Source organism: Ideonella livida (assembly GCF_010499455.1).
Taxonomy (GTDB): Bacteria; Pseudomonadota; Gammaproteobacteria; order Burkholderiales; family Burkholderiaceae_C; genus Ideonella; species Ideonella livida.
In genome coordinates this window covers 55,477-113,147 of record NZ_JAAGOH010000009.1, presented here as the reverse complement: position 1 = coordinate 113,147, position 57,671 = coordinate 55,477, and the positions used below count along the sequence as shown (strand labels likewise).

Genomic DNA, 57,671 nt, shown 5'->3' with positions numbered 1-57,671 from the left:
AGCGCCAGGTGCAGGGCGCCTCGCAGTTCGTGGAGCGCTCGGGCATCGAGCTGGTGGAGCGCTTTGCCAAGATCAGCGCCCAGCTCGACATCGCGCTGGCCGCCAGCGCCAGCGCGCCCGACCTGGCGCCGGGCGCGCTGGACCAGCTCATCGACAACCACCGCAGCGAGGTGGACCGCCTGCTGCAGGCCTCGCAGCGCGCACTGCAAAGCCGCGATGAGGCGGCCACGGCCCTCACCCAGGTGCAGCACAGCGTGGACAGCCTGACCGCGCTGGCAGCCGAGCTGGTGGCCATCAGCCGTGCCACCCAGATGCTGGCCATGAACGCCTCGGTCGAAGCCACCCGCTCCACCGAAGGCGGGCACCGCTTTGCCGTGGTCGCCCGGGAAGTGCGGCAGTTGGCGACCCAGTCGCGGGAGGCGGCTTCGCGCATCTCACGCCAGATTGCGCTGATCAAGGAGCAGACCGACCTGGCCCGCGCCACCGCCCGCACCAGCACCGACACCCCGGCCGACGTGGCCGAGCACATCGAGGCCGAGGCACGCACCCTGGTGCGCGCGCTGCTGGGCAGTCTGGCCGAAACGGCGCGCAGCTCGCGCACGCTCCGGCAGGCGGGCAAGGACGCGCAGCGCCATGTCGAGGACGTGATGATGAACCTGCAGTTCCAGGATCGCCTCAGCCAGATGCTGGGCGTGGTCACCTCGGACATGGGCCGCATGCAGGCCTGGCTGCGGGGGTCGCGCGACGAGGCCGCGCTCAACCCCTCGGACTGGCTGGCCCGGCTGGAGGCCAGCTACCCGATGGAGGACATGCAGGCCATGCACCACGGCACGGGCACTGTGGACAAGGACACCGGGGTGGAGTTCTTCTGAGGCGTGGTGGCCCCTCGCCGCCCTCAGCATGACCACCCCTCAACTTTTGCAGCCGCTGGCCGAAACACAGCGCCAACGGCCCGATATCCGAGGAAGGAGCAAACAAATGGCCAAGACAATTCTGGTGGTGGACGACTCCGGCAGCTTCAGGACGGTGGTCAAGCTGGCCCTGCAGAAGGCCGGCTATGTGGTGGCCGAGGCGGTGGACGGCAAGGACGCCATCACCAAGCTCGATTCAGCCAAACCCAATCTGATCGTGTGCGACGTGAACATGCCCAACATGGACGGGCTGAGCTTCGCGCGGCACGTGAAGGCCAGCCCGGCCTACCGCTTCGTGCCCATGATCATGCTGACCACCGAGTCCCAGGAAAGCAAGAAGGCCGAAGGCAAGGCCGCCGGCGTGCGGGCCTGGATCACCAAGCCCTTCCAGCCCTCGCAACTGGTGGATGCCGTGGCCCGGCTGTGCCCCTGAGCCCCGGGTCCCACCTGCCCCGCTACCCCACTGACGGGAGGTCCGCATGAACCCCGAACTGGCGCTGGATGGGCGCCTGACCATCCACATGGCCGCCGATCTGCAGACCCGCCTGGCCTTGGCCCTGGCCGGTGGCATGGAACGCCTGGACCTGCGGGCCGTCGACGAGATCGATACCGCCGGCGTGCAGCTGTTGCTGGCCTGCGACCAGACCCTGCGTGCGCAGGGAAGACGCCTACAGGTGCTGCACCCGTCGCCGCCCGTGGTGGAGGTGCTGACCCGCTATGCCGTGGACGGGCTGATGTCCTGACCCCGCCGCCCCACCGCCCCAAGGAGCACGCAAGCATGCATGCCGACGAAGAGATCCTGGCCAGCGTACGCGCCGGCTTCCAGCAGGAAGCCCAGGAAATGCTGGCCCAGTTCGAACAAGCTTTGCTGGATCTGGAGGGCCGGCCCGGCGACACGGAGGTGATGAACAGCGCCTTCCGCGCCGCACACACCATCAAGGGCGGTGCGGGTCTGTTCGGCTTCGAGGCAGTGGTGACTTTCACCCATGAGGTAGAGAGCCTGCTCGATGCCATGCGGTGCGGCCAGCGCCAGCTCGACGAGCAGGTCATGGGTTTGCTTCTGCAGGGCAGCGACCAGATGAAGGCCTTGGTAGCCGCCGTCGACCAAGACGGCCAGGACGCCACGCTCAATGAGCGCAGCCACGTGTTGGGTGGTCAGCTGCGCGCCCTGCTCCCTACAACGGCGGGCGAGTCCGCCCCTGCGGCCGCCCCCATGCCCGCCTCTGCCGCGCCCATCGCTTCTGCCGCGGAACCAGGCGTCGGCGCCGGCCAGGAGCCGCTGTGGCACATCTCCCTGCAGATGGGACCCGATGCCCTGCGCAATGGCTTGGACCCTCTGTCCTTCATCCGCTACCTCGACACCCTGGGCAAGGTGCAGGGCCTGCGCACGTTGACCCACCGCCTGCCGGGCCTGCCGGAGCTGGACGCCGAGGGCTGCTTCCTCGGCTTCGAGATCCGCTACCGCACCGATGCCGACCGCGCGATGGTCGAGGGCGTCTTCGACTTCCTGCAGGACGACTGCGACCTGGTGGTGCTGGCCCCGGAGGCCAGCGCCCAGGACTACGAGGCCTTGCTGCAGCACCGCACCCCCGACGGCGGCGCCGAGCGCGAGGCCCTGGTGGCGCATTGGCAGGCCCTGGCCGGGCCGGACCGGCCCGCCTTCCACCTGCAGGCCGCCGCCACGTCCGCGGCCCCCAAAATCGCACCGCCGGCGGTCCCGGCCGCGACCGCCACCACCCATGCCCCGCCCGCGGCGTCCGTCCCGGCGCCCGCACCCACGCCCACACCGGCTGCTGCGGCCGCTGCCACCCCGGACGCCGAGCGCCGCGCCGGCCCGCGCGACCGGCGGGCCGCCGAGGAGATCCGCTTCGTGCGGGTGCGCGCCGACAAGCTCGACCGCCTGATCGACCTGATCGGCGAGCTGGTCATCGCCAGCTCCGGCGCCCAGCTGGCCGCGCAGACCGAGGCGGTGAGCACGTTCCTGGAGTCGGCGCAACGCATCGCCGACCTGGTGGAGGAGGCCCGAGACGGCGCGCTCAGCCTGCGCATGGTCCCCATCGGCGAGACCTTCAGCAAGTTCCAGCGCGTGGTGCGCGACCTCTCCAAGCAACTGGGCAAGGAGGTGGAACTGCAGATCACCGGTGGCGACACCGAACTCGACAAGTCCATGGTCGAGACCATCTCCGACCCGCTGATGCACCTGGTGCGCAACAGCATGGACCACGGCATCGAACCCGTGGAGGAACGCCAGGCCGCCGGCAAGCCGGTGCAGGGGCGGCTGGCCTTTCACGCGTATCACGAGTCGGGCTCGATCGTCATCGAGGTCAGTGACGACGGCCGGGGCCTGAACCGCGAGCGCATCCTGCGCAAGGCGCTGGAGCGTGGCCTGGTGCCGCCAGACGCCGCGATGGACGATGACGCGGTCTACCAGCTCATCTTCCTGCCGGGCTTCTCCACCGCCGAGCAGGTCACCAACGTCTCGGGCCGCGGCGTGGGCATGGACGTGGTCAAGCGCAACATCGAGTCGCTGCGCGGCCAGATCCATGTGGCCAGCACGCCGGGACGTGGCGCCACCATGCAGATCCGCCTGCCGCTGACGCTGGCGATGATCGACGGCTTCCTGACCACCGTGGGCGAGGTGCACTACGTGCTGCCGCTGTCGGTGGTGGCCGAGTGCATCGATGTGCCCCCGGAGGTGGCCGCCGAACCCGAGCGCACCGTGGGCAATTTCGACCTGCGCGGCGAAGTGCTGCCCTACCTGGACCTGGCCCGCTTCTACGGTGTGGCACCGGCGCAGGTGCGCCGGCGCAGTGTGGTGGTGGTGCGCGACGGGCACCTGCGCATCGGCTTGGTGGTGGACCGTCTGCTGGGCGAGCACCAGACGGTGATCAAACCCCTGGCCGGCCTGTTCCGCCACCTCAAGGCCCTGGCCGGCTCCACCATTCTCGGCTCCGGCGCCGTGGCGCTGGTGCTGGACCTGCCCGGGCTGGTGGCGGCCGCTACCCGCCGACCGCATGCCGGCGGCGGCAGTGTGCCCTCCCCCATCCACGCCACCCACCCGGAAGCCCACTGAGATGAAGAATCCCCTGCGCCATTTGCGCCTTTGGCAGAAGTTCGCTCTGCTGGGGGCCCTGGGCGCCTTCATGTGCGCCGTGCCGCTGACCCTGGTCGTCAAGACACAGACCGAGTTCCTGACGGTGGCGCAGGACGAGGACGCCGGCTTGGACCCGTTGCGCGTGGCGTTCAAGTTGCTGCAGCAGTGGCAGCTGCACCGGGGCTTGTCGGCCCTGGCGCTGGGAGGGGATGCGAGTGTGGAGGCCGAGCGCCGCAACCGCGCCGCCGCGGCGCAGGGCCACTTGGCCGAGTTGGGCCGCCAACTGCAGGGCCTGGGCTACCGCGAGGCCCTCTCCCTGCACGGAGAGCTGAGCCGCCAGTGGGAACAGCTGGCTGCCCAGGTGGAAGGACGCAACGTCGCCACACAAGACAGCTTTGCCCGCCACAGCGAACTGGTGCAACGGCTCTTCACGCTCATCGAGCAGGTGGCCGATGCCTCGGGCCTGTCGCTGGACCCGGTGGCGGAGTCCTACTTCACCATGACCGCACTGACCGACCACCTGCCCCGCCTGACAGAAGCCGCGGCCCTGGAGCGTGGCCGGGGCGCCGCCCTGCTGGCCAGCGGCCAGCCCACAGAGCGCACCCTGGCCGAGCTGCGGGCCAGCACCAGCGCCACGCTGTACCTGCAGGCCAGGGCGCATGGCCAACTGGCCAAGGCCTTTGCGCTCGACCCGGGCCTTCGCGAGCGCATCGGGCCGCAGGAGGCCCAGGCCACCGAAGAACTGCGCCGGTTCCAGAAGCTGACCCAAGACCAGTTGCTGAGCGGAGCGGCCGCCACGGTTTCGGCCACGGACTACTTCCGCGCCGGCACCCAGGCGGTGGAGGCCCAGCTGCGCTTGGTGGAGGCCGGCGCTGACGGCCTGGAAGACCTGCTGCACGACCGCATCCAGGCCGCTCGCACCGCCCGCAACACCCTGTTGCTGGGCCTGATGGGCCTGGCGGCGCTGGCGGCCGTGCTGTCCTGGGCCATCACCCGCTCCGTCACCCGGCCCCTGGGCCGCGCGGTGCAGGCCGCGGACGCCGTGGCCCGCGGGGACCTGGATTTCGACATCGACGACCGCGGCGGCGACGAAGCGGGCCTGCTGCTGGCGCGCTTTGCACAGATGCAGCGCCAGCTGCGGGAACGCCGCGAGCATGACGCCCGCCAGCTGGAGGCCACCGAGACCCGGCGGGCCGCGGCCACCCAGGTCGCGCAGGAGATCGGCAACGCTGTGCAGGCCGCCACCCAGGGCGACTTCACCCAGCGTATCCCGCTGCAGGACAAGGAGGAATTCCACCGCCAACTCTGCAGCCAGTTCAACCAGCTGATCGACACCATGAGTACCACCATCGAGCAGGTGCGCGCCTCGGCCGAACAGCTCACCTCGGCCTCGGCCCAGGTGTCTTCCACTTCCCAGTCCCTCTCGCAGGCGGCTTCAGAACAGGCCGCCAGCGTGGAGGAAACCACCGCTTCCTTGCAGGAGATCGCCGCCTCGGTCAAGCAAAACGCCGACAACGCCCACATCACCGACGGCATGGCCAGCCAGGCCTCGCGTGAAGCCACCGAGGGCGGCGAAGCCGTGGGCCGCACGGTCGAGGCGATGAAGTCCATCGCCACCAAGATCTCGATCATCGACGACATCGCCTACCAGACCAACCTGCTGGCCCTGAACGCCGCCATCGAGGCCGCCCGCGCCGGCGAGCACGGCAAGGGCTTTGCCGTCGTCGCCGCCGAGGTGCGCAAGCTCGCCGAGCGCAGCCAGGTGGCCGCCCAAGAGATCGGCCAGCTCGCCGGCACCTCGGTCAGCCTGGCCGAGAAGGCCGGCAACCTGCTGGCGCAGATCGTGCCGTCGATCAGCAAGACCAGCGAGCTGGTGCAGGAGATTGCCGCGGCCTCGGGCGAGCAGTCCGGTGGCGTGGCCCAGATCAGCTCGGCCATGGCGCACCTGAGCACCACCACCCAGCAAAACGCCTCGGCCTCTGAGCAGCTCTCGGCCACCGCCGAGGAGCTTTCGGCCCAGGCCACGCAGCTGCAGGAGCAGATGGCCTTCTTCCGCCTGGCCTCCGACGCTGCCCCCACGGCCACCACCCGGCGGCCGGTCGGCACGCCGCCCTCTGGTGGCGCCGCGGCCTTGGCGGCACGGCGGCTGGCCGCCGCCCACACCCGCCGCACCGCCCCGGCGGAGGTGGAGGAAGCCAGCTTCACCGCCTTCTGACCCCCGCCTCCACCGTCACCGCCACCCCAGGAGACCCACGATGTTCAATTTCAAGCAGCGCCGGCAGGACGAACTCCTGCGCCAGACCTTCCTCTCCCTCAGCACCCCGGTGCTGGTGACCGACGAGCAGTTGCAGGTGACGCAGCTCAATCCGGCGCTCGCCACGCTGCTGGACGGGTTGGATGCCGATGTGCGCGGCCCCCAGCGCGAGTTGCGGCCCGACCGCATGGTCGGGCGCCCCCTGGCGCAATGCCTGGGCGAGGTGCCGGCCCTGCGCCAGGGCCTGGAGGGGCTGTCGGCCCGCCCCAGCGTGCTGCTGCAAGGCGGACGCCACCGCGTGCGGGTCACGCTCAGCCCGCTGATGGAGGCCGGCCGCACCGTAGGTGCGGTGGCCGAATGGACGGACCTGTCGGCCGAGTGGGCCCTGGAGCAGCGGCTGCAGCAGGCCCTGGCCCAGCCCCTGGCCGCCGCCGCCGAAGGCCGCCTGGACCTCCGCACCCAGCCTGAAGGCCTGCCCGAGCCGCTGGCCGCCGCCGCCCTGTCCGTCAACCGCCTGCTGGAGCGGGTGCAGGCGCTGCAGGCGGACCTGAACCTGGTCTCACGCGAGCATGAGCTGGGCGACATCGACGTCTTCCTGGACCCGGCCCGCCACCCCGGCGAGCTGCGCGCCATGGCCGAAGGCATCAACCAGCTGGTGCAGGCGCACATCGCCGTCAAGAAGTTGGCCATGGGCGTGGTCAAGGCCTTTGGCGAGGGCAACTTCGACGCCCCGCTGGCCCCCCTGCCCGGCAAGAAGGCCTTCATCAACGACACCATCGAGCGGGTGCGAGCCAACCTCAAGGGCCTGATCGCCGAGATGAACACCATGTCGGCCGAACACGACCGCGGCGACATCGACGTCTTCATCGACACCCAGCGCTTCCAGGGCGACTTCCGCACCATGGCCCAGGGCGTCAACGACATGGTCAAGGCCCACATCGCCGTCAAGAAGCTGGCCATGGGCGTGGTCAAAGCCTTTGGCGAGGGCGACTTCGACGCCCCGCTGGCCCCCCTGCCCGGCAAGAAGGCCTTCATCAACGACACCATCGAGCGGGTGCGAGCCAACCTCAAGGGCCTGATCGCCGAGATGAACACCATGTCGGCCGAGCACGACCGCGGTGACATCGACGTCTTCATCGACACCCAGCGCTTCCAGGGCGACTTCCGCACCATGGCCCAGGGCGTCAACGACATGGTCAAGGCCCACATCGCCGTCAAGAAGCTGGCCATGGGCGTGATCAAGGCCTTTGGCGAAGGCAACTTCGACGCCCCGCTGGCCCCGCTGCCCGGCAAGAAGGCCTTCATCAACGACACCATCGAGCAGGTGCGCAGCAACCTGAGGGCGCTGATCGCCGACTCGCAGCACCTGGCGCAGTCGGCCCTGGCCGGCGAGCTGGAGGTGCGGGCCGATGCCCACCGCCACCACGGCGACTTTGCCCGCATCGTCCAGGGCATGAACGACACGCTGGACGCGGTGGTGACGCCGCTGCGCGACGCCATGCAGAGCCTGTCGGCCATGGAAGGCGGCGACATGACCCGCCCCATGCAGGGCCACTACGCCGGCGCCTTTGCGGAGCTGAGCCAGACGCTCAACAACACCCAGGCCAAGCTGTCCCGCACCCTGGCCGACGTGACGGCCGCCGCCGACGCGCTGAACTCGGCCGCCAGCCAGGTCTCGGCCACCTCGCAGTCGCTGTCCCAGGCGGCTTCGGAGCAGGCCGCCAGCGTGGAAGAAACCACCGCCTCGCTGCAGGAGATGGCCTCCTCGGTCAAGCAGAACGCCGACAACGCCAACGTGACCGACGGCATGGCGACCAAGGCGGCGCAGGAGGCCACCGAAGGCGGCAACGCCGTGGGCCGCACGGTGGAGGCGATGAAGTCCATCGCCACCAAGATCTCGATCATCGACGACATCGCCTACCAGACCAACCTGCTGGCCCTGAACGCCGCCATCGAGGCCGCCCGCGCCGGCGAGCACGGCAAGGGCTTTGCCGTCGTCGCCGCCGAGGTGCGCAAGCTCGCCGAGCGCAGCCAGGTGGCCGCCCAGGAGATCGGCCAGCTCGCCGGCACCTCGGTCAGCCTGGCCGAGAAGGCCGGCAACCTGCTGGCGCAGATCGTGCCGTCGATCAGCAAGACCAGCGAGCTGGTGCAGGAGATTGCCGCGGCCTCGGGCGAGCAGTCCAGCGGCGTCACCCAGATCACCACCGCCATGGGCCACCTGAGCACCAGCACCCAACAGAACGCCTCGGCATCGGAAGAGCTCTCGGCCACGTCCGAGGAGCTGTCCGGCCAGGCCGCGCAGCTGCAGGAGATGATGGCCTTCTTCCGCGTGGACCATGGGGGGGGCCACAGCGCGGGACGCACCGCCCACGCCGAGCCGCACCGCGCGACGGCGCCGCGCAACCGCCCCGCCGCCGCGGCCCCGCAACGCCGGGTCGACAGCGGCGCGCGCAGCTGGTCGCCCAGCGCCCACGGCAGCAGCAACCACGGGGTGGACGAAAGCGCCTTCACCACCTTCTGAGGTCACGCCCCGACCGCCGGCGCCCAACCGGCGGCCGGCGGCAGGTCCACCGCTGCATCCGGCCTCCAGTCTGCGCACCCGCAGCCGAAAACCCTAGTAACCCGGTCCCGCCCGACCGCCCGGCGCCCACGCTGCTGGCCACGGTCTGCCCGGCAGGCCCGCCCGCCAGCCCCAAGACCGCACCCACCCCATGCGCACCAACCTTCCGGTCACCCAGAACGAATACGTGCTGCGCGATGGCATGACCATCGTCTCGCGCACCGACCTCAAGGGCCGCATCACCCACGTCAACCCCGACTTCGTCGAAGCCAGCGGGTTCACCGAGGGTGAACTGATCGGCGAGCCGCACAACGTCCTGCGCCACCCGGACATGCCCGCCGAGGCCTTTGCCGACATGTGGAACACGCTGCGTGGCGGGCGCCCCTGGACCGGCATGGTGAAGAACCGCCGCAAGAACGGCGACCACTATTGGGTGGTGGCCAACGCCACCCCGGTCAAGGAAGGCGACAGTGTGGTGGGCTATATGTCGGTGCGCACCCGGGCCACGCGCGACCAGGTGGAGACCGCCGAAACGGCCTACCGCATGTTCCGCGAAGGCCGCGCCCGCGGCCTGGTGATCCATGAGGGCCAGGTGGTGCCCAGCAACCATCAAGGCTGGCGCCGCGCACCGGCGCGGGCCTGGGAACACGCGTCGCTGGGCGGCAAGTCCGGCCTGCTGGGATTGGGCAGCCTGCTGGCCTGCATCGGCAGCGGCGCCGCCGGCTGGCTGGCCAGCAGCCAGCCCGCCCTGGCCGCCCCGCTGGCGGGTGCAGCGGGCTTGCTGGCCCTGTTCAGCGCCGGCGCCCAGCTGCGCCTGGGCCGGCGCCTGGGCCGCACCCTGCAGGCGGCCACCGCGCACTTCGAGCGCTTCGGCCAGGGCCGTTTCGACGGTGTGGTCGAGGCCCGCGGCCACGACGAACTGGCCCAGGTGCTGCTGGCCCTCAAGCGGGTGCAGACCCGCCTGGGCTTCGAGTTTGCCGACACGCATCGCCGCGCCGAGGAGGCCACCCGCATCCGTCAGGCCCTGGACGTGACCGCCACCAACGTGATGGTGGCCGATGCCGACTACCAGATCGTCTATGCCAACAGTGCCCTGCAGACCATGCTGCGCGAGGCCGAGGCCGACATCCGCCAGGACCTGCCGCGCTTTGATGCAGCCACCGTGGTGGGCAGCAACATCGACGTCTTCCACCGCAACCCGGCGCACCAGCGCGGCCTGCTGTCGCGCCTGGACCGCACCCACACCACGCGCCTGTCGGTGGGTCCACGCCGCTTTGACCTGATCCTCAACCCCATCGTCTCGCAGGGCCGGCGCCTGGGCGTGGTGGTGGAGTGGAAGGACGTCACCCAGGAACTGGCCGCTCGGGAACACGAGGCCCGGCTGGCCGCCGAGAACGCCCGCGTCAAGCAGGCGCTGGACACCTGCTCCACCAACGTCATGATCGCCGACGCCGACTCGCGCATCGTCTACCTGAACCAGTCGGTGGTGGAGATGCTGCGCCGCAATGAGGCCGCCCTGCGCCAGAGCCTGCCCCACTTCGACGCCCGCCAGGTGCTGGGCCAGAGCTTTGACCAGTTCCACCGCAACCCGGCCCACCAGCGCAACCTGCTGGGCAGCCTCAAGAGTGAGCACAAGGTGCAGATCCAGGTGGGCCAGCTGGTCTTCGCGCTGACGGCCAACCCCATCGTCGACGCCCAGGGCACCCGCATCGGCACCGTGGTCGAATGGAAGGACCGCACCGCCGAAGTGGCCGCCGAGAGCGAGATCTCCGGCATGGTGGCCGCCGCGGCCCAGGGCGACTTCTCGGTGCGCCTGGCCACCGAGGGCCGCGAGCCCTTCTTCGCCAAGCTCGGCGGCATGTTCAACGAGCTGGTGGACACCGTCAGCGACACCATCGTGCAGGTACGCGCTGCGGCGGAGCAGCTCACCGCCGCCTCCGAGCAGGTCTCAGCGACCTCGCAATCGCTGTCGCAATCGGCCTCGGAGCAGGCCGCCAGCGTGGAGGAGACCTCCGCCTCGCTGCAGGAGATGGCCTCCTCGGTCAAGCAAAACGCCGACAACGCCCACATCACCGATGGCATGGCCACCCAGGCCGCTCAAGAGGCGACCGAAGGCGGCAACGCCGTGGGCCGCACGGTGGAGGCGATGAAGTCCATCGCCACCAAGATCTCGATCATTGACGACATCGCCTACCAGACCAACCTGCTGGCCCTGAACGCCGCCATCGAGGCCGCCCGCGCCGGCGAACACGGCAAGGGCTTTGCCGTCGTCGCCGCCGAGGTGCGCAAGCTCGCCGAGCGCAGCCAGGTGGCCGCCCAAGAGATCGGCCAGCTCGCCGGCACCTCGGTCAGCCTGGCCGAGAAGGCCGGCAACCTGCTGGCGCAGATGGTGCCGTCCATCACCAAGACCAGTGAGCTGGTGCAGGAGATCGCCGCGGCCTCCTCCGAGCAGTCCGGCGGTGTGGCCCAGATCAACGACGCCATGGACCACCTCAACCATGCCACGCAGCAGAACGCCTCAGCCTCTGAGCAGCTCTCGGCCACCGCCGAGGAGCTTTCGGCCCAGGCCACCCAGCTCCAGGAACTGATGGCCTACTTCCGCCTGCTCCAGGACGTGGCCCCGGCCCCAGAACCGACCCGTGCCCCAGGCCGCCCGGCCCGGCTGGCCCCGAGCGCCCCCGCGGAACGAACCGATGGCCCCCGCACCGGCCCGGCGGCACGCCCCGCCAACCGGCCGACGCCACGCCCCCCGGCCCCGACGGGCCGTGCCCCGGCGGCGCAGCGCCACGGCGTGGACGAATCCCAGTTCGCCCCGTTCTGAACCGCCATGTCCCCACGCTTCAACCCACGGTCCCGCCCTGACAGGAGCACGCCATGAGCCTGCATGCCAGCTCGGCCCCCCATGCCCCACCGCACGGTGCCCTGGCGCCCCTGCCCGGCAATGCCGACACAGGTGCCGCCGGCCTGCGCCAGTTCCTGCGCTTTGCCCTGGGCGAGGTGTCTTACGCCGTGCCCATCGATTTGGTGCGCGAGATCCTGGAGGTGCCACCCACCACCGCCATGCCAATGATGCCGTCCTTCGTGCGGGGGGTGATGAACCTGCGCGGGGCAGTGGTGCCGGTGATCGACCTGGCCGCCCGCCTGGGACTGCCCAACACCCCGCTGGCCCGGCGCACTGCCGTGGTGGTGGTGGAGGTGCCGCAGCCGCCGGGCGATGAGGGCGGTAACCGCGCCGATGCCCAGGTGCTGGGCGTGCTGGTGGACGCGGTGCATGAAGTGCTGGAGACGCCGGAGGCGCTCATCGAGCCGCCGCCCGCCTTGGGCACCCGCATCGCGCCACGCTTCATCGCGGGGATCACGCGGGCGCGGGGCCAGTTCGTGACCATCGTGGACCTGGGCCAGTCGCTGGACAGCGAGGAGCTGGCCCGGATGATCGCCGTGGAACTGCAGGACTGAGCCGACTGCGCCATGAACCTGTCGACCCCCTCCTTCAAGGCCGTCGTCCGCCTGTTCCACAGCATCTCGGGCATAGAACTCAGCGACGCCAAGCGCCCGCTGGTGGCCAGCCGCCTGCAGAAGCTGGCCCAGGACACCGGCGCACCCAGCCTGGACCATTTCGTCGAGCAGCTGCTGCGCGAGCGCAACCCGCAGGACATCGTGCGCGTGGTGGACAAGCTCACCACCAACGAGACCTACTTCTTCCGCGAACCCAAGCACTTCGAGTTCCTGGAGCAGGTGCTGGCCCGCCGCGGCCCGTCCCAGGAGCCCTTCCGGGTCTGGAGCGCCGCCAGCTCCACCGGCGAGGAGGCCTACAGCATCGCCATGGTGCTGGCCGACAAGCTGGGCACTGCCGCCTGGGAGATCGTCGGCACCGACCTGTCCACCGAGGTGGTGGACAAGGCCCGCCGCGGGCTCTACCCGATGTCCCGCGCCGAGCACACGCCGCCGGCCTACCTCAAGCGCTTCTGCCTGCGCGGGCAGGACCAGTACGAGGGTCACCTGCTCATCAAGTCCGAACTGCGCCAGCGGGTCAGCTTCCAGGGGGCCAACCTGACCGAGAAGTTGCCGGAGATCGGTCTGTTTGACGTGATCTTTCTGCGCAATGTGCTGATCTACTTTGATCCGGCAGGCAAGGAAGCCATCGTCCAACGTGTCATCCAGAGGCTCAAACCCCATGGCTACCTCTTCACCGGGCATGCGGAATCGCTCAGCCACCTCCGCAGCGGGCTGCGCGCCGTCCGCACCGCGGTCTATGCCCTCACCTGAGCGGCCGGCGCCGCCGGGCACCGCGTCACTGCCGGGGCGACCCCACGGTAAGGCCCATGCGCATGCGGGACAGCATCTGTTCCTGATGCCGGGCCAGTGGTACTTCGGCCACCAGCCCAGCCAGATCCGCACGCTGCTGGGCTCTTGCGTGGCCGTCACCCTGTGGCACCCCGGGCGCCGGGTGGGCGGCATGTGCCACTTCCTGCTGCCCCAGCGGCACAACGCGCCGGCACCAGGCTGCGTCAACGAGTACGACGGCCGCTACGGCAACGAGGCGGTGGCGATGCTGGTCCATGAACTGGAGAAACTCAAACTGCGGCCCGGCGAGTTCATCGCCCACCTCTATGGCGGAGCCGACACCATGCCCGACCAGGCCGGCGTCAAGCTCAATGTGGGCGAGCGCAACATCGAGATGGGCTGGCAGCTCATCGACCGCCATGGCTTCCAGCTCGACGGCGTGGACGTCGGCGATCACATCCCCCGCACCGTGACCCTGGCCATGGACACCGGACAGGTCGAGGTGCGGCGGGGTCGCCGGCACTGAGGCAGAGCCGGCGACCACCGCTCAACGCCCTACCTTCAAGGAGGCATGCCCCATGGCAGCCATCAAGGCGATGATCATTGACGACTCCGCCGTCGTCCGCAAATTTCTGGCTGACCTGCTGACGGCCGGAGGCATCGAGGTGGTGGGCACTGCGCCCGACCCCCTGTTCGCCTGGCCCAAACTGGCCAGCCTTCAGCCCGATGTGATCGTGCTGGATGTGGAAATGCCGCGCATGGACGGCATCAGCTTCCTGCGCAAGCTGATGGCCGAACGCCCCACCCCGGTGGTGATGTGTTCCACCCTGACCGAGGCGGGTTGCGAGACCACGCTGCAGGCCATGGCCGCTGGCGCGGTGGCCTTCGTGACCAAGCCCCGCCAGGGGCTCAAGAACTTTCTGGAGGACCGCAGCAACGGCCTGGTGGAAACGGTCAAGGCCGCCGCACGCGCCAACTTGCGGGCCTTGCCCGCCCTCGCGGCACTGGCGGGTGCGCCCCCGGTGGCCCGGGTCGGCATGCCCCTGGTCAACCCCGCCTCGCCCTTGCCGCCCAACGGCGGCCAGGCCATGGCCGAAACCACCGACCGGGTGATCGCCATCGGCGTGTCCACCGGTGGGGTGCAGTCCCTGGAGGTGGTGCTGCGTGCCCTGCCCCGTCACCAAGTGCCGGGCATCATGATCGTGCAGCACATGCCTGAACGCTTCACCGCGTCCTTTGCGGAGCGGCTCAACAAACTGTGCGAACTGGAGATCCTGGAGGCGCGTGACGGCGACCGCCTGATCCACGGCCGCGTGCTGATCGCCCCGGGCGGCAAGCACATGCGGCTCAAGCGCAGCGGCGCCCAGTACCACGCCGAAGTCATCGACGGGCCGGTGATCAACCACCATCGACCCTCGGTGGACGTGCTGTTCAAGTCCGTGGCGCAGCAGGCCGGCCGCAACGCCATCGGCGTCATCATGACGGGCATGGGCGATGACGGCGCCCGCGGGCTGCGGGACATGCATGAGGCCGGCGCGGTGACCGCCGCACAGGACGAGGCCAGCTGCGTGGTCTTCGGGATGCCCAAGGAAGCCATCCGACTGGGTGGCGCCGACGATGTGGTGCCCTTGGGCGACATCGCCCGCTGGCTGGTGCACCAGTCCAGCCTGCGGCCCGGCATGCGGGCCGCGCGCAGCACCTGAAGACGCTGCCAAGCCGCGGGGCCCGCCGTGCGGGCCCCTTCAGTCATCCCGACTCAGGCCGCGTTCTCGCGCTGGGCACGCTTGCGGTCGTGCTCCTTGAGGTGGCGCTTGCGCAGACGGATCGACTTCGGGGTGATCTCCACCAGTTCGTCGTCGTCGATGAAGTCCACGCCGTACTCCAGCGTCAGCTCGATGGGCGGCGTGATCTTGATCGCGTCTTCCTTGCCGCTGACGCGGAAGTTGGTCAGCTGCTTGGTGCGGGTGGCGTTGACCACCAAGTCGTTGTCACGGCTGTGGATGCCGACGATCATGCCTTCGTAGACCGGGTCGTTCGGCTTGACGAACATGCGTCCGCGGTCGTCCAGCTTGCCCAGGGCGTAGGTGAAGATCTCACCGTCGTCCATAGAGATCAGCACGCCGTTCTTACGGCCGCCGATCTCCCCCTTGTGGGCTTCGTAGCCGTCGAAGATCGACGAGATCAGGCCCGAACCACGGGTCAGGTTCATGAACTCGTTGGAGAAGCCGATCAGGCCACGGGCAGGAATGCGGTATTCCAGGCGCACGCGGCCATGGCCGTCCGGCTCCATGTTGAGCATCTCGCCCTTGCGCAGACCCAGGGCCTGCATCACGCCGCCCTGGTGGAGTTCCTCCACGTCGGCGGTGACCAGCTCCATGGGCTCGCACTTCACCCCATCGATGTCACGGAACATCACGCGCGGCTTGGAGACAGCCAGCTCGTAGCCTTCACGGCGCATGTTCTCCAGCAGGATGGTCAGGTGCAGTTCACCCCGGCCGCAGACCTCGAAGATGCCGTCCTCGTCGGTTTCCTTCACGCGCAGCGCCACGTTGCTCTGCAGTTCCTTCTGCAGGCGGTCCCAAATCTGGCGGCTGGTGACGAACTTGCCTTCGCGGCCGGCCAGCGGGCTGGTGTTCACGCAGAAGTTCATGGTCAGGGTGGGCTCGTCCACCTTGAGCATGGGCAGCGGCGTGGGATTGGCCGGGTCGGTCAGCGTCACACCGATGCCGATGTCCTCAATGCCGTTGATCAGCACGATGTCGCCCGGACCGGCCTTGGCGGTCTGCATGCGGTCCAGGCCCTGGAAGGTCAGCACCTGGTTGACGCGGCCCTTGAACTGCTTGCCGTCCGCGCCTTCCATCACCAGCACGTCCTGGGACGGCTTGAGCGTGCCCGCGTTGATGCGGCCCACGCCGATGCGGCCCACAAAGGTGGAGTAGTCCAGCGCCGAGATCTGCAGCTGCAGCGGCGCGTCAGGGTTGCCCTGGTGCGCCGGCACGTGGTTGAGCACGGTGTCGAACAGGGCGGACATGTCCGCGCCCCACTGGGCACCCGGCTCGCCTTCTTCCAGGCTGGACCAGCCATTGATGCCCGAGGCGTACACCACGGGGAAGTCCAGCTGTTCGTCGGTGGCGCCGAGCTTGTCGAACAGGTCGAAGGCGGCGTTGACCACCTTGTCGCAATTGGCACCGGGCTTGTCCACCTTGTTGACCACCACGATGGGGCGCAGCCCCAGGGCCAGGGCCTTCTTGGTGACGAAACGGGTCTGCGGCATCGGGCCTTCCTGGGCGTCGATCAGCAGCACCACACCGTCCACCATGGACAGCGCGCGCTCGACCTCGCCGCCGAAGTCGGCGTGCCCCGGGGTGTCCACGATGTTGATGTGGGTCCCCTTCCAGCTGACGGCGCAGTTCTTGGCAAGGATGGTGATGCCACGCTCACGTTCGATGGCATTGCTGTCCATCACGGTATCGACCACCTTCTCGTGCTCGGCGAAGGTACCGCTCTGACGCAGCAGCTGGTCCACCATGGTGGTCTTGCCGTGGTCAACGTGGGCGATGATGGCGATGTTGCGGATCTGTTGGCTCATGGGACAAGACCGGAGTGACCGGGTTTCATTGATTCAGGATGAGCGCCTGCACCTCATCGGGGCTGAGCAGGCGGTCGGGGATCAGTTCGCCGGAGGCGATGCTGGCGCTGCCCAGGAAGACAGCAGGATTCGGGCCATAGACCCTCACCGCCGGCGCATCGGGCAGGGCGACCCGACGCTTGAGACCTGTGATGAAGCGGCCGGACTCCTTGGCGTCCAGCAGCACCGTCGGCCAGTCGCCTAGCATGCAGTCCGGGCCGCGCAGCAGCTTGTCGCGTGCGGGCTCGTCCATCGCCTCCAGGGCCTCCAGGCTCACTGCGTCGGCCACGTCCAGGCGGCCGCTGCCGGTGCGCACGAGTCCTGCCAGGTGGGCGCCACAGCCCAGCGCCTCGCCGAGGTCCTCGGCCAGGGTCCGGACGTAGGTGCCCTTGGAGCAACGCACGTCGAGCGTGAGCAACAGCTGCGCAGGATCCCAGGCCACGATGTCAAGACGGTGAATCGTGATGCGGCGCGGCGGGCGCTCGATCTCGACGCCGGCGCGGGCGTACTCGTACAGCGCCTTGCCGTCCTTCTTGATGGCCGACTGCATCGGCGGGATCTGGTCGATCTCGCCCACAAAGCGCGCCACGGCGACCTGCAAGCCCTCAGGACTCACCTGCACCGGGCGCTCGGCCACGATCTCACCCTCGCCATCGCCGCCCACACGGGTCTGGCCCAGACGCACCAGGGCACGGTAGCCCTTGTCCGCCTCCAAGCTCGCCTGCGAGAACTTGGTGGCTGCACCAAAGCAGATGGGCAGCAGCCCGGTGGCCAGGGGGTCGAGCGTGCCGGTGTGGCCGGCCTTCTCGGCACGGAACAGGCGCTTGACCTTCTGCAGCGCGTCGTTGCTGGAAAGACCCAGCGGCTTGTCCAGCAGCAGCACGCCGTGCACGGGGCGGCGCGGCACGCGCGGACGGGGACCGGCTGGCCGCGCCTCAGGCGCAGCCAGGGTGTCGTCGGGAGCGATGGCGGGAGAACTCATTCCTTGGCGCGGGTGGCGTTGGCCTGCAGGATCAGGGCGTTCAAATCGGCCGCACGCGAAGTGCTGCGGTCAAAGCGGAAATGCAGGGTAGGCACGGTGTGGATGGCCAACCGCTTGAACAGCCCGTTGCGCACGAAGCCAGCAGCTTCGTTGAGGGCGGCCTCGGTGGCCTCCACATCGCCCACCAGCAGGGTGAAGTGGACGGTGGCGTGGGCATAGTCAGGCGTGACCTCCACGCCACTGATGGTGACCATGCCGATGCGCGGATCCTTGAGCTCACGGATGAGCTCGGCCACATCCCGCTGGATCTGGTCGGCCACCCGGAAGCTGCGGTTGGGGATGCTGCGTTTGTGTCGCATGGATGATTCCTTGGCTGGGCGTCCAGCAAGTGAAAACCCCGCCGGTCGCGGCGGGGTTGCAGGCGTGTGCCGGGCCCGCAGGCCCGGGAGGCATCACAGCGTGCGGGCCACTTCCTTGATCTCGAAGAACTCCAGCTGATCGCCTTCAGTGATGTCGTTGTAGTTCTTGAGCTTGATACCGCACTCGAAGCCTTCCTTGACTTCGCGGACATCGTCCTTCAAGCGCTTGAGCGACTCCAACTCGCCGGTGTAGATCACCACGTTGTCGCGCAGCAGGCGGAAGCGGGCGTTGCGGGTCACCATGCCGTCGGTGATCATGCAACCGGCCACGGTGCCGATCTTCGAGGCCACAAAGACCTGTCGGATCTCGGCCATGCCGATGACTTCTTCCTTCTGCTCCGGCGCCAACATGCCGGCCATCGCTGCCTTCACCTCATCCACAGCGTCGTAGATGATGTTGTAGTAGCGGATGTCCACACCCGAGTGTTCGGCCAGCTTGCGAGCCTGTGCGTCGGCACGGGTGTTGAAACCGATGATGATGGCCTTGGAGGCGATCGCCAAGTTGACGTCGGACTCGCTGATGCCACCCACCGCCGCGTGCACCACTTGCACCTTGACCTCGTCGGTCGACAGCTTGAGCAGCGAGGCGCCCAGCGCTTCCTGCGAACCCTGCACGTCGGCCTTGATGATCAAGGGCAGCAGCTGGGCGGCAGTGCCCTGGCCCATGCTCTCGAACACGTTCTCGAGCTTGGCGGCCTGGCGGCGGTTCAGCGTGACTTCGCGGTACTTGCCCTGGCGGAAGGTGGCGATCTCACGGGCCCGGCGCTCGTCGCCCAGCACCATGAACTCATCACCCGCCTGCGGCACATCGCTCAGGCCCTGGATCTCCACTGGAATGGAGGGACCTGCCTCGGCCACGTTCACGCCGTCTTCGTCCAGCATGGCACGCACGCGGCCAAAGCTGGAGCCTGCCAGCACCACATCGCCACGCTTGAGCGTGCCAGACTGGATCAGCACCGAAGCCACCGGGCCGCGGCCCTTGTCCAGGCGGGCTTCGATCACGATGCCCTTGGCGGCGGCGTCGGTCGGCGCCTTCAGCTCCAGCACCTCGGCCTGCAGCAGCACGTTCTCGAGCAGCTCGTCGATGCCCTTGCCAGTCTTGGAAGACACGCCGATGAACGGAGACTCACCGCCGAACTCCTCGGGCACCACCTGCTCGGCCACCAGCTCGCTCTTGACGCGCTCAGGGTTGGCTTCAGGCTTGTCGATCTTGGTCATGGCGACCACGATCGGCACACCCGCCGCCTTGGCGTGGCTGATGGCTTCCTTGGTCTGGGGCATCACACCGTCGTCCGCCGCCACCACCAGGATGACAATGTCCGTGGCCTTGGCGCCGCGGGCACGCATCGCCGTGAAGGCTGCGTGACCCGGGGTATCCAGGAAGGTGATCATGCCGCGCGGGGTTTCCACGTGGTAGGCGCCGATGTGCTGCGTGATACCGCCGGCTTCGCCTGCGGCCACACGGCTGCGGCGGATGTAGTCCAGCAGTGAGGTCTTGCCGTGGTCGACGTGACCCATCACGGTCACCACCGGGGCGCGCGGCAGCGCGTCGCCGGTGGCAGCGGCCTGCTCCTCCTCGGAGAAGGCTTCCGGGTCGTCCAGCTTGGCCGCCAGCGCCTTGTGGCCCATCTCCTCGACCACGATCATCGCGGTCTCTTGGTCCAGCTGCTGGTTGATGGTGACCATCTGGCCCAGCTTCATCAGCTGCTTGATCACCTCGGAGGCCTTGACCGACATCTTGTGGGCCAGGTCGGCCACCGAGATGGTTTCGGGCACGTGCACTTCCTGCTGGATGAACTCAGCCGGCTGCTGGAAGTTGCCACCACCGCCGCCACGCTCATCCCGGCGGCCACCGCGAGGCGCGCGCCAGCCGGGGCGGGAACCCGTCGGACCGTCGGTGCGACCCTTGGCCGGGACGCCCTTCTTCTTGGATTCGTCGGCCCAGCTGGACGACAACTTCTCGGACTTGACCGATTTCTTGTCGCCCGGCTTGGCGGCAGCGCCTGCCGCCGCCGGTGCCGGCGCTGCGGCGCCCGGCGTGGCCGGCTTGGCCGACTTGTGGATGGTGCCCTTGATGCCTTCCTTGGGCGTCTCCGCCGGCTTGGGCTCCTCAGGCTTCTTGGCCACCATGACCTTGGCCTTGCGGGCCATCATGTCGCGGATGGCAGCCGCCTCGGCCTCGGCGGCCTGACGGCGACGGGCGAGGTCGGCCGCGCGCTTCTCTTCCGCCTCGGCGTCCACCGCCTTGACCACACGGATGCCCGGCTTGCCCACGTCGGGCGCCGTGCCCTTGAGGCCGGCCGGTGCAGATGCCGGTGCGGGTACAGCCGCCGCCACCGGCGCGCCGGGACGAGCAGCCGCGGGGGCAGCCACCGGGGTGGGCGCAGCCGCCACGGGGGCGGGAGCGGAGGCGGGGGCGGGGGCGGGGGCCGCCTGGGCCTTGGCCTGTTGCGCAGCCGCAGCTTGGGCTGCGGCCTGGGCCGCCGCACGTGCAGCGGCCTCGGCGGCCTCACGCTCAGCGCGGGCACGCTCCTCGGCCTCACGTGCCGCCTGCTCGGCGGCCGCACGCTCGGCAGCGGCACGCTCGGCGGCTTCACGCTCGCGACGTTCCTGTTCTTCGCGCTGGCGACGCTTCTCGGCCAGCTCCTCTTCCTGCAGGCGGATCGCCTCGGCCTGCTGACGGGCCTCCTCGGCGCGGCGGGCCAACTCGGCCTCACGCACCGCGGCCTCATCCTCAGGCGCGCTGCCGCCCGCCACATCATCACGCTTGACGAAGACGCGCTTCTTGCGGACCTCGACTTGGATGGTGCGGGCCTTGCCGCTGGCGTCGGCCTGCTTGATCTCGCTGGTCGACTTGCGGGTCAGGGTGATCTTCTTGCGGTCTGCGCCAGAAGTACCGTGCGAATGACGCAGGTACTCCAGCAGACGCTCCTTGTCCGTTTCGGTCAGCACGTCGTTGGCCGACTGCTTGACGACGCCCGCGGCCTGGAGCTGCTCGAGCAGCGCCGTCGCCGGGCGTTGAAGCTCGGCGGCAAATTGTGCGACGGTGGTCACTGCCATGGTGGGTTTCCTCGATTCCGTATCCGTGTGCTCGTTGCGCTGTGCAGACCTCAGGCGGTGAACCAGTGTTCACGCGCTTTCATGATCAGCGCCTTGGCGCCGGCCTCATCCAGGCCGGCCATCTCGACGAGCTCATCGACGGCCAGATCGGCCAGGTCGTCACGGGTGTGCACGCCGCCATCGGCCAAGCGTGCGATCAGGTCTGAGTTCAGGCCTTCCAGGTCGCGCAGGTCCTGGGAGACCTCCTCGACCTTCTCTTCTCGGGCGATCTCCATGGTCAGGAGGGCGTCCTTGGCGCGGGTGCGCAGCTCCGACACGGTGTCCTCGTCGAAGCCCTCGATCTCCAGCATCTCCTGAAGCGGCACGTAGGCCACCTCTTCCAAGCTGGTGAAGCCTTCGGCGATCAGGATCTCGGCCACTTCCTCGTCCACGTCGAGCTTCTCGACGAAGAGCTTGCGGACCACATCGCTTTCCTGCGCCTGCTTGGCCGCCGACTCCTCAGCGGTCATGATGTTGATGCGCCAACCGGTCAGCTCTGACGCCAAACGCACGTTCTGACCGCCGCGGCCGATGGCGATGGCAAGGTTCTCCTCATCCACCACCACGTCCATCGCGTGCTTCTCCTCGTCGACCACGATGGACTGCACATTGGCAGGGGCCAAGGCACCGATGACGAACTGTGCCGGGTCCTCGGACCACAGCACGATGTCCACACGCTCACCCGCCAACTCGTTGGTCACCGCGGTCACACGCGACCCGCGCACACCCACGCAGGTGCCGATCGGATCCACGCGCTTGTCGTGCGAGACCACGGCGATCTTGGCGCGGCTGCCCGCATCACGGGCGCAGCTCTTGATCTCCAGCAGGCCTTGCTCGATCTCCGGCACTTCCTGCGCAAACAGCTCGACCATGAAGCCGGGAGCAGAACGCGAGAGCATGATCTGGGGACCGCGGGCGGCACTGTCGACGCCCGTGATGAAGGCCCGCACACGGTCACCCGTGCGCAGGTTCTCCTTGGGAATCATCTCGCCACGCTTGAGCCGACCTTCGATGCGCCCGGACTCAACGACGATATCGCCCTTGTCCAGACGCTTGACCGTACCCACCATGATGCGCTCACCGCGGGACAGGAAGTCATTGAGCAACTGCTCGCGCTCAGCATCACGGATCTTCTGCAGGATGACCTGCTTGGCGGCCTGGGCACCGATGCGACCGATGGGCACAGACTCGACGGGCTCCTCGATGTGGTCTTCCACCTCGATGTCCGGAATCTGCTCGCGAGCTTCAAACAGCAGGATCTCGGCGTCAGGGATCTGCAGACCCGCCTCATCGGGCACCACATGCCAACGCCGGAACGTCTCGTACTCGCCAGTGTCACGGTTGACCGCCACACGGATGTCCACTTCGCCGCCATGCAGCTTCTTGGTGGCCTGCGCCAGCGCCGCCTCGACGGCGCCGAAGACCACCTCGCGATCCACGTTCTTCTCACGGGAGATCGCGTCCACCAACATCAGCATTTCACGGTTCATTGTTCTTGACCTCCGTCCGTGGCGCCAGCTTCCTGCCCGTCCTGCGACGCCGCAGGCGCAGCCTTGCGGCGACCCTTGAAATTGATGACCGGCACCAGGCGAGCCTCGCGCACCTCTTGGAGCTCGAAACCCAGCACCTGCTCGACCTTGTCCTGGGTGAAGATGAGCTGCCAGCCACCACCCTCAGGTGCCGCCTGCAGCTGCCCTTCGAACTTCTTACGCCCCTGAAAGGGCAGCTTGAGGGTGATCTGCACCTGCTCACCGCTGAAGCGTGCGTAATGCGCCTCGGTCTTGAGCGGCCGATCCAGCCCCGGCGAGGACACCTCCAGCCGGGCGTATTCCACGCCTTCGACCTCAAGCAGGTACTGGAGTTGGCGGGTGACCGCCTCGCAGTCCTCCACCGTGACGAACTCGTGCTCGCCCGTGGGGTAGGCGTGACCGGGGACTCGGTCGATGTAGACGCGCAGCAACCCGCCACCTGTACGCTCCAGGTCGACGAGTTCATATCCCAATCCGGTCACGGTCTTCTCGACCGTCTGACTCCAGCTCATCAGGGCTTGTGTACCTTCCTAGGCCTAGCGTTGCACCAACGCCGGCACACCGCCTGGACTCCAGCTTCAGCTGGAGTCCGCACGGACCACCGGCGCAGCACCCCGGCGCGGCCCATGCCAGAACCTGGCCCAAGCCCTTCAACCCACCACTGCCCCTCAAGAGGCCCATCGCGGATCGAGCAAAAAAAATGGGCCGGAAGAATCCGCCCATCAGCTTGCACCCGGGGTGCAATTCTTGCGAAGCTAAGATTGTAGCGCGCAACTGGCACCGTCACAAGGCAGCAGATGCGCAATGGCAGTGCGTCATGCGAAAATCCGGCACAGTCATCCCACAGACAAGGAGCCAACATGGGTTTTCTCGCCGGCAAGCGGCTGCTGATCACGGGCCTGCTGAATAACCGCTCGATCGCATACGGCATCGCCAAGGCTTGCCACCGGGAAGGTGCCGAACTGGCCTTCAGCTATCAAAGTGAGCGCTTCAAGGCGCGGGCGGAAGAGTTCGCCGCCGAATTCGGCGTCAAGCATATTGTCGAACTGGACGTCGGCAGCGACGAGCAGATTGAGGCGGCCATGCGCCAGCTGGGCGAAGCCTGGGGCCAGTTCGACGGTTTCGTGCACGCCATCGCCTTCGCCCCGCGCGAGTCCATCGGCGGTGATTTCCTGGACGGCCTGTCTCGCGAGAGCTTCCGCGTCGCCCACGACATCTCGTCTTACAGCTTCCCGGCCATGGCCAAGGCTGCACTGCCCTACCTGCGCGAAGGCTCTTCCCTGGTGACCATGAGCTACCTGGGGGCGGTGCGCCGTGTGCCGGACTACAACACGATGGGCCTGGCCAAGGCATCCCTGGAAGCCAGCGTGCGCTACTTGGCGGAATCGCTGGGCCCGCGGGGCATGCGCGCCAACGCGGTGTCCGCCGGCCCCATCAAGACCCTGGCGGCATCGGGCATCGGCAACTTTGGCAAGAAGCTGACGCAGTTCGCGGCCAGCACGCCGATCCGCCGCCTGATCACCATCGAGGACGTGGGCAACGTCACCGCCTTCCTGCTGTCAGACCTGGCAGCCGGTGTGAGCGCGGAGGTGATGTATGTGGACGGCGGCTTCAGCCACATGACCACAGGTAGCAGCGAAGGCGCCTGACGCCATCGCCGACGGTCAGCCACGCAGGGCTGCCGTCCGCCACCCCGCCCTCCCGGCGGACTTCACTCGTCCAGGGCGTGGGCGGCGCCAAGCAGCGCTGGCGAGACCTGCGCGTCGATAACAAAAAGGGGAATGCGCGCGAGCATGGGCTGAAAGCGGCCCTTGGCCTCGAACCGCGCCCGCAGACCGGAGCGCAGCAGGCGATCCCCCAGGCGGGGCACGATACCACCGCCCAGATAGACGCCGCCCGTGGCGCCCAGGGTCAAGGCCAGATTGCCGGCCACGCTGCCCAGCCAGACCAGCATCAATTCCAGCGCTTCGTCGCAGCGGGCATCCTGCTGGGCAAGTGCCCGCCGGGAAACCTCAGCCGCACTCAGACGCTCGGTAGACACCACCCCATCCAAGGCACAGAGTGCCTCGTGCAGGTTCTCCAAGCCCTGACCCGAAACGGCGCGCTCGGCCGAGGCGTGCCCGAATCGCTCGTCCAACCACCTCACGACCGCCTGTTCCCTTGGTGTAACCGCCGGCAGGGTCACATGCCCACCCTCACCCGCCAAAGGCACCCAGCGATCCACTCCCACCGGCAGCAGGCCGGAGACGCCCAGCCCCGTGCCCGGACCGATCAGGGCCATGGGGCCGCGGGGATCGGCCGTGCCTCCACCGAGTTGTCGGACGTCCTGCACCGACAGGTGGGGTAGCGAAAGCGCCAAAGCGGTGAAGTCGTTGACCAGTGCGAATCGGGTCCAGCCCAGGGATTGCCGCATGGCCTCGATGGAGAAGGCCCATCCGGCATTGGTCATGCGCACCTGATCACCCAGCACTGGATTGGCAATACCCATGCCGGCCTGGACCACACTCAGCCCAATTTCGGACAGGTAGTGACGCACCGCAGCCTCCAGGGAGGCATGCTGCGCCACCGGCAGCGTCCGCACCTCCTCCAAGGGACCGCCGGGGGTGCGCTGCACCGCAAACCGCGCGTTGGTGCCCCCGATGTCCCCGACCAGGCGGGGATAGCCTGCTTGCATTCTTGACTCTCCGTGATTCTGATCAAGAACCGGATTGTCCCGGCGTACCCCTGCGTAATCCAGCAGGGCAGAAGGGGGCGCTGACGAACTCCCCTCACACCCGCCTGGCCGGTGGCATTCCCGCTCAGTCGAGCACGCAGTCGACGAAATAGCGACGCACACCGTCGGCGCCGGTCTCGGCCACCAAGCCATGGACGTCGGCACCGAAGCCCGGGAACTGGGCATTGAACTCACGGGTGAACCGCAAGTAATCCACCACCCGGCGGTTAAAGCGCTCGCCCGGGATCACCAACGGAATCCCCGGCGGATAGGGCGTGAGCATGGCCGTGGTCACCCGCCCTTCCAGATCATCGATCTGAACGCGCTCGGTCTTGCGGTGGGCGATGCAGGCGTAGGCATCGCTGGGCTTCATGGCCGGCTCCAGCTCCGCCAGATAGACCTCGGTGGTCAGGCGGGCGATGTCACCCTTCGCGTAAGCCTCATGCACGCTCTGGCAAAGATCGCGCAGGCCCATGCGCTCATAACGCGGATTGGCCTGACAGAACTCCGGCATGATGCGCCACAGCGGCTGGTTGCGGTCGTAGTCGTCCTTGAACTGCTGCAGCGCGGTCAGCAGGGTGTTCCAGCGGCCCTTGGTGATGCCGATGGTGAACATGATGAAGAACGAGTACAGGCCCGTCTTCTCGACCACCACGCCGTGCTCGGCCAGGAACTTGGTGACGATGCTGGCCGGAATGCCGCTCTTGGCAAAGCGCCCCGACACATCCAGGCCCGGGGTGATGATGGTGGACTTGATCGGGTCCAGCATGTTGAAGCCCTTGGCCAGCTTGCCAAAGCCATGCCAAGCCTCATTGGCCTGCAAGATCCAATCCTGCGGCTGACCAATATCCTCGACCGCCAGCTTGTCCGGACCCCAGACCTGGAACCACCAGTCCTGACCGTACTCCTCGTCGACCTTGCGCATCGCGCGCCGGAAATCCAGCGCCTCTCGAATGCTCTCCTCGACGAGCGCCGTGCCGCCAGGCGGCTCCATCATGGCCGCGGCCACATCGCAGGAGGCGATGATCGCGTACTGCGGCGAGGTGGACGTGTGCATGAGATAGGCCTCATTGAAGAGGTGCCGATCCAACTTCACGGTCTGCGAGTCCTGCACCAGCACCTGGGAGGCCTGGCTGATGCCGGCGAGCAGCTTGTGGGTGGACTGCGTGGCATACACCACCGCCTGCTTGGGGCGCGGACGGCTCTTGCCCATGGCGTGATAGGCGCCATAGAACTTGTGGAAGGCGGCGTGGGGCAGCCAAGCCTCGTCGAAATGAATGGTGTCCACCCAGCCATCCAGCTTGGCCTTGATGGTTTCGGTGTTGTAGAGCACCCCGTCGTACGTGCTCTGGGTCACGGTCAAGATCTTGGGACGCACCTTCTTGGCGTCCACCCCCTGGAGCAAGGGATGACGCGCGATCTTCTTCTGGATGGCCGCCTTGCTGAACTCGCTCTCGGGGATCGGCCCGATGATGCCGTAGTGGTTGCGGGTCGGCGTGAGGAACACTGGGACCGCCCCCGTCATGATGATGGAGTGCAGGATGGACTTGTGGCAGTTGCGATCCACCAGCACCACGTCACCCGGGGCCACCGTGTGGTGCCACACCATCTTGTTGGAGGTGGAGGTGCCGTTGGTGACAAAGAAGCAGTGGTCAGCATTGAAGATACGTGCCGCGTTCTTCTCGCTGTCGGCCACCGGACCCGTGTGATCCAGCAACTGGCCGAGTTCCTCCACCGCGTTGCAGACGTCGGCACGCAGCATGTTCTCGCCGAAGAACTGGTGGAACATCCGGCCGATCGGGCTCTTCAGAAACGCCACGCCACCCGAGTGACCCGGGCAGTGCCAGGAGTAGGAGCCGTCCTGCGCATAGTGCATGAGCGCACGGAAGAACGGCGGCGCCAGGCCGTCGAGGTAGCTCTTGGCTTCTCGGATGATGTGCCGGGCCACGAACTCTGGCGTGTCCTCGAACATGTGGATGAAGCCGTGGAGCTCGCGCAGGATGTCGTTCGGAATGTGCTGGCTGGTGCGCGTTTCGCCGTACAGATAGATAGGAATGTCGGCGTTGCGGAAACGGATCTCGCTGATGAAGTTACGCAGGTTCAGCACAGCCGGATCCAGCTCGGGGCCAGGTGTGAACTCCTCATCGTCAATCGACAAGATGAAGGCGCCCGCACGGCTTTGCTGCTGGGCGAACTGGCTGAGGTCGCCGTAACTGGTCACACCCACCACCTCGAAGCCCTCCTTCTGGATGGCGTCCGCCAGGGCGCGGATGCCCAGGCCCGAGGTGTTCTCGGAACGGAAGTCCTCGTCGATGATGACGATGGGGAAATGGAAGCGCTGCATCAAAGCTCCGGGCGGGCCAGCAAGGGGAAACAGGGGTGGAAACGGCAAAGGGCGAAGTGTAGGGCTGATGCATGACAGCACGCGAGCGGAACCCGCAGAAAGGGCGGGACGCCGCCTCCCGGCTCCAGACGCCCGGTCAACCGCCAGCCGGTGGACCTACCCAAAGCCGCTTTCAGAAAATGCGCGGAAAGCACTTGCCAATACCCAGACCCTATGCCTACAATAGCAGGCTTCACCTGTCCCGGAGGGATGGATGAGTGGTTTAAGTCGCACGCCTGGAAAGCGTGTGTGGGTTAATAGCCCACCGCGGGTTCGAATCCCGCTCCCTCCGCCAGATTTAAGCCCATGCACTGTGTGCATGGGCTTTTTTCTTGTCTGAGCCACCTTACAAGGTCGACTCCGACCCCAAGCCCTTCAGGCTTCCGCGTTCGGCAGGATTTGCGCCAAGGTCAGGGCGCCCAGGCCCATCTGGGCCAAAAACCGTGCATTGGCCGGATGGGGCTGCAGCAGCAGCAGTTCCATCAAGGCGGCCGCCGGCCGTTGCGCCGGATCGATCAGCAGCACATGCCGCTGCTCTCCATCCTCATCCAGCCTGGCCACCCAGTCAGCCCGCACCAACCGGTCAAGCACCGGCTCCAACTGCAGGGGGTCAACCGCCAGGCCCGCACCCAGGCCTAACAGATCCAGCCCTCCCCGGCCCTGCTGGCGCGCCCGATGCAGCAAGCCCAGGACGCCAAGCGCCAGGGTGAAGGCCTGGCCCGGCATGGGCCGCCATCGCGCCAGCTGAAACTGCAGCGTGGGCGCATAGGCGGCCACCACCGCCCCTAGCAGCACGATAGACCAGACGAGGTACAGCCACAGGAGAAATATGGGCACCGTGGCGAATGCCCCGTAGATGGTCGAAAGCCCAGAGACGGAACCGACGTACCAGCCCAGACCCCGTTTGGCCAGTTCCAGACCGACGCCCACGAAGAGGCCGCCTGCCAGCGCATGTCGCCAGCGCACCTGTGTGTTGGGGACGAAATGAAACAATGCACTGGCAAAGCCGCACAGCAATGCGAACTCCAGCACGTCCAGCGCAAAAGCCACGCCGCCCGGCAAGGCGCTGACCAAGCCGCGCGAAGCGGACAAAGCGTACGACGTCAGGCTCAAGCTCAAACCGAGCACCAGCGGGCCCAACGTCACGGCTGACCAATAGATCAACACCCGCTGCCCGATCGGTCGTGGCCGCCTGACACGCCAAATGCTGTTGAGCGCCCGGTCGATGGTCAGCATCAGGCTCACGGCGCTGACCACAAGCACGATGATCCCCATGACGCCCAGTCGATTGGCCTTCTTGGCAAACTGGGTGAGGGACCCCAGAACCGGCTTGGCGATCGCATCCGGAACCAGACTCTGCAGGAAGTACTTCTGGAGTGACTCCTGAAAGGCGGAGAACATGGGAAACGCCGTGAACACCGCCAAAGCCACGGTGAGCAACGGCACCAAGGCGATCAGTGTGGTGAAGGTCAGGCTGCCGGCGGTCATGCCCAGCCGGTCCTCACGAAAGCGCTGACGCAGCACCTGCCAGGTGTCACGCCAAGGCCAAGCCCGAAACGACGTCCACCCGGCGCGCACCGTGCCGCGCCAACCGGCTCCTGCCTCATCTGGTTTCTGCATGGCGAATATCATGCCAGCATGATTGAAACTTCAGACGCACCCTCGACCGCAGTCCCGGGTCCTTGGGTGACGCTGTCTCGGCGCCTGGCCCTGGGTGGAACCCTTGGACTGATCGTGCTGGGCCTGGCCTGGGAACTGTGGCTGGCACCTACCGGCAGCGGCTGGCTCGCCGTGAAAGTCCTACCGCTGGGCTTGGCGCTTCCCGGGCTCTGGCGGTTTCGCATGTACACCTACCGGTGGCTGAGCCTGCTGGTCTGGCTCTATTGCCTGGAGGGGCTGGTCCGGGGCACCAGCGCTGGCGGCGCCGAGCAATGGCTCGCTTGGATCGAGGTCCTGCTATGCGTCGCGTTGTTCACCGCCTGTGCGCTGCAAGTAAGGGTGCGTCTGCAAGCTGCCAAGCAGCGGACGAACGCCGCAGCCCCGGCGACGGCAACGCAAGACTCTGACGTACGAACGTCCGCCGACCATGAGCGCGCCCCTTCTTGAGCTGAGCGACCTCCTGGGTCCCAAGGGTCTGCAGGCCACGGACGACCCTCAAGTGGCACCGTGGCTTCAAGACTGGCGAGGCCGCTACCGCGGCCGGCCGCTGGCGGTCGCCAGCCCTGAAGACCACGATCAAGTGCAGGCGACCTTGGCCTGGAGCCGACGCCACGGCATTCCCGTGGTGCCGCAGGGCGGCAACACCGGCCTGGTTGGCGGTGCGACGCCGGACACCAGCGGAGGCCAGTTGCTGCTCAGTCTGCGCAGACTCTGCCGCCACTTGACCATTGATGCCGACAACCAGACGGTCTGTGTCGATGCCGGGTGCACGCTGCAGCAGTTGCAGGAGGCTGCCAACGCTGCAGGATGGCTCTTTCCGCTCAGTCTGGGGTCCGAATCGCAATGCACCGTGGGCGGCGTGTTGGCCACCAATGCCGGAGGCGTCCAGGTGCTGCATTACGGCACGGCACGGGACCTTTGTTTGGGCTTGGCGGCTGTGCTGGCGGACGGCAGCAGCTTCAGCCAACTGGGCGGCCTGCGCAAAGACAACACCGGCTACGACTTGCGACACCTCCTCATAGGCAGCGAAGGCACCCTGGGCGTGATCACCCGCGCCACGCTAAAGCTCTTCCCCCGCCCTGCGCGGGTGATCACCGCCTGGCTGCAGCTGGAAAGCCTGGAAGCGGCAGTGCATCTGTTCCGTCTCGCCCGGCAGGCCCTTTCGGACGTGCTCACTGCTTGTGAGGTGATGGGGCCGGAGGCGCTGAACGTGGTGCTTGAGCAAATGCCGGAACGGCTGAGCGCCTTGCCCGACACTCGAGGTTGGCACCTGCTGATCGACATCAGTCTGCCCAGCTGGGCTGGCGAGGGCGACGGCGCCATCGAGTGGCTGCATGCCCAGCTGGAAGCCGGGCGCCTGAGGCGGGCACTGGTGGCCCAGGATCTTCGTCAGGCACAGGCCCTGTGGGCGATCCGGGCAGCGATTCCGCCGGCACAGAGTCGGGATGGCTTGAACGTCAAGCATGACATCGCCTTGCCGGTGAGCGCCCTGCCCCGTTTCCACACGGCCTGCGCCCACGCCCTGGAAAGCCTGGTCCCCGGCGCACGTCCAGTGGTCTTTGGACACCTTGGCGATGGCAACCTGCATTACAACGTGCGCGCCCCCCGTGGAGAGTCACCCGCTGATTTCCGCGCACGTCACGAGGGCACGGTGAACCGCTGCGTGCACGACCTGGTGACAGCCCATGGCGGAAGCATTTCCGCGGAACACGGCATCGGCAGCCTCAAGGCAGACGCATTGGCGCACTACAAGGCACCCGCAGCCCTGGCGGCCATGCGCTCAATCAAACGCGCACTGGACCCGCTCGGCCTGCTCAACCCGGGCAAGGTACTGGTGCCAGACTGAGCATCCCGTCGGGGCAGGCTCTCAGTGCTTCGGGCGGTCCCACCCTTCAGGCAGGGGCACCGCCAAGACCTCTATACCTTCTTCGCGCAGGGCCTCGCGCTCTTCGGCACTGGCTTGACCGCGAATGCCCCTCTCCGGCGCATCTCCACGGTGAATGGCCCGAGCTTCTTCCGGAAAGCGCTCTCCCACATCCTCCGTGCGGGCGAGCAACTCTCGGCAAGCTGACTCCAGCCATTGGGCCACGACCTGTGCGGATGGACTGCCTCCAGTGGCTGCCGCTGGAGCGTGGGGCGCTTCGGGCCTGGCAGCCGGCGTCGCCGCCTGGGACTGCACGCGCAGGTTAAGCCGCGGCGCACTGGGCCGACGCTCAATCCGAAGGTCTTGGCAAACCGGACAGGACACCAAGCCCCGCTCCCGCTGCGATTCATAGCCCGCCAGGGAGTCAAACCAGCCTTCGAAGATATGGCCCTGGCCACAGCACAGGTCCAAGACTTTCACACTGTGCCCTCTGCGCCCCAGTCCGCCACCGAACGCCATACAGGTGTCCAGCGGCCGTCCAACATCGCGCGCAGGTAATGCATTGCCACCAAGGTCTTGGCGTCGGGCAGTTCGCCACGCCAAGACAGGGATTCCAACTCCTGCACGGACATCGCAGATACCTCGAGCCATTCCCCGGCATCCAGCGCTGCCGGGCCCGGGGTCAAACCCCGGGCGAACCAAAGGTCGATGAACTCTGTGGAGTACGCCGGCGCGTTGAACATGCGGGTGGCGAACGCGAGTTCCGCCGCCACATACCCCGTCTCCTCGCGCAACTCACGCCATGCGCACCGCCAAGTGGGCTCCTCGCCGTCCCGCTTGCCCGCGGGAAACTCGCACAACACTTGGCCCACCGGGTAACGGTGTTGATGTTCCACCACCACGCGCCCGTCAGGCAGCAAGGGCACCACGATGGCAGCACCGTTGTGCACCACAAACTCTCGGGTGGACTGTGCCCCATCCGGAAGACGGACCGTATCCACCTTGAGCTGCAGCAGCCGCCCTCGGAAGGCTTCCCGACCTTCCACCTTGGTCTCGGTCAGACCAGAAGACCACCCTTCGGCTTGCGGATGCATCTTCAGTTCAAGTCAGAAACAGTGGCGGCACCACGGGAGCGCCGAACGAGGAATCGCCAGACGAAACCGGGAAAGGCCAGGGTGAGCCCAAGTGCCACAAAGGCTGCGTAAAACGCCCAACCCTGTGGGCTGCGCTGCCCGCCCCAAGACTCAAGCGCCACACCGAGCCCAAGCGCCAAACCCATCCACACGACCCACTCGAGCAGACAACCGGCCAGACCCTTGGTCCCCAGTCGCCGCGGTATCACGAGAAACCACCGCTCACTGAGAAAGGGGAGATTGGCTGCGGCGGCCAAGCTCAACAGCACGATCACAGCGTCCATGAGATGACCCTGGAGAAACCTGCCCGCCTCGCCGCCATGCCCAAGGCGGCGTCAGCCCGCCAACGCCGCCACGATGACATCGCGGCAGACCGCCATGAGACCGTCCGGCAACAAGCCCAGCCCCAGCGCGGCGGCACCATTCAGTGCGAGCAGCGCACCCACCCCGCCGTGGCCGGCCACCGTGGCAGGTTCTTGCGAAGTCGGCTCGTCAAAGTACATGACCTTCACCACGCGCAGGTAGTAGAAGGCGCCGATCAGCGACAGCAGCACCGCCACGACGGCCAGCACGATGTAACCAGTGACGCTGGTGGTCACCAGTGCCTGCAGGACGGCGAACTTGGCGTAGAAGCCGACCATCGGCGGCACGCCGGCCAAGGAGAACATGAAAACCGTCATGACACCGGCCAACCAGGGGCTGCGCCGAGCCAAACCGGACAAGTCCGCCAGTTGTTCACACTCGCGGCCATCTCGGCTCAGGTACATGATCAGGCCGAAAGTCCCCAGCGTGGTCAGCACATAAGTCACCACGTAGAACATGGCAGAGCTGTAGCCGTTGGCTGCCGACAATGTGTTGGCACCGATGACCGTGGGGGTGAAGCCCAGCAGCATGAAGCCCAGCTGCGCGATAGCCGAATACGCCAACATGCGCTTGAGGTTCGTCTGGGCGATGGCGGCCAAGTTTCCCACCGCCATGGACAACACGGACAGCAGGATCAACATCTGTTGCCAGTCGGCAGCCAAACCGGTCAGGCCCTCCACCAGCAAGCGCACGGTGATGGCAAACGCCGCAAACTTGGGCGCACCACCAATCATCACGGTCACCGCGGTCGGCGAACCCTGATAGACATCAGGCACCCACATATGGAACGGGACCACACCCAGCTTGAAAGACAGCCCTGCCACGATGAACACCACGCCAAACACCAGGACAGCCTTGTTGATCTGACCGGTCTGGATGGCGTTGAACACGTCCGGAATGTCGAGCGAACGGGTCGCACCGTACATCATCGACATGCCGTACAGCAGGAAACCGCTGGCCAACGCACCAAGCACGAAGTACTTCATCGCCGCCTCGGTGGACACCGCGTGGTCGCGACGCAGGGCGGCCAGCGCATACAGCGACAGACTCATGATTTCCAGGCCCACGTACAGAACCAGGAAATTGTTGGCCGAGATCATCACCAGGATGCCCAGCAACATGAGCAAGGCCAGCACGAAAAACTCGCCCTTGAGCAGGTCACGGTCAGCGATGTAGGGCTGGGCGTAGGCCAGCGTCAGCATCATGGCCAGCGAGGCGCAGCCGGCCAGGGCGTGACCCATAGGATCGGACACCACCAGCCCCTGCATGGCGTACACCGAGGCAGCCGCCCCTGTGGCACCCAGGCCTTCAAGCATCGCACCCAGGTGCAACCAGGCTACGGCAGCCAAAGTGGCTTGGCTCAGCCAGAAAGTGAGACGGCGGCGGGCGTCGGTGACCTGCAGGTCGACCAGCGCGATCACGCAGGTGGCTACCACCAAGAGGATCTCAGGCGAGATCGTCAGCCAGTTCATTTGGTTCATGGTGTAGGTTTCCACTGGCTTCATTGCAGCTTCGACATGGCGACATGCTTGAGCAGTTCGTCCACGGAGACGTGCATCACGTCAGTGAAAGGCTTGGGGTACACGCCCATCCAGATCACGGCAACTGCCAAGATGGCCAGGATCAGGAACTCACGGCTGTTGATGTCTTGCAGTTCACGCACCTCGTCATTGGTCACGTCACCGAAGTAGACACGCTTGTACATCCACAGCGTGTAGGCAGCACCGAAGATCAGTGCGGTCGCGGCCAACGCCCCCAGCCAGAAATTGGCTTGGACGGTGCCCAAGATGACCATCCACTCCCCGATGAACCCTGCAGTGCCGGGCAAGCCGCAATTGGCCATGGCGAACAGCAGCGCGAAAGCGGCAAACTTGGGCATCGTGTTGACCACACCACCGTAAGTCGAGATCTCGCGGGAATGCACACGGTCGTACAGCACCCCGATGCAGAAGAACATCGCCCCGGACACAAACCCGTGCGAAATCATCTGCACCAGACCACCCGACACGCCAAGCTCGTTGAACACAAAGAAGCCCAGCGTGACAAAACCCATGTGGGCAATGGACGAATACGCCACCAGCTTCTTCATGTCCTTTTGGACCATGGCCACCAGACCGATGTAGATGACAGCTACCAAGCTCAGCGTAATGATCAACCAAGCCAACTCGCGGCTTGCATCAGGAGCAATCGGCATGGAGAAGCGGAGGAAGCCATAAGCACCCAGCTTCAGCATGATCGCTGCCAGCACGATGGAGCCGCCTGTCGGAGCTTCCACGTGGGCATCCGGCAGCCAGGTATGCACCGGCCACATCGGGACCTTCACCGCGAAAGCCGCAAAGAAGGCAAAGAACAGCAAGGTCTGCGCGCTCATCGGCAGCGGCAGCTTGTGCCATGCCTGGATGTCAAAACTGCCACCGGACTTGTAGTACAGGTAGATCAGCGCGACGAGCATGAGCAGGGAGCCCAGCAGCGTGTAGAGGAAGAACTTGAACGCGGCGTAAACGCGACGCGGCCCCCCCCACACCCCGATGATGATGTACATCGGAATAAGGGTCGCCTCGAAGAACACATAGAACAGCAGGCCGTCCAATGCGGAGAAGACACCCACCATCAGCCCCGACAGGATCAGGAAGGCGCCCAGGTACTGGTGCGCACGGTCGGTGATGACCTCCCAACCCGCCAGCACCACGATGATGGTGATGAAAGCTGTCAGCAGGACGAACCAGACAGAAATGCCATCCACACCCAGGTGGTAGCGCACATTGAAGCGCTCGATCCAGGCGAGGTTCTCGGCGAACTGCATCGCTGCAGTCCCGGAATCAAAGCCGGTGATCAGCGGCAAGGTGACGAGGAAACTGACCACTGCCCCCACCAGTGCGATCCAACGCGCTGCTGTGGGGTTGTCGTCCCGCCCGAAGGCGAGCAGTACGGCGCCGAACGCAATCGGCAACCAGATGGCGATGCTCAAAAGACCCATTCTTGTTCTCCGCCCACCTGTCAATGCCCCACGAGGCTCACGAGGAAGGGCCAAAGCTGCCAGGTCATCAAACCGAAGATGCCCAGCACCATGACCAGTGCGTACCACGACAGGTAGCCCGTCTGCAGGGTGCGAACCACCCCGGCAAAGCTGCCCACAGCCTGTGCGGAACCGTTGACCAGCGCCCCGTCAATGAGGGCGACATCACCCCCCTTCCACAGGCCGAGACCCAACTTGCGCGCACCGGCGGCAAAGATGTTCTCGTTGATCCAGTCCATGTAGTACTTGTTCTCCATGACTTTGACCAACGGGGCCAGGGCACGGCCAATGGCCGCCGGAATCTCCGGCTTGACCATGTAGAAGAAGTAGGACACCGCAACCCCGGCCACGGCAAGCCAGAACGGGAGGGTCTGCACGCCGTGCAGTGCCATGGCCGTTGCACCGTGGAACATCTCGGTCAGCTCAGCCATCGCTCCATGCTTGGACGCGTCCACGTAGATCGCGTCCTTCAGGAAATCACCGAACAGCAGGGGCTGGATGGTCAGGAAGCCGATCAGCACAGAGGGAATGGCCAGCAGCAGAAGCGGCACCGTCACCACCCACGGAGACTCGTGTGGGGTGTGGGCGTGCTCACCATGGTCGTCGTGATGATCGTGCTCACCAGGGAACGGCTTGTGATGGAAGTGCTCCTTGCCGTGGAAGACCAGGAAATACATCCGGAAGCTGTAGAACGCGGTGACGAACACACCGATGGTCACCGACCACATCGCAAAGCCTGCACCTGGCAAATGGCTGGCATGGACCGCTTCGATGATCGAATCTTTGGAGTAGAACCCCGAGAAGAAAGGCGTGCCAATCAGGGCCAGGGAGCCCAGCAGCGACGTGATCCAGGTGATGGGCATGTACTTGCGCAGACCGCCCATATTGCGAATGTCCTGGTCATGGTGCATGCCAATGATGACCGACCCCGCCGCAAGGAAGAGCAGCGCCTTGAAGAAGGCATGCGTCATCAGGTGGAAAACGGCCACGTTGTAGGCCGACACGCCCAGCGCCACGGTCATATAACCCAGCTGCGACAGCGTCGAGTAGGCGACCACGCGCTTGATGTCGTTCTGGATGATGCCCAGGAAGCCCATGAACAGCGCCGTGATGGAACCGATCACCAAGATGAAATTCAGTGCGATGTCCGACAGCTCGAACAGCGGCGACATGCGCGTCACCATGAAGATGCCGGCCGTCACCATGGTGGCGGCATGGATAAGCGCCGAAATCGGGGTCGGACCTTCCATCGAATCGGGCAGCCACACGTGCAGCGGGAACTGCGCCGACTTGCCCATCGCGCCGATGAACAGGCAGATGCAGGCGACGGCCAGCAGCGGCCAGTCGGTACCCGGGAAGGTCTTGCCCGCCAGCTCGCCAGACTTGGCGAAGATCTCGCCGTAGTTCAGGGTGCCGGTGTAGGCCAACACCAGACCAATGCCGAGGATGAAACCGAAGTCGCCCACACGGTTGACCAAAAAGGCCTTCATGTTGGCGAAGATGGCGGTCGGCTTCTTAAACCAGAACCCGATCAGGAGGTAGGACACCAAGCCCACCGCTTCCCAGCCGAAGAACAGCTGGAGCATGTTGTTGCTCATGACGAGCATCAGCATGGAGAAGGTGAACAGCGAGATGTACGAGAAGAAGCGCTGGTAGCCCGGATCCTCTTCCATGTAGCCGATGGTGTAGATGTGCACCATCAGCGACACGAACGTCACCACGCACATCATCATCGCGGTCAGCCCGTCCACCAGGAAACCCACCTCCATCTTGAGGGGACCCAGGACCATCCACTCGTAGAGGGTGGCATTGAAGCGCGCACCGTCGATTGCCACGGCCTTGAGGACGATGGCCGAGCAGATGAAGGCGACCAGCACGCCAAGGATGGTCAGGACGTGAGCGCCCCGCCGACCGAGCTGCTTGCCGAAGAGGCCGGCCGCGACCGAGCCCACCAGCGGCGCGAGCGGCACGGTGAGCAGCAGGTTCTGTGAAAGTTGTGCAGACATGTTCTTCCGGTTTCCGTGCGCCGATCAGCCCTTCAGCGAGTCCAGCTCATCCACGGCAATGGTGGCGCGGTTGCGGAACAGCACGACCAAAATGGCCAGACCGATGGCCGACTCGGCGGCAGCCACCGTCAGGATGAAGAAGACAAACACCTGACCCGCCATGTCACCCAGGTAGTGGGAGAAGGCGACGAAGTTCATGTTGACGGCCAGGAGCATCAGCTCGATGGCCATCAGCAACACGATCAGGTTGCGGCGATTGAGGAAGATGCCCACCACCGACAGGGCGAAGAGGAAGCCCCCCAGCGTCAGGAAGTGATAGAGCGACAGGCTGCCCGTCATGCTGCGTCTCCTTGCTTCGGTGCCGAGGGTTGGTCCACGGACGGTGCCATCTTGACCAATCGGACGCGATCAGCCTTCTTGGCGCGCACCTGCTCAGCGGGGTCCTGGTAGCGGCTGTCTTTGCGCTTGCGCAGCGTCAAGGCGATGGCGGCAATCATGGCCACCAGCAACAGCACCGCGGCCAGCTGCAGCGGGTAGAGGTATTGGGTGTAGATCTCAATGCCCAGCATGCGGGTGTTGCCGTACTGAATCGCCTTCTCCGAAAGCGCTGGCGCCTCAGACACGCGGAAGCCACCCCACAACACAGCGGCCATCTCCAGCGCAATCAAGGCACCCACAAGTGCGGCCACCGGAAAGTGGTTCCAAAAACCTTGGCGCATGCTGTCCACATTGATGTCGAGCATCATCACCACGAAGAGGAACAGAACCATCACTGCCCCCACATAGACGAGCACCAGAGTGATGGCCAAGAACTCGGCCTTCAGCAGCATCCAAACGCAGGAAGCATTGAAAAAAGCCAACACCAGGAACAAGGCAGCGTGCACAGTGCTACGGGCCGTGATCACACGGAACGAAGCAAAGAGCAACACCGCCGAGAAGGCGAAGAACAGTGCGGATGTCGGATTCATGGGTAATCGCGCCTCATGACCAGAAGACAAAGTGGCCGCCCGAGCTCCCGTATTCGGGCGCCCGGGCAAAGCCAGACGTCCTCAGCGGTACTTGGCGTCAGCCTCCTTGTTGGCTGCGATCTGGGCTTCATAGCGGTCACCCACGGCCAGCAGCATGTCCTTGGTGAAATACAGGTCGCCCCGCTTTTCACCGTGGTATTCAAAGATGTGCGTTTCCACGATCGAGTCAACCGGGCAGCTCTCTTCGCAGAAACCGCAGAAGATGCATTTGGTCAGATCGATGTCGTAGCGGGTGGTGCGGCGGGAACCATCATCACGCACATCAGACTCGATGGTGATCGCCATTGCAGGGCACACCGCCTCGCACAGCTTGCAGGCGATGCAACGCTCTTCACCGTTCTCATAACGGCGAAGTGCATGCAGACCCCGGAAACGGGGAGACAGCGGAGTCTTCTCCTCCGGGAACTGGACCGTGATGGTCGGGGACAGGAAATGCCGGCCAGTCAGGGCCAGGCCCTTCCACAACTCGGTGAGCAGAAAGCTCGAAAACAGATCCTTGAGGGCAGCAACCGTCGACATGCTCACCTCTTCACTTCCAGATGTTGAACGGCGACTGGATCCAAAGACCCACCAGCACCAGCCAGACCAGCGTCACAGGGATGAAGATCTTCCAACCCAGGCGCATGATCTGGTCATAGCGGTAACGCGGGAACGAGGCACGCACCCACAGGAACATGGTGACCACCACGAACACCTTGATGCCCAACCAGATCCAGCCCGGGATGAAATCCAGTGCAGCCACCGGACTGAGCCAACCCCCCAGGAAGAACAGCACGGTCAGCATCGACACCAGGATCATGTTGGCGTACTCAGCCAAGAAGAACATGGCGAACGACATGCCGGAATATTCAATCATGTGACCAGCCACAATCTCGGACTCGCCTTCGACGACGTCGAAGGGGTGGCGGTTGGTCTCGGCCAAGCCGGAGATGAAATAGACCACGAACACCGGCAACAGCGGCAGCCAGTTCCATGACAGCACGCTCATGCCCATGTCGGCAAAGGTGCCACGGCCCTGGGACATGACGATGTCACTCAGGTTCAGGCTGCCCGAGACCATGAGCACGATCACCAACGCGAAACCCATGGCGATTTCATAGCTCACCATCTGGGCCGAGGCCCGCAGTGCACCCAGAAACGCGTACTTAGAGTTGGAGGCCCAGCCCGCGATGATCACGCCGTACACCTCCACCGAGGTGATGGCCATGATCAGCAGCAGACCCGCATTCACATTCGCCAAGGCCACGTCAGGCCCAAAGGGAATGACCGCCCATGCCGCCAGCGCCGGCATGATGGTCATGATCGGCCCGAGGAAGAACAACCCCTTGTTGGCGGCGGTCGGGCGGATGATTTCCTTGAAAATCAGCTTGACCGCATCAGCGATCGGGGTCAGAAGGCCCAAAGGACCCACACGGTTGGGACCTGGCCGCACCTGGGTGCGGCCAATGGCCTTGCGCTCCCACAGCGTCAGGTAAGCGACGCAGCCCAGAAGCGGCAGCACCACGGCGACGATCTTGATCAGCGACCAGACCACGGGCCACAGGATCCCGCCCAGCAGTGCCAACCCTGCTTGGTTGAATTGTTCGATCATGTGTATCCCCGATCCTCAAGCCTTCTCGACGACGATATCGCCGAAGAGTGCACCCAGGCCCACGGTCTGCTGAATTCCGGCCGGCACGCGCACGACGCCTTCGGCCAGACCGGCCTCCAGTCGCGCCTCCAGGCGGGCTTCTCCGGCGCCCTGGCGGACACGGACTTGATCACCAGCCTTGAGACCCAGCGAGGACCACAGCGAGGCCGGCAGGCCGGCAGTGCGTCCACGAAGTCCGTCCTGGGTCGACTGCAGCGACGGCGCGCGACGGACAAGACCGTCCACTGCATAGATGGGCACCTCGCCCAGACGCTGCAGGGCGCCACGGGCCACACCCAGGGATGCAGGCATGACGCCACCTGCGTTGTCCAGCCGCCCTGGCAGGGTGGTCAGGTCGCCCAGGGCCTCTGCCCGAACCTCTTCGGCCGACTCCTGATTGAACCCATCCAGGCCAAGCAGACTGCCGAGCACACGCAACACCTTCCAGGCAGGACGGCTGTCACCCAGCGCACGCACCACACCGTGGAAACTCTGAACCCGCCCTTCGGCATTGACAAACGCACCTGCAGTTTCGCTGAACGGAGCGATGGGCAGCAAAACGTCGGCATTCTCGACCGCCGCGTCACGGAATGCCGTCAACGCGACGACCAGACCGGAACCGGCCAGCGCACGCTGAGCCGCCGCGGGATCCGCCGCATCCAACACCGGTTCGACATTCAGCAGCACCAGCGCCTTCATCGGCTGGGAGAGCATCTGGCCTGCATTCAGGCCACCTGGGCCGGGCAGCGCGCCCACCAGCTGGGCGCCCACCTCGTTGGCCCCCTCACCCAGGAAACCGACGGTGCAACCCGTTTGCTGGCCGATGAACTGAGCCAGACCCAAGAGCGCCGATGCCTGAGGATGGCGGGCAGCAGACAGGCCCAGCAGCACGGCCCCTTGCTGGGCGGACAGCAGCGACTCGGCGATGGCCTTGCCCGCGTCGTCCGCCACAGCGGCCACCGGCGCCGGCACGCCCTTGGCCAGCGCCACGGCAGCCGCGACACCAGCGAGCCCCTGCACCCAAGCAGACGGCGACAGCACCAGCGACTGCGCCACCGGCATGGCCCAATCCTCGGTGCTCGCGGCCAGGCGGGAGATCTCAGCCCCCTGGCGTTGCGCCGAGCGCAGACGCTGCGCAAACAGGGGGTGGTCCTTGCGCAGTGAGGAACCCACCACAAACGCCCGGTCCAGCTTGCTCAAAGAGGCCACGCTGCGACCCAGCCAGCGCGCACCAGCCGTCGTCGCGAAGTCAGCCTGCCGGGTGCGATGGTCGACGTTCTCGCTGCCCAGACCGCGGGCCAACTTGGCCAGCAGGTGGAGCTCCTCCACCGTACTCGAGGCAGACCCCAGGACGCCAATGCCCTGGCCACCGAACTCGGCCTTCACCCGCTTGAGCCCATCAGCCACGTAGCCCAGCGCGGTGTTCCAGTCGACCACCATCCACTGGCCGCCCTGCTTGATCATCGGCGCGGTCAGACGCTGCTCGCTGTTAAGGGCCTCGTAGCTGAAGCGGTCACGGTCGGCAATCCAGCACTCATTGACGTCCTCGTTCTCAAAAGGAACGACGCGCAGCACCTTGTGGTTCTTGACCTGAACCACCAGATTGGAACCCGTGGAGTCGTGCGGGCTGACGCTCTTGCGGCGGGAAAGCTCCCAAGTGCGCGCTTGATAGCGGAAGGGCTTGCTGGTCAGCGCTCCCACCGGACACACGTCGATCATGTTGCCCGAGAGCTCGGAATCCACGCTACGGCCGACGAAACTGGTGATCTCGGAGTGCTCGCCACGGTGGAGCATGCCCAGCTCCATCACGCCAGCAATTTCCTGCCCGAAACGGACACAGCGCGTGCAGTGGATGCAGCGGCTCATTTCCTCCATGGAAATCAGCGGACCGACATCCTTATGGAACACCACGCGCTTTTCTTCCGCGTAGCGCGAAGAGGTGCTGCCGTAGCCCACGGCCAAATCCTGAAGCTGACATTCACCGCCCTGGTCGCAGATCGGGCAATCCAGTGGATGGTTGATCAGCAGGAACTCCATCACCGACTTCTGGGCCTTAGTGGCCTTGTCGCTGCGGGTACGCACGATCATGCCTTGGGTGACGGGGGTGGCGCAGGCCGGCATGGGCTTGGGCGCCTTCTCCACATCGACCAAGCACATGCGGCAGTTGGCCGCGATGGACAGCTTCTTGTGGTAGCAGAAGTGGGGGATGTAGGTCCCCGCCGCCTCGGCCGCATGCATCACCATGCTGCCTTCCGGCACGGACACCTTCTTGCCGTCGAGTTCGATTTCCAACATATCTCTTCCGCCCGCTCAGACGTAGGCCGGGACCATGCAGGTCTTGTGTGCGATGTGGTGAGCGAACTCGTCGCGGAAATGCTTGAGCATCCCCCGCACCGGCATCGCCGCCGCATCACCCAGAGCGCAGATGGTGCGGCCCATGATGTTCTCTGCCACGTTGTCAAGCAGCGCGAGGTCCTCTTCCCGGCCCTCTCCATGCTCAATGCGGCTCACCAAGCGCCACAGCCAACCGGTGCCCTCACGGCACGGTGTGCACTGACCACAACTCTCGTGCTGATAGAAGTAGGACAAACGCAGCAGGCTCTTGACCATGCAGCGAGTCTCGTCCATCACGATGACGGCGCCCGAACCCAGCATAGAGCCGGCCTTGCTGATGGAGTCATAGTCCATCGTGCAGTCCATCATCACAGCAGCCGGCAGCACCGGCGCGGACGATCCCCCCGGAATCACGGCCTTGAGCTTGCGTCCACCTTTGACGCCCCCGGCGAGTTCCAGAAGCTTTGAGAACGGGGTGCCCATCGGGATCTCATAGTTCCCGGGCCGCTCCACATCGCCCACCATAGAGAAGATCTTGGTCCCCCCGTTGTTGGGCTTGCCGCACTCCAGATAGGCCTGCCCGCCATTGCGGATGATCCAGGGCACCGCAGCGAAAGTTTCAGTGTTGTTGATGGTCGTGGGACGACCGTACAGACCAAAACTGGCGGGGAACGGCGGCTTGAAGCGCGGCTGGCCCTTCTTGCCCTCAATGGACTCCAGCAGCGCCGTCTCTTCACCACAGATGTAGGCGCCGAAGCCATGGTGGGCGAAGAGGTCAAAGCTGAACCCGCTGCCCAGGATGTTCTGGCCCAGCAAGCCAGCGGCACGCGCCTCTGCCAGCGCGGCCTCGAAGCGCTCGTACACCTCGAAGATCTCGCCGTGGATGTAGTTGTATCCGCGGTTGATCCCCATGGCAAAGGCGGCGATGGCCATGCCCTCAATGACGATGTGCGGGTTGTAACGCAGGATGTCGCGATCCTTGCAGGTACCCGGCTCACCCTCGTCCGAGTTGCAGACGAGGAACTTCTGGCCCGGGAACGCCCGCGGCATGAAGCTCCACTTCAGTCCGGTGGGAAAGCCTGCACCACCCCGACCACGCAAACCCGAAGCCTTCACTTCGGCAATCACCTGATCCTGGGTCATCGGAGCAGCGCCATCAGCGCCCAGCACCTTGCGCAGGGCCTGATAGCCACCACGCTGGACATACTCTGACAACTGCCAATTGGAACCATTCAGCCCCGAGTAGATCTGAGGCTGGATGTGGCGGTCATGGAAGCAGGTTTCGAGACCAGTGGCCTGGAAACGGGAAAGATCGAGTGCCATACGCTCAGGCGGCCTTTCCTTCTTCGGAACGGATGACAGCGACCAGCTCGTTGAGCTTGTCCTTGCTCATGTAGCTGAGCATCTGACGGTCGTTGACGAGCATGACGGGGGCGTCAGCACAAGCTCCAAGACACTCGCACTTGGCCACGGTGAACAGCCCATCGGCTGTGGTGCCACCGTCCTCGACACCCAGCGCCTTGCACAGGTGCTCCAACGCCGACTGGCCGTCACGCAATTGGCAAGGCAGATTGGTGCAGACGTTGAGCTTGTACTTGCCCAGCCGGCGCTGGTTGTACATGTTGTAGAAGGTCGTGACCTCACGCACGGCGATGGGCGCCATGCTGAGATAGTCGGCAATGGCTTCCTCCGCCTCCGGCGAAACCCAGCCCTGCTCCTGCTGCACGATCGACAGACACGCCATGACGGCCGACTGCTGATGGCCGGCCGGATACTTGGCGACTTCGCGGGCGAAGCGCTCCTTGGTTGCGTCAGAAAGCATCATCGGTCAATCTCGCCAAACACGACATCCATCGTCCCGATCACGGCCACGGCGTCCGCGATCATGTGGCCGCGCGACAGCTCGTCCAGCGCCGCCAAATGGACAAAACCCGGGGCACGGATCTTCAGGCGATAAGGCTTGTTGGCCCCATCGCTCACCAGGTAGATACCGAACTCACCCTTGGGATGTTCCACTGCGGCGTAGGCCTCGCTCTCAGGCACGCGGAAGCCCTCAGAGAAGAGCTTGAAGTGGTGGATCAACTCCTCCATGCTGCTCTTCATGGCCATACGCGAAGGCGGCGCCACCTTGTGGTTATCCGTGATCACAGGACCCGGATTGGCGCGCAGCCAGTCCACGCATTGCTTGACGATGCGGTTGGACTGACGAAGCTCCTCCACACGGACCAGATACCGGTCGTAGGTGTCGCCATTGACACCCACCGGCACATCGAAGTCCATACGGTCGTAAACATCGTAAGGCTGGGTCTTTCGCAGGTCCCACGCCACACCGGAACCCCGCAACATCGCGCCGGTCAAGCCCAGGTTGAGCGCACGCTCCGGAGAAATGACGCCGATGCCCACGGTCCGCTGCTTCCAGATACGGTTATCCGTAAGCAGAGTTTCATAGTCATCCACCAGCGCAGGGAAACGCTGTGTGAAGTCATCAATGAAGTCCAGCAGAGAGCCTTGGCGGTTCTCATTGAGCTTCTTGATGGCACGCTCATTGCGGATCTTGCTGGCCTGGTACTGGGGCATGCTGTCCGGCAGGTCACGGTACACGCCACCCGGACGGAAGTAGGCCGCGTGCATACGGGCACCGGACACGGCCTCATACATGTCGAACAGATCCTCACGCTCACGGAAGCAGTAGATGAGGATGTTCATCGCCCCGCAGTCCATACCATGGCAGCCCAGCCACAGCAGGTGATTCAGCAAGCGGGTGATCTCCGCGAACATGACACGGATGTACTGGGCACGGATCGGCACCTCAATGCCGAGCATCTTCTCGATGGCCAAGCAGTAAGCGTGCTCATTGGCCATCATGGAGACGTAATCCAGCCGATCCATGTACGGAAGCGACTGGATGAAGGTCTTCTGCTCGGCCAACTTCTCGGTGCCGCGGTGCAGCAGGCCGATGTGCGGGTCGGCACGCTGGATGACTTCGCCGTCCAGCTCCAGCACCAGCCGCAGCACGCCGTGCGCGGCCGGATGCTGAGGACCGAAGTTCAGGGTGTAGTTCTTGATCTCTGCCATGGCGCTACCGGCTCAGTGCAAGCCGCCGTAGTTGTCTTCACGGATGACACGCGGCGTGATCTCACGCGGTTCGATGGTGACCGGCTGGTAGACCACGCGACGTGCCTGCGGGTCGTAGCGCATCTCCACGTGGCCGCTGATGGGAAAGTCCTTACGCATCGGGTGGCCGATGAAACCGTAGTCCGTCAGGATTCGGCGCAGGTCCTCGTGACCTTCGTAGATGATCCCGTACATGTCGAACGACTCTCGCTCGAACCAGTTCGCGGCACTCCAGATCGGATTGACCGACGCGATAACCGGAAGGTCATCATCAGGTGCAAACACCTTCAACCGGACCCGCCAGTTCTTGGACACGGACAGCAGATGGACGACGGTCATGAACCGGGGGCCGTCCCACGCCTGATCCTTCCAGGTGAGCATGTCCAGACCACACAGGTCGATCAGCTGCTCAAACCGCAGGGCAGGGTCGTCGCGCAGCGTGCGCGCCACCTCCAGATAGTCCGCACTGGAGACGGTTAGGGTAATTTCCCCGCGGTCACGCTTGAATTCACGGATACGTGCGCCCAGCACCGACTCCAGGGCCGCCTGCAGGGCATCGAGTTTTTGACTCATGAATGAACCTCAGCGGGCGATGGTGTTCTCGCGACGGATCTTGGCCTGCAGTTGCAGGATGCCGTAGAGCAGTGCTTCGGCCGTCGGGGGGCAGCCCGGCACGTAAACATCCACAGGCACCACACGGTCACAGCCCCGAACCACGGAGTAACTGTAGTGGTAGTAGCCGCCACCGTTGGCACAGGAACCCATGGAGAGCACCCAACGCGGCTCGGCCATCTGGTCGTACACCTTGCGCAGGGCGGGTGCCATCTTGTTGCACAGGGTACCGGCCACGATCATCAGGTCAGACTGACGCGGACTCGGCCGAAACAGCATGCCGAAGCGGTCAATGTCATAGCGGGCAGCGCCCGCATGCATCATCTCCACCGCACAACAAGCCAGACCAAAGGTCATGGGCCACAAGGAACCCGTCTTGGACCAATTGACCAGCTTGTCCACCGATGTGGTGATGAAGCCTTCCTTCAGAACACCTTCATTTCCCATGTGTCTCGCGCCTCATAAGTCTGCCGACCGCGGGAAGATCACCTTCCCGACATGATGGAGCATCACTCCCAGTCGAGCGCACCCTTCTTCCATTCGTAGGCGAAGCCCACCACCAGGATGGCCAAGAAGATCATCATGGCCCAGAAACCTGACGCGCCAATGTCGTGGAGCGCCACCGCCCAAGGGAACAGGAAGGCGATCTCCAGATCGAAGAGGATGAACAGGATGGCAACCAGGTAGTAGCGAACGTCGAACTTCATCCGGGCATCTTCGAAAGCTTCGAAGCCGCACTCATAAGGAGAATTCTTTTCCGCATCCGGTCGATTGGGGCCCAGCAGGAAGCCCAGCACCTGAGGCGCTATGCCGATCGCCGCCCCCACCAGGATGAAAAGAATCACCGGAAGATAGGCCTGCAGTTCCATGTTCGTTGCGCTCCTGCGAAAGTCACGCCCGAAACGGCCACAAAAAAGGCGCGCTGCCTGACCCAGGGTCAGACTCAGCGCGCCCACTTCGCGAGCTAGGTACCGGGCGCCCGTCAAGGGCCGCTGCCGGGCCTGTGACGTTCATCTTGGTGCCGACGGCGAGACTCGAACTCGCACAGCTTTCGCCACTACCCCCTCAAGATAGCGTGTCTACCAATTTCACCACGTCGGCCAATCAACTTGACTTGAGTCGGCGCCGCACTGCGACACCGCTCAGACTTTTTGACTTAGTTCAAGCTTGCGTGAGGAGTTGCTTGCTGAACAGCCTCGTATTCTAGCCCGAAGATTCGAGAAGTCACAGGGTTTTTGCCAACTCTCTTGCAATCACTTTGCGGTGTTTACGACATTCGAAGCGGCCGCGCCCTCGGAAACCGGGATTTGGGGCACAACCGGCACGACGGCCGAGGCGGCCGCTGCACGGTCCAGTACGGACCCGACATCGCCAGCAGGCTGACGCACACCGCCCGCGCTGAATGCCAAACCCAGCGTGGCCGCGAAGAACACCGTCGCACAGGCGGCGGTGGAGCGGGACAGGAAGTTGGCGCTGCCGGTGGCACCAAACAGACTGCCCGAAGCGCCGCCACCGAAGGAAGCCCCCATGTCAGCGCCCTTGCCATGCTGAATCAGCACCAAACCGATCATCGCCACGGCGGAGACGATCTGCACCACCATCAGCAAGCCCATCAACATCTGCATCTTCTCTACTCCAAACTTACGATCACCCGACAGGTCGTTCAGCCCGCCGCACGACAGATCGCCACAAAATCCGCCGCCTTGAGCGCTGCGCCACCAATCAGGCCGCCGTCGATGTCCGCCTGCGCAAAGAGGATGCTGGCGTTGTCCGGCTTGACACTGCCGCCATACAACAGCGCCATGTCGTCGGCCCTGGGCGTGGCGGCGCGCAACTGCTGGCGCAGCGTGTGGTGCACGGCCTGCGCCTGCTCCGGGGTGGCGGTGCGCCCAGTGCCAATGGCCCAGACCGGCTCATAGGCCACGACCATTTCACCCACGCAAGGGCCCAGCGCATGGATCACCGCGGAGAGTTGGCGCTTGACCACCGCCTCGGTTTCTCCCGCCTCCCGTTGCGCCAGGGTCTCCCCCACGCACACGATCGGCGTGATACCACGCGCCAGGGCGGCCTTGGCCTTGTCGGCCACCACCTGATCCCCCTCGCCGTGGTAGGCGCGGCGCTCCGAGTGGCCGACGATCACGTAGCGGCAGCCGAACTCGCTGAGCATGGGGGCGGACACTTCGCCGGTGTAGGCGCCCTGCTCATGCACAGAGCAATCCTGCGCACCCCAACGCACGTCGGTGGAGGCCAGCGCCACAGCGGTCTCCGACAGATAGGGAAACGGTACGCAGACCGCCACATCGCAAGCAAAAGGACGGGCGGCCGTGATGCCGGCCAGCAGCTCCGCGTTGGCACGGTGGTTGCCGTGCATCTTCCAGTTGCCAACCACAAGCTTGCGTCGCATTTCAGTTCTCTCCAGATTGCCTCGGGCGCGGCAGAGGTCCTTGCGGGTCTGCCGCCACCCCACATTCATCAGTTCAGTGACCAGTCCAGGACGATCTTGCCGACATGCTGACTGGCCTCCATGCATGCATGCGCCGAAGCGGCCTGCGCTGCCGGAAACACCCGGTCGATCACCGGCCGAATTCGCCCCGATTCGATCAGGGGCCAGACCCGCTGACGCAGGGCCCGCGCAATGCCGCCCTTGAAGGCCTCGGACCGCGGACGCAGCGTGGAGCCTGTGACGGTCAGTCGCCTGCGCAGCACCTCGCCAGCGTTGAACTGCGCCTTCACGCCCCCCTGGACCGCAATGATCACCAGCCGCCCATCGTCAGCCAAGCAAGCGATCTCCCGGGACACATAGTCCCCGGCCACCATGTCCAGGATCACATCGGCGCCTCGACCATCGGTCAGTCGGCGGACCTCTTCCGCAAAGTCCTGGGTCCGATAGTCGATGGCGGCATCAGCGCCCAGGGCCACGCAGGCCTGGCACTTCTCGGGACTGCCCGCTGTCACCAGCACGCGCGCCCCGAAGGCCTTGGCCAGCTGGATGGCCGTCACCCCGATGCCGCTGGAGCCCCCCTGGATCAGCAGGGTCTCCCCTGCCTGCAGGGCTGCACGCTCGAACACATTGGACCAGACGGTGAAAAAAGTCTCCGGCAGGGTGGCGGCCTCCAGCAGGGACCAACCCCGTGGCACAGGAAGGCATTGGACCGCGGGTGCCACGCAGAACTCCGCGTAGCCCCCGCCAGCCACCAGCGCACAGACAGCCTGCCCCCGCTCGAGACCCGCCAACTGCAGGGCGGAATCGTCGCCGTCCAACAGGATACCGGCGACCTCCAGACCCGGCAGGTCCGACGCCCCCGGCGGAGGCGCGTAAGCCCCCTTGCGCTGGAGCACATCGGGACGGTTGATCCCGGAAGCGGCGACCTGGATCAGCACCTCACCAGGCCCGGGAACCGGACGCGGGCGCTCGGCCGGCACCAGCACCTCCGGGCCACCGTGGCGACTGATCTCGATCGCTCGCATACCTGCCCCTCTGTCAGCTCACTGCTGCTGCTGTTGCTGCTGTTCGCCGACGCCTTCTTCACCCGACGGGCCAAAGGCTTCAGTACGCTGCTCGGCGCGCTCGCGGCGGGGGCCACGCTCACGGCGATCGCCCCGCTCACCACGGTCACCCCGGTCATCGCGGCGGCTGCGCTCCGGGCGGAACTCCTCCTCCATGCCCTCCGGACGCTCGATCAGCGCCTTCATCGACAGCTTGATGCGACCCTTCTCGTCGGTCTCCAGCACCTTGACCTTGACGACCTGACCTTCCTGCAGGAAGTCAGTCACCTTCTCGACGCGTTGATGGGCGATCTGGCTGATGTGCAGCAGACCGTCCTTGCCCGGCAGAATGTTAACCAGCGCACCGAAGTCCAGGATCTTGGTGACGGCACCTTCGTAGACCTTGCCGATCTCGGCTTCAGCCGTGATCTCCTCAATGCGCTTGCGGGCCGCTTCGGCCTGACCTGCATCGGTGGAGGCGATGGTGATAGTGCCATCCTCCTCGATGTTGATCTGGGTACCGGTCTCCTCGGTCAGCGCACGGATGGTGGCTCCACCCTTGCCGATCACGTCACGGATTTTCTCCGGGTTGATCTTCATGGTGTAGAGGCGCGGCGCAAACTGAGACACCTCGGTCTTGGCGCCGCCCAGGGCTTCGACCATCACGCCCAGGATATGCAGGCGGGCTTCCTTGGCTTGCGCCAGCGCCACTTGCATGATTTCCTTGGTGATGCCCTGGATCTTGATGTCCATCTGCAGGGCGGTCACACCAGTCGTGGTGCCCGCGACCTTGAAGTCCATGTCACCCAGGTGATCCTCGTCACCCAGGATGTCGGTCAGGACGGCAAACCGGTTGCCTTCCTTGATCAGGCCCATGGCAATGCCCGCGACGTGGGCCTTGAGCGGCACGCCGGCGTCCAGCATCGACAGGCAGCCACCGCACACGGAGGCCATGGACGAAGAACCGTTGGACTCGGTGATCTCGGAGACCACCCGCAGCGTGTACGGAAAATCATCCTTGCTCGGGAGCACCGGCACCAGCGCGCGCTTGGCCAGGCGACCGTGACCGATCTCGCGGCGCTTGGGACTGCCCACGCGACCGGTTTCGCCGGTGGCGAAGGGCGGCATGTTGTAGTGCAGCATGAAGCGCTCGCTGTACTCGCCAGCCAGGGCATCGATGGTCTGGGCATCGCGCTCGGTGCCCAGGGTCGCGACGACCAGGGCCTGCGTCTCACCACGGGTGAAGAGCGCAGAACCGTGCACACGGGGCAGCACGCTGTTGCGGATCTCGATCGGACGCACGGTGCGGGTGTCGCGGCCGTCGATGCGGGGCTCACCGGCGAGGATCTGACCACGGACGATGCGCGCCTCGATGTCGAACAGCAGGGACTCGACCTTGACCTCGTCAAACGCCAGGCCCTTCTCGGCCAGACCGGACTTGACGGCCGCGTAGGCCTCGCGGCAAGCCTGGGTCCGGGCCTGCTTGGAGCGGATCTGGTAGGCCGCACGCAGCGGACCTTCGGCCAGTTCGGTCACTTGTGCGATGAAACCTTCATCCTTGGCCGGAGCCTGCCAATCCCAGGCGGGCTTGCCGGCATCGCGCACCAGTTCGTGGATAGCCTCGATGGCAATCTTGCCCTGGTCGTGTCCGAACACCACTGCGCCCAGCATCACATCCTCAGGCAGCTGGTCAGCTTCGGATTCGACCATCAGCACGGCAGCTTCAGTGCCCGCCACCACCAGATCCAGCTTGGACTCGGTCAGCTGGGTCTTGCCAGGGTTGAGCACGTACTGGCCATTGATGTAGCCGACGCGGGCCGCACCGATCGGGCCATTGAACGGAATGCCCGACACCGACAGTGCGGCGCTGGATGCGATCATCGCGGCGATGTCGGCCTGCACCTCGGGGTTCAGGCTCAGCACGTGGATGATGACCTGGACCTCGTTGAAGAAACCTTCCGGGAACAGCGGACGAATCGGACGGTCGATCAGGCGGCTGGTCAGGGTTTCGAGTTCGCTGGGGCGACCCTCGCGCTTGAAGAAGCTGCCGGGGATCTTGCCAGCGGCGTAGGTCTTCTCGAGGTAGTCGACGGTCAGCGGAAAGAAATCCTGCCCCGGCTTGGCGGACTTAGCGGCCACCACGGTGGCCAGCACCACGGTGCCCTCGATGTCGACCACCACGGCACCGCTGGCCTGACGGGCGATCTCGCCGGTCTCCATGGTGACCTGGTGGGCGCCCCACTGGAACGTCTTGGTGATCTTGTTGAACAGACCCATGAATCAATCTCCTATGACAACAGTACTGGCGCGTGAAGCGGCGGCGCCAGCGTCACCGGGAGTCCATCCGTCTCAGGCGGGATGCCATTCCAGCGCTGGGCCGCGGGACCAAGCGTTGGAATGACACAGCAATGCCTGTGGATCAGCGGGCTCCAGAAACGCAAAGAGCCTGTACTGGCTTGCATCCAGACAGGCTCTTGCTCATGTCACCTGGCTTACTTGCGCAGACCCAACTTCTGGATCAGGGCGGTGTAGCGGTCGGCGTCACGGTCCTTCAGGTAGGCCAGCAGGCGCTTGCGCTGATTCACCATCTTCAGCAGACCGCGGCGGCCGTGGTGGTCCTTGGCGTGGGTCTTGAAATGGGGGGTCAGCTCGTTGATGCGAGCGGTCAGCAGTGCGACCTGGACTTCCGGAGAACCGGTGTCGGCGGCACCACGTGCATGGGCCTTGACGATGTCAGACTTGTTGATGTCAGCCACGGACATGGCGATTTCCTTTATTGGTGGAAACCTGCCGCCCCGATTGCCACGGGGCTGCGGTTTCCGATGGGACTTGCGGTCGCGGGTGAAACCGACCCGCGCCGTGCTTGAGTTTTGCACCGCCAGACCGAAGGCCAGCCAACTGCAAAACCTTAAGATTATGCCATAGCGGCGTGGTCAGTCCGGGCGGACCATCTTGCAGGCGCCCTGCATGGCCGCAGCAGCGGCCTCTGCGCGACGGACCGTGCGAAAACCGTAGCCGGAGCCCTCTACATCAAAACGCACGCCCGGGGTGCCGACCCGATCCATGACACTGACCAGTAGGGGCTGCTGGAACTGGTGGTCAGCCGCGCGCATGCTGCCCGCATGAGCGCCCCCCAGGGTGCGACCGTCGTAGTTCAGCCCCTCCATCGCCCGTGCGACAGCGACCGCGTCGGTGGACTTCGCCTTTTCGATGGCCTGAGCCAGCATCTCGACCATGACCTGCATGCGTGCATGCAGATAGTCGTCCCTGGGGTCGGGGAAACGCTGCCGGAAGGCACGCACCATGGCCTCTGAACCCGGATCGCCCACATTGGGGTGCCACTCGGACACAGCCAGCACCGCCCCCACACCGGCCTCACCCAGGGTCGCCGGCACGCCCAGGGCATTGCCGTAGAAGGTGTAGAACTTGACGTTCAGCCCGAGGTCGCGCACTGCCTTGACCAGCAGCGTCAGGTCATTGCCCCAGTTGCCTGTGATCACGGCCTGGGCGCCGCTGGCCCGGATCTTGGTGGCATAGGGCAGGAAGTCCTTGACCCGTGCCATCGGGTGCAACTCTTCCCCGACGATCTCGATGTCGGCGCGCTTGGCGGCCAGCATCTCGCGCGAGCGACGCACCACCTGCTGCCCGAAGCTGTAATCCTGTCCGATGAGATAGACCTTGCGGACCTCACGGTCCTCCTTGAGCACTTCGGTCAGGGCGTTCAGCCGCATGTCGGCGTGGGCATCGAAACGGAAGTGCCAGAAGCTGCAGCGCTCATTGGTAAGCGCAGGCTCCACCGCAGAGTAGTTCAGGAACAGCGCACGGCGCGACGGCTCGCGCTCGTTGTGACGGTTCAGCGCGTCGATCAGGGCGGCAGCGACGGCGGAACTGTTGCCTTGCAACACGAAACCGATCTGCTGGTCGGTCGCAGCGCGCAGCAGGTTGAGCGCCTCCTCAGGGTTGCCCTTGCTGTCCATGCGCACCAGCGCCAAGGGCCTTGCGCCCCCGGGCAGACGAACACCGCCGCGCGCATTCACCCGCTCCACGGCCCAATGCAGGTTGCGCCACACCGCCTCACCGGCATTGGCCAGGGGCCCGGACAGCGTCTCGATCATGGCCAACCGGATGGGTTCAGCCGCAGTCGTCTGCGCGGCAACCGGCCGACCGGTCAGAGCGACCACGGAGGCCAACAGCGCGGCGGACATCGCCATCCAGTGACGGCGCGGGGTACGGAAAGTGTTCTTGTCTGCGGTCATGGAACCAGTGAGAGTGATGGCACAAGGCCGGGGGAGCCCTCCAAAGGTCCGGTGCGGACCGGAGGGAGCACGGTGGCGCATAGAGCGCCCGGACGTCGGGGACGCGGCCGACGCTGCGTCAGGCCGCCACTTCCGCCAAGGCCCAGCGCGGCTTCACATCGAAGGCGTAGTGGCGCAGGGGCTGGCACAGCCCCGCGGCCAGGCGCATGCCGGCGGCCAGCGCGATCATGGCGCCGTTGTCGGTGCACAAATGGAGCTCGGGATAGTGGACCCGCCAGCCACGCCGCTGCGCCAGGGCGTCGAGTTGCTCCCGCAGATGACGGTTGGCCCCCACGCCTCCGGCCACCACCAGGCGCCGCAGTCCGGTGTGCTGCAACGCCTTGGCCGACTTGCGCACCAGAACCTCCACGATGGCGGCCTGCGTGCTGGCGGCCAGATCGGCACACTGCCCCGCGGACGGCTGTGGCCCAAGACGGCGCAACGCGGTGGCGACCGCGGTTTTCAGCCCGGCAAAGGAGAAGTCCAGATTGGGCTGGTGCAAGAGTGGACGTGGCAGGTCAAAGGCAGCAGGATCCCCTGCCTGCGCCAACCGGGACAGGGCCGGGCCACCCGGGTAGTCCAAGCCCAGCAGCTTGGCCGACTTGTCAAAGGCCTCGCCTGCCGCATCGTCAATGGTTTCGCCCAGAAGTTCATAACACCCCACATCGTCCACCCGCATGAGCTGGGTATGCCCGCCGGACACCAACAGGGCGACAAAGGGAAACTCCGGCGGATCCGCCGACAGGAAGGGTGACAGCAGGTGCCCCTCCAGGTGATGGATACCCAGCACGGGACGATCGATGGCAGCCGCCAGGGCACAGGCCGTGGCCGCCCCGACAAGCAGCGCACCCGCCAGGCCCGGCCCCTGCGTGAAGGCAACCACGTCGACCCCGGCCCAGCTCACTCCAGCCTCGGCGCAGGCCTGCCGTGCCAGCGGCACCACGCGCCGGACATGGTCGCGGGAGGCCAGCTCAGGCACCACGCCGCCGTACTCCCGGTGCATCGCGATCTGACTGTGCAGCGCATGGGCCAGCAATCGCGGCGCACGTCCGGGCTCCACCCGCACCAACGCCACCCCGGTCTCGTCGCAAGAGGATTCGAAGGCGAGCACCGTGGTCGCCTTCTCCAGGGTGGCGTTGGTCAGCGGCCGGGAGTCAATCAAGGACATGAGGGTTAACCCGTAAACAAGTGGTTACCACTGCAGGAAAGAGTTGCCAGCATCGCCGGCATCACGACAAACCCGCAGACACCTTGTCACCTTACGCTGGCACCATCCGCTCTCACAGTGCAAGGCCCGGATTGTGGCCGCCCGTCTCGGAGCGACACTGAACCACGTTGGGATCCATGAAGTCGTACAAGCTCACCGCCTGGCCGGAATTGCCGTCCAGCTTTCGCCGCGTCAGCTACACGCGCCTGCTCACCGAGCTGTCACAGCGCCATGTCACAGCCACCCAGCTCCATCAAAGCACGGGCGTGTCGGCCTCCGACATCCGTGCCTTGCTGCTGCAGCTGGAGCAGGATGGTCTGCTCGATGTGCGGCACCTGCCTGACGCGCCGGCCCGCTGGTCTTGGCGGGATCTGAGCCTGAACCAGTGGCTCCGCCGGGTGTGAGGGCTGGCGCCAGGGGCACGCTTTGCCGCTCAGTGGCGTTCGCGGGCGTGGTTGATGGTGTAGCGCGGGATCTCGATGGTCACATCCTCGTCGGACAGCACAGCCTGACAGGACAGGCGGGAAGTGGGCTGCAGACCCCAGGCCTTGTCGAGCAGGTCCTCCTCGATCTCATCGGGGTCACCCAATGAGCCGTAACCCGACTTGACCACCACGTGACAGGTGGTGCAAGCACAGCTCATCTCGCACGCATGCTCGATGGCAATGCCATTCTCGACCAGCGCCTCGCACAGCGAGGTACCGGCGGGCGCCTCGATCTCGTCGCCCTGGGGGCACAACTCGGCGTGGGGAAGGATCTTGATGACGGGCATGTCAGGCTCGCAAAGACAGAAGAACAAGGGCCAGCCCCATGGGCCGACCAACCGGGCTGACACCACCGGCGTGGCACCTTCCCCGGTAGGATTCAAAGCGCATCCACACGGCGCCCGGTCAAGGCGGCCTGGATGCTGCGGTTCATGCGGGCGGCGGCAAAGCCCTCGGTGCCCTGGGCCAGACTCTCCACCGCCGACTCGATGGCCGCGGGGTCTTCTGCCTGGGCACACTGGTGCAAGGTCTGCAACAAACGCTCGATGGCCAGGACCTCCTCTTCATCCAGCAGGTCACCATCCGCCGCCAGCGCCGCGCGAGTCGCCAGGGTCATCCGCTCGGCCTCCACGCGGGCCTCGCGCACTTTGCGTGCCTGCATGTCTGCCTCGGCACTGGCGAAGCCGTCGCGCAGCATGCGGGCAATGTCATCGTCGGCCAGCCCATAGCTGGGCTTGACCTGCACCGAGGCCTCAACTCCGGAAATCTGCTCGCGGGCCGAGACGCTCAGCAAACCATCCGCATCCACCTGAAAGGTCACGCGAATGCGCGCCGCGCCAGCCGCCATCGGCGGAATGCCACGCAAGGTGAAACGGGCCAGGCTGCGGCACTCGCCCACCAAATCGCGCTCACCCTGCACCACATGCACAGCCAGGGCGGTCTGCCCTTCCTTGAACGTGGTGAAGTCCTGGGCCTTGGCCACGGGAATAGTGGTGTTGCGCTCAATGACACGCTCCACCAAACCACCCATCATCTCCAGGCCCAAGGACAGCGGAATCACATCGAGCAACAGCAGCTCGCCATCCTTGGCATTGCCAGCCAGGGCGTTGGCCTGGATGGCGGCACCAATGGCCACCACCTCGTCCGGGTTGACGTTGGTGAGGGGCGGACGACCAAAATACACCTCTACCGCCTGGCGGACGGCGGGCATGCGGGTGGAGCCCCCGACCATGACCACCCCCTGGACCTCGTCGCGCCCCACCTTCGCATCCCGCAGCACTTTGCGAACGGCCGCCAAGGTACGGTCCAGCAACGGACGGGTGAGCGAATCGAAAGCCTCGCGGCTGATCGGCACGGCCACTTCGACGCCTTCGAGCCGAACGCTCAACACCGTGGACGATGCCTGGGTCAGCGCCTCTTTGGCTGCACGCGCGGCCACCAGCAGCCCGCGCTTGGCCTGGGGGCTGCGAACCTCCACACCCGCCTGCTGAGCAACCCAGCTGGCCAGCGCATGGTCGAAATCGTCGCCCCCGAGTGCGGCATCACCGCCTGTGGCCACGACCTCAAACACGCCACGGGACAGA

50 protein-coding genes and 2 tRNA genes (2 of these 52 only partly in view) are annotated in these 57,671 nt (G+C 65.6%); 16 read left to right on the top strand and 36 right to left on the bottom strand.

Going from position 1 to position 57,671, the window contains the following annotated elements; genetic code table 11:
- From G3A44_RS09685 to G3A44_RS09635, 11 genes are all read left to right on the top strand, one after another.
- A protein-coding gene (locus G3A44_RS09685) for a methyl-accepting chemotaxis protein (RefSeq protein ID WP_163457311.1) crosses the window boundary here: on the top strand, nt 1-872 show its 3' portion. 304 nt of this gene lie to the left of the window's left edge; only the last 872 of its 1,176 coding nucleotides appear in the window; its start codon lies beyond the left edge, outside the window; its stop codon occupies nt 870-872.
- Between the two features lie 106 nt (nt 873-978).
- On the top strand, nt 979-1,344 hold the full coding sequence (locus G3A44_RS09680) for a response regulator (protein ID WP_163457310.1): 366 nt from the start codon (nt 979-981) through the stop codon (nt 1,342-1,344).
- 46 nt (nt 1,345-1,390) lie between these two features.
- Entirely contained in the window at nt 1,391-1,654 is a 264-nt protein-coding gene (locus G3A44_RS09675; RefSeq protein ID WP_163457309.1) for an STAS domain-containing protein, read from the top strand.
- A 35-nt stretch (nt 1,655-1,689) separates the two neighbouring features.
- Nucleotides 1,690-3,984, top strand: a complete 2,295-nt coding sequence (locus G3A44_RS09670; protein ID WP_163457308.1) for a chemotaxis protein CheA — start codon at nt 1,690-1,692, stop codon at nt 3,982-3,984.
- Nucleotide 3,985: 1 nt separating this feature from the next.
- Entirely contained in the window at nt 3,986-6,220 is a 2,235-nt protein-coding gene (locus G3A44_RS24065; protein ID WP_163457307.1) for a methyl-accepting chemotaxis protein, read from the top strand.
- Nucleotides 6,221-6,260: 40 nt separating this feature from the next.
- Entirely contained in the window at nt 6,261-8,780 is a 2,520-nt protein-coding gene (locus tag G3A44_RS24245) for a methyl-accepting chemotaxis protein (protein ID WP_203561353.1), read from the top strand.
- A 190-nt stretch (nt 8,781-8,970) separates the two neighbouring features.
- Entirely contained in the window at nt 8,971-11,640 is a 2,670-nt protein-coding gene (locus G3A44_RS24240) for a methyl-accepting chemotaxis protein (RefSeq protein ID WP_163457306.1), read from the top strand.
- Between the two features lie 53 nt (nt 11,641-11,693).
- Nucleotides 11,694-12,275, top strand: coding sequence for a chemotaxis protein CheW (locus G3A44_RS09650; protein WP_163457305.1), 582 nt, complete (start codon nt 11,694-11,696; stop codon nt 12,273-12,275).
- A 12-nt stretch (nt 12,276-12,287) separates the two neighbouring features.
- The gene (locus G3A44_RS09645; protein ID WP_163457304.1) at nt 12,288-13,085 is read left to right on the top strand and encodes a CheR family methyltransferase; all 798 of its coding nucleotides are present in this window, start codon (nt 12,288-12,290) and stop codon (nt 13,083-13,085) included.
- A gap of 85 nt (nt 13,086-13,170) precedes the next feature.
- Nucleotides 13,171-13,629, top strand: coding sequence for a chemotaxis protein CheD (locus G3A44_RS09640; protein ID WP_239061782.1), 459 nt, complete (start codon nt 13,171-13,173; stop codon nt 13,627-13,629).
- 52 nt (nt 13,630-13,681) lie between these two features.
- Nucleotides 13,682-14,806 carry a protein-glutamate methylesterase/protein-glutamine glutaminase gene (locus tag G3A44_RS09635; protein ID WP_163457302.1) on the top strand — a complete coding sequence of 375 codons (1,125 nt, stop codon included), beginning with the start codon at nt 13,682-13,684 and terminating at the stop codon, nt 14,804-14,806.
- A gap of 53 nt (nt 14,807-14,859) precedes the next feature.
- On the opposite strand, the gene typA is transcribed toward G3A44_RS09635, so the two are convergent.
- The 6 genes from typA to rimP all read right to left on the bottom strand — a co-directional run bounded on the left by typA (nt 14,860) and on the right by rimP (nt 23,272).
- On the bottom strand, nt 14,860-16,692 hold the full coding sequence (gene typA, locus G3A44_RS09630) for a translational GTPase TypA (protein ID WP_163457301.1): 1,833 nt from the start codon (nt 16,690-16,692) through the stop codon (nt 14,860-14,862).
- Nucleotides 16,693-16,717: 25 nt separating this feature from the next.
- The gene (gene truB, locus G3A44_RS09625) at nt 16,718-17,713 is read right to left on the bottom strand and encodes a tRNA pseudouridine(55) synthase TruB (protein ID WP_163457300.1); all 996 of its coding nucleotides are present in this window, start codon (nt 17,711-17,713) and stop codon (nt 16,718-16,720) included.
- A complete protein-coding gene (gene rbfA / locus G3A44_RS09620; protein ID WP_163457299.1) occupies nt 17,710-18,072 on the bottom strand; it encodes a 30S ribosome-binding factor RbfA in 363 nt (120 codons plus the stop codon). Before rbfA ends, truB begins: the two co-directional genes overlap by 4 nt.
- A 93-nt stretch (nt 18,073-18,165) precedes the next feature.
- Entirely contained in the window at nt 18,166-21,192 is a 3,027-nt protein-coding gene (gene infB, locus G3A44_RS09615) for a translation initiation factor IF-2 (protein WP_163457298.1), read from the bottom strand.
- A gap of 50 nt (nt 21,193-21,242) precedes the next feature.
- Nucleotides 21,243-22,721, bottom strand: coding sequence for a transcription termination factor NusA (gene nusA / locus G3A44_RS09610; RefSeq protein ID WP_163457297.1), 1,479 nt, complete (start codon nt 22,719-22,721; stop codon nt 21,243-21,245).
- Complete coding sequence (gene rimP, locus G3A44_RS09605; protein WP_163457296.1) at nt 22,718-23,272, bottom strand: ribosome maturation factor RimP; 555 nt, start codon at nt 23,270-23,272, stop codon at nt 22,718-22,720. The genes nusA and rimP overlap by 4 nt, the downstream gene beginning before the upstream one ends.
- Before the next feature lie 348 nt (nt 23,273-23,620).
- Between rimP and G3A44_RS09600 the strand changes: the two genes are divergently transcribed.
- Entirely contained in the window at nt 23,621-24,409 is a 789-nt protein-coding gene (locus G3A44_RS09600) for an SDR family oxidoreductase (RefSeq protein ID WP_163457295.1), read from the top strand.
- A gap of 62 nt (nt 24,410-24,471) precedes the next feature.
- Here G3A44_RS09600 and G3A44_RS09595 read toward each other — a convergent pair whose 3' ends face one another.
- Together G3A44_RS09595 and G3A44_RS09590 are read right to left on the bottom strand one after the other, a co-directional pair.
- Nucleotides 24,472-25,434: a glucokinase gene (locus G3A44_RS09595; RefSeq protein WP_163457294.1), complete on the bottom strand. Its 963-nt coding sequence runs from the start codon at nt 25,432-25,434 to the stop codon at nt 24,472-24,474.
- 124 nt (nt 25,435-25,558) lie between these two features.
- Nucleotides 25,559-27,817, bottom strand: a complete 2,259-nt coding sequence (locus G3A44_RS09590; RefSeq protein ID WP_163457293.1) for an arginine/lysine/ornithine decarboxylase — start codon at nt 27,815-27,817, stop codon at nt 25,559-25,561.
- A 243-nt stretch (nt 27,818-28,060) separates the two neighbouring features.
- Between G3A44_RS09590 and G3A44_RS09585 the strand changes: the two genes are divergently transcribed.
- A tRNA-Ser gene (locus tag G3A44_RS09585) sits at nt 28,061-28,151 on the top strand.
- Between the two features lie 80 nt (nt 28,152-28,231).
- Here G3A44_RS09585 and G3A44_RS09580 read toward each other — a convergent pair.
- Nucleotides 28,232-29,488 carry a YihY family inner membrane protein gene (locus G3A44_RS09580; protein ID WP_239061781.1) on the bottom strand — a complete coding sequence of 419 codons (1,257 nt, stop codon included), beginning with the start codon at nt 29,486-29,488 and terminating at the stop codon, nt 28,232-28,234.
- A 6-nt stretch (nt 29,489-29,494) separates the two neighbouring features.
- Here G3A44_RS09580 and G3A44_RS09575 point away from each other — a divergent pair, with 6 nt between their 5' ends.
- Together G3A44_RS09575 and G3A44_RS09570 are read left to right on the top strand one after the other, a co-directional pair.
- On the top strand, nt 29,495-29,962 hold the full coding sequence (locus G3A44_RS09575) for a DUF2069 domain-containing protein (RefSeq protein ID WP_163457292.1): 468 nt from the start codon (nt 29,495-29,497) through the stop codon (nt 29,960-29,962).
- On the top strand, nt 29,943-31,361 hold the full coding sequence (locus G3A44_RS09570; RefSeq protein ID WP_163457291.1) for an FAD-binding oxidoreductase: 1,419 nt from the start codon (nt 29,943-29,945) through the stop codon (nt 31,359-31,361). The genes G3A44_RS09575 and G3A44_RS09570 overlap by 20 nt, the downstream gene beginning before the upstream one ends.
- A 21-nt stretch (nt 31,362-31,382) precedes the next feature.
- Here G3A44_RS09570 and G3A44_RS09565 read toward each other — a convergent pair whose 3' ends face one another.
- The 25 genes from G3A44_RS09565 to tsaD form a co-directional block, all read right to left on the bottom strand.
- Entirely contained in the window at nt 31,383-31,859 is a 477-nt protein-coding gene (locus G3A44_RS09565) for a DUF1178 family protein (protein ID WP_163457290.1), read from the bottom strand.
- Nucleotides 31,856-32,473, bottom strand: coding sequence for an NUDIX domain-containing protein (locus tag G3A44_RS09560; protein WP_163457289.1), 618 nt, complete (start codon nt 32,471-32,473; stop codon nt 31,856-31,858). The genes G3A44_RS09565 and G3A44_RS09560 overlap by 4 nt, the downstream gene beginning before the upstream one ends.
- 2 nt (nt 32,474-32,475) lie before the next feature.
- Nucleotides 32,476-32,796, bottom strand: a complete 321-nt coding sequence (locus tag G3A44_RS09555; RefSeq protein WP_163457288.1) for a DUF2818 family protein — start codon at nt 32,794-32,796, stop codon at nt 32,476-32,478.
- A 51-nt stretch (nt 32,797-32,847) separates the two neighbouring features.
- Nucleotides 32,848-34,356, bottom strand: coding sequence for an NADH-quinone oxidoreductase subunit NuoN (gene nuoN, locus G3A44_RS09550; protein ID WP_163457287.1), 1,509 nt, complete (start codon nt 34,354-34,356; stop codon nt 32,848-32,850).
- Between the two features lie 20 nt (nt 34,357-34,376).
- Nucleotides 34,377-35,852 (bottom strand): NADH-quinone oxidoreductase subunit M, encoded by a 1,476-nt coding sequence (locus G3A44_RS09545; protein ID WP_163457286.1) that lies wholly within the window; start codon nt 35,850-35,852, stop codon nt 34,377-34,379.
- Nucleotides 35,853-35,872: 20 nt separating this feature from the next.
- A complete protein-coding gene (gene nuoL / locus G3A44_RS09540; protein WP_163457285.1) occupies nt 35,873-37,897 on the bottom strand; it encodes an NADH-quinone oxidoreductase subunit L in 2,025 nt (674 codons plus the stop codon).
- A gap of 24 nt (nt 37,898-37,921) precedes the next feature.
- A complete protein-coding gene (gene nuoK / locus G3A44_RS09535; protein WP_163457284.1) occupies nt 37,922-38,236 on the bottom strand; it encodes an NADH-quinone oxidoreductase subunit NuoK in 315 nt (104 codons plus the stop codon).
- On the bottom strand, nt 38,233-38,865 hold the full coding sequence (locus G3A44_RS09530) for an NADH-quinone oxidoreductase subunit J (protein ID WP_163457283.1): 633 nt from the start codon (nt 38,863-38,865) through the stop codon (nt 38,233-38,235). Before G3A44_RS09530 ends, nuoK begins: the two co-directional genes overlap by 4 nt.
- Nucleotides 38,866-38,946: 81 nt before the next feature.
- Nucleotides 38,947-39,444 carry an NADH-quinone oxidoreductase subunit NuoI gene (gene nuoI, locus G3A44_RS09525; protein ID WP_163457282.1) on the bottom strand — a complete coding sequence of 166 codons (498 nt, stop codon included), beginning with the start codon at nt 39,442-39,444 and terminating at the stop codon, nt 38,947-38,949.
- Between the two features lie 10 nt (nt 39,445-39,454).
- On the bottom strand, nt 39,455-40,516 hold the full coding sequence (nuoH, locus tag G3A44_RS09520) for an NADH-quinone oxidoreductase subunit NuoH (RefSeq protein WP_163457281.1): 1,062 nt from the start codon (nt 40,514-40,516) through the stop codon (nt 39,455-39,457).
- Nucleotides 40,517-40,531: 15 nt separating this feature from the next.
- The gene (gene nuoG / locus G3A44_RS09515; protein ID WP_163457280.1) at nt 40,532-42,850 is read right to left on the bottom strand and encodes an NADH-quinone oxidoreductase subunit NuoG; all 2,319 of its coding nucleotides are present in this window, start codon (nt 42,848-42,850) and stop codon (nt 40,532-40,534) included.
- 15 nt (nt 42,851-42,865) lie between these two features.
- Nucleotides 42,866-44,212 (bottom strand): NADH-quinone oxidoreductase subunit NuoF, encoded by a 1,347-nt coding sequence (nuoF, locus tag G3A44_RS09510; RefSeq protein ID WP_163457279.1) that lies wholly within the window; start codon nt 44,210-44,212, stop codon nt 42,866-42,868.
- A gap of 4 nt (nt 44,213-44,216) precedes the next feature.
- A complete protein-coding gene (locus G3A44_RS09505; protein ID WP_163457349.1) occupies nt 44,217-44,711 on the bottom strand; it encodes an NADH-quinone oxidoreductase subunit NuoE family protein in 495 nt (164 codons plus the stop codon).
- Nucleotides 44,711-45,964 carry an NADH-quinone oxidoreductase subunit D gene (locus tag G3A44_RS09500; RefSeq protein ID WP_163457278.1) on the bottom strand — a complete coding sequence of 418 codons (1,254 nt, stop codon included), beginning with the start codon at nt 45,962-45,964 and terminating at the stop codon, nt 44,711-44,713. The genes G3A44_RS09505 and G3A44_RS09500 overlap by 1 nt, the downstream gene beginning before the upstream one ends.
- 12 nt (nt 45,965-45,976) lie before the next feature.
- Nucleotides 45,977-46,576: an NADH-quinone oxidoreductase subunit C gene (locus tag G3A44_RS09495; RefSeq protein WP_163457277.1), complete on the bottom strand. Its 600-nt coding sequence runs from the start codon at nt 46,574-46,576 to the stop codon at nt 45,977-45,979.
- A 9-nt stretch (nt 46,577-46,585) separates the two neighbouring features.
- The gene (locus tag G3A44_RS09490) at nt 46,586-47,062 is read right to left on the bottom strand and encodes a NuoB/complex I 20 kDa subunit family protein (RefSeq protein ID WP_163457276.1); all 477 of its coding nucleotides are present in this window, start codon (nt 47,060-47,062) and stop codon (nt 46,586-46,588) included.
- Nucleotides 47,063-47,124: 62 nt separating this feature from the next.
- Nucleotides 47,125-47,484 carry an NADH-quinone oxidoreductase subunit A gene (locus G3A44_RS09485; RefSeq protein ID WP_163457275.1) on the bottom strand — a complete coding sequence of 120 codons (360 nt, stop codon included), beginning with the start codon at nt 47,482-47,484 and terminating at the stop codon, nt 47,125-47,127.
- Nucleotides 47,485-47,631: 147 nt separating this feature from the next.
- Nucleotides 47,632-47,716: transfer RNA gene (locus G3A44_RS09480), tRNA-Leu, on the bottom strand.
- A 152-nt stretch (nt 47,717-47,868) separates the two neighbouring features.
- On the bottom strand, nt 47,869-48,240 hold the full coding sequence (secG, locus tag G3A44_RS09475; protein WP_163457274.1) for a preprotein translocase subunit SecG: 372 nt from the start codon (nt 48,238-48,240) through the stop codon (nt 47,869-47,871).
- A gap of 38 nt (nt 48,241-48,278) precedes the next feature.
- Nucleotides 48,279-49,019 carry a triose-phosphate isomerase gene (gene tpiA / locus G3A44_RS09470; RefSeq protein ID WP_163457273.1) on the bottom strand — a complete coding sequence of 247 codons (741 nt, stop codon included), beginning with the start codon at nt 49,017-49,019 and terminating at the stop codon, nt 48,279-48,281.
- Between the two features lie 68 nt (nt 49,020-49,087).
- Nucleotides 49,088-50,083, bottom strand: a complete 996-nt coding sequence (locus G3A44_RS09465) for an NAD(P)H-quinone oxidoreductase (protein WP_163457272.1) — start codon at nt 50,081-50,083, stop codon at nt 49,088-49,090.
- Nucleotides 50,084-50,101: 18 nt separating this feature from the next.
- Entirely contained in the window at nt 50,102-52,378 is a 2,277-nt protein-coding gene (gene pnp / locus G3A44_RS09460; RefSeq protein ID WP_163457271.1) for a polyribonucleotide nucleotidyltransferase, read from the bottom strand.
- A gap of 215 nt (nt 52,379-52,593) precedes the next feature.
- Nucleotides 52,594-52,863 (bottom strand): 30S ribosomal protein S15, encoded by a 270-nt coding sequence (gene rpsO, locus G3A44_RS09455; protein WP_163457270.1) that lies wholly within the window; start codon nt 52,861-52,863, stop codon nt 52,594-52,596.
- 171 nt (nt 52,864-53,034) lie between these two features.
- Nucleotides 53,035-54,357: a branched-chain amino acid ABC transporter substrate-binding protein gene (locus G3A44_RS09450; RefSeq protein WP_239061780.1), complete on the bottom strand. Its 1,323-nt coding sequence runs from the start codon at nt 54,355-54,357 to the stop codon at nt 53,035-53,037.
- A gap of 118 nt (nt 54,358-54,475) precedes the next feature.
- Complete coding sequence (gene tsaD, locus G3A44_RS09445) at nt 54,476-55,564, bottom strand: tRNA (adenosine(37)-N6)-threonylcarbamoyltransferase complex transferase subunit TsaD (protein WP_163457269.1); 1,089 nt, start codon at nt 55,562-55,564, stop codon at nt 54,476-54,478.
- Nucleotides 55,565-55,740: 176 nt separating this feature from the next.
- On the opposite strand from tsaD, the gene G3A44_RS09440 reads away from it, so the two are divergent.
- Entirely contained in the window at nt 55,741-56,007 is a 267-nt protein-coding gene (locus tag G3A44_RS09440; RefSeq protein WP_163457268.1) for a DprA-like winged helix domain-containing protein, read from the top strand.
- Between the two features lie 29 nt (nt 56,008-56,036).
- Here G3A44_RS09440 and fdx read toward each other — a convergent pair whose 3' ends face one another.
- Nucleotides 56,037-56,375 (bottom strand): ISC system 2Fe-2S type ferredoxin, encoded by a 339-nt coding sequence (gene fdx, locus G3A44_RS09435; protein ID WP_163457267.1) that lies wholly within the window; start codon nt 56,373-56,375, stop codon nt 56,037-56,039.
- 92 nt (nt 56,376-56,467) lie between these two features.
- Nucleotides 56,468-57,671 carry the 3' portion of a Fe-S protein assembly chaperone HscA gene (gene hscA, locus G3A44_RS09430; protein ID WP_163457266.1) on the bottom strand. Its footprint extends 653 nt past the window's final position, so 1,204 of the gene's 1,857 nt are visible here — the last part of the coding sequence; its start codon lies off the right edge, out of view — the gene reads right to left on this strand; it ends in the stop codon at nt 56,468-56,470.

Bases quoted from the DNA above. Each gene is read 5' to 3' on its own strand.
- G3A44_RS09680 (WP_163457310.1), top strand. From the start codon at position 979: ATGGCCAAGACAATTCTGGTGGTGGACGACTCCGGCAGCTTCAGGACG.
- G3A44_RS09675 (WP_163457309.1), top strand. From the start codon at position 1,391: ATGAACCCCGAACTGGCGCTGGATGGGCGCCTGACCATCCACATGGCC.
- G3A44_RS09670 (WP_163457308.1), top strand. From the start codon at position 1,690: ATGCATGCCGACGAAGAGATCCTGGCCAGCGTACGCGCCGGCTTCCAG.
- G3A44_RS24065 (WP_163457307.1), top strand. From the start codon at position 3,986: ATGAAGAATCCCCTGCGCCATTTGCGCCTTTGGCAGAAGTTCGCTCTG.
- G3A44_RS24245 (WP_203561353.1), top strand. From the start codon at position 6,261: ATGTTCAATTTCAAGCAGCGCCGGCAGGACGAACTCCTGCGCCAGACC.
- G3A44_RS24240 (WP_163457306.1), top strand. From the start codon at position 8,971: ATGCGCACCAACCTTCCGGTCACCCAGAACGAATACGTGCTGCGCGAT.
- G3A44_RS09650 (WP_163457305.1), top strand. From the start codon at position 11,694: ATGAGCCTGCATGCCAGCTCGGCCCCCCATGCCCCACCGCACGGTGCC.
- G3A44_RS09645 (WP_163457304.1), top strand. From the start codon at position 12,288: ATGAACCTGTCGACCCCCTCCTTCAAGGCCGTCGTCCGCCTGTTCCAC.
- G3A44_RS09640 (WP_239061782.1), top strand. From the start codon at position 13,171: ATGCCGGGCCAGTGGTACTTCGGCCACCAGCCCAGCCAGATCCGCACG.
- G3A44_RS09635 (WP_163457302.1), top strand. From the start codon at position 13,682: ATGGCAGCCATCAAGGCGATGATCATTGACGACTCCGCCGTCGTCCGC.
- typA (WP_163457301.1), bottom strand. From the start codon at position 16,692: ATGAGCCAACAGATCCGCAACATCGCCATCATCGCCCACGTTGACCAC.
- truB (WP_163457300.1), bottom strand. From the start codon at position 17,713: ATGAGTTCTCCCGCCATCGCTCCCGACGACACCCTGGCTGCGCCTGAG.
- rbfA (WP_163457299.1), bottom strand. From the start codon at position 18,072: ATGCGACACAAACGCAGCATCCCCAACCGCAGCTTCCGGGTGGCCGAC.
- infB (WP_163457298.1), bottom strand. From the start codon at position 21,192: ATGGCAGTGACCACCGTCGCACAATTTGCCGCCGAGCTTCAACGCCCG.
- nusA (WP_163457297.1), bottom strand. From the start codon at position 22,721: ATGAACCGTGAAATGCTGATGTTGGTGGACGCGATCTCCCGTGAGAAG.
- rimP (WP_163457296.1), bottom strand. From the start codon at position 23,272: ATGAGCTGGAGTCAGACGGTCGAGAAGACCGTGACCGGATTGGGATAT.
- G3A44_RS09600 (WP_163457295.1), top strand. From the start codon at position 23,621: ATGGGTTTTCTCGCCGGCAAGCGGCTGCTGATCACGGGCCTGCTGAAT.
- G3A44_RS09595 (WP_163457294.1), bottom strand. From the start codon at position 25,434: ATGCAAGCAGGCTATCCCCGCCTGGTCGGGGACATCGGGGGCACCAAC.
- G3A44_RS09590 (WP_163457293.1), bottom strand. From the start codon at position 27,817: ATGCAGCGCTTCCATTTCCCCATCGTCATCATCGACGAGGACTTCCGT.
- G3A44_RS09580 (WP_239061781.1), bottom strand. From the start codon at position 29,488: ATGATATTCGCCATGCAGAAACCAGATGAGGCAGGAGCCGGTTGGCGC.
- G3A44_RS09575 (WP_163457292.1), top strand. From the start codon at position 29,495: ATGATTGAAACTTCAGACGCACCCTCGACCGCAGTCCCGGGTCCTTGG.
- G3A44_RS09570 (WP_163457291.1), top strand. From the start codon at position 29,943: ATGAGCGCGCCCCTTCTTGAGCTGAGCGACCTCCTGGGTCCCAAGGGT.
- G3A44_RS09560 (WP_163457289.1), bottom strand. From the start codon at position 32,473: ATGCATCCGCAAGCCGAAGGGTGGTCTTCTGGTCTGACCGAGACCAAG.
- G3A44_RS09555 (WP_163457288.1), bottom strand. From the start codon at position 32,796: ATGGACGCTGTGATCGTGCTGTTGAGCTTGGCCGCCGCAGCCAATCTC.
- nuoN (WP_163457287.1), bottom strand. From the start codon at position 34,356: ATGAACCAAATGAACTGGCTGACGATCTCGCCTGAGATCCTCTTGGTG.
- G3A44_RS09545 (WP_163457286.1), bottom strand. From the start codon at position 35,852: ATGGGTCTTTTGAGCATCGCCATCTGGTTGCCGATTGCGTTCGGCGCC.
- nuoL (WP_163457285.1), bottom strand. From the start codon at position 37,897: ATGTCTGCACAACTTTCACAGAACCTGCTGCTCACCGTGCCGCTCGCG.
- nuoK (WP_163457284.1), bottom strand. From the start codon at position 38,236: ATGACGGGCAGCCTGTCGCTCTATCACTTCCTGACGCTGGGGGGCTTC.
- G3A44_RS09530 (WP_163457283.1), bottom strand. From the start codon at position 38,865: ATGAATCCGACATCCGCACTGTTCTTCGCCTTCTCGGCGGTGTTGCTC.
- nuoI (WP_163457282.1), bottom strand. From the start codon at position 39,444: ATGTCGACGGTTGCTGCCCTCAAGGATCTGTTTTCGAGCTTTCTGCTC.
- nuoH (WP_163457281.1), bottom strand. From the start codon at position 40,516: ATGATCGAACAATTCAACCAAGCAGGGTTGGCACTGCTGGGCGGGATC.
- nuoG (WP_163457280.1), bottom strand. From the start codon at position 42,850: ATGTTGGAAATCGAACTCGACGGCAAGAAGGTGTCCGTGCCGGAAGGC.
- nuoF (WP_163457279.1), bottom strand. From the start codon at position 44,212: ATGGCACTCGATCTTTCCCGTTTCCAGGCCACTGGTCTCGAAACCTGC.
- G3A44_RS09505 (WP_163457349.1), bottom strand. From the start codon at position 44,711: ATGCTTTCTGACGCAACCAAGGAGCGCTTCGCCCGCGAAGTCGCCAAG.
- G3A44_RS09500 (WP_163457278.1), bottom strand. From the start codon at position 45,964: ATGGCAGAGATCAAGAACTACACCCTGAACTTCGGTCCTCAGCATCCG.
- G3A44_RS09495 (WP_163457277.1), bottom strand. From the start codon at position 46,576: ATGAGTCAAAAACTCGATGCCCTGCAGGCGGCCCTGGAGTCGGTGCTG.
- G3A44_RS09490 (WP_163457276.1), bottom strand. From the start codon at position 47,062: ATGGGAAATGAAGGTGTTCTGAAGGAAGGCTTCATCACCACATCGGTG.
- G3A44_RS09485 (WP_163457275.1), bottom strand. From the start codon at position 47,484: ATGGAACTGCAGGCCTATCTTCCGGTGATTCTTTTCATCCTGGTGGGG.
- secG (WP_163457274.1), bottom strand. From the start codon at position 48,240: ATGCAGATGTTGATGGGCTTGCTGATGGTGGTGCAGATCGTCTCCGCC.
- tpiA (WP_163457273.1), bottom strand. From the start codon at position 49,019: ATGCGACGCAAGCTTGTGGTTGGCAACTGGAAGATGCACGGCAACCAC.
- G3A44_RS09465 (WP_163457272.1), bottom strand. From the start codon at position 50,083: ATGCGAGCGATCGAGATCAGTCGCCACGGTGGCCCGGAGGTGCTGGTG.
- pnp (WP_163457271.1), bottom strand. From the start codon at position 52,378: ATGGGTCTGTTCAACAAGATCACCAAGACGTTCCAGTGGGGCGCCCAC.
- rpsO (WP_163457270.1), bottom strand. From the start codon at position 52,863: ATGTCCGTGGCTGACATCAACAAGTCTGACATCGTCAAGGCCCATGCA.
- G3A44_RS09450 (WP_239061780.1), bottom strand. From the start codon at position 54,357: ATGACCGCAGACAAGAACACTTTCCGTACCCCGCGCCGTCACTGGATG.
- tsaD (WP_163457269.1), bottom strand. From the start codon at position 55,564: ATGTCCTTGATTGACTCCCGGCCGCTGACCAACGCCACCCTGGAGAAG.
- G3A44_RS09440 (WP_163457268.1), top strand. From the start codon at position 55,741: ATGAAGTCGTACAAGCTCACCGCCTGGCCGGAATTGCCGTCCAGCTTT.
- fdx (WP_163457267.1), bottom strand. From the start codon at position 56,375: ATGCCCGTCATCAAGATCCTTCCCCACGCCGAGTTGTGCCCCCAGGGC.